Source organism: Klebsiella sp. HN106 (assembly GCF_051209435.1).
In the GTDB taxonomy this organism is placed as follows: domain Bacteria; phylum Pseudomonadota; class Gammaproteobacteria; order Enterobacterales; family Enterobacteriaceae; genus Klebsiella; species Klebsiella oxytoca.
The window spans coordinates 577,829-635,499 of record NZ_JBLURD010000002.1; the positions used below are offsets into that span (position 1 = coordinate 577,829).

Genomic DNA, 57,671 nt, shown 5'->3' on the forward strand with positions numbered 1-57,671 from the left:
ACACCAGCACCCTGGCGCTGGTCCCCTCCACGGCGCTTATCGGCTACGGGCAGGCGCTGATCGTGAATAGCTTTTATCGCATCGGGATGCGCGACATCAGCGCTTCTGACGCCGGGGCCGGGAGCGCAATTCTCAGCACCCTGCAGCAGGCGACGCTGGGCCTGGGCCCGGCAATTCTCGGGTCGCTATTCTTAACTCTCGCCCAGCGCAGCGGCGGCGACTATCCCCGGGCGCTGATCGATTTCCTGGCGGTGGAAGTGGTGATGATGCTGGTGCTGGGCGCCATCGCGCTGTGGCTACGCCGACACCTTAACGTCCGTCCGGCGGTAGCGACGCCATAATTCACATCGGCGTAACCTGCGATTTGCATAATAGACATCCAGCGGTCATCATAACCGCTGGATGTAAAGGAGACGTTATGCAGGAATTAATATCGCACATCGCCGCATTAGGCATCAAAATTACCCCCACCACCTCACTCATTATTATCTTCGGCATTATTTTTCTGACGGCGATTGTCGTTCACCTTATTCTGCACAAAGTGGTGCTGCGCACCTTCGAAAAGCGGGCGCAGGCCAGCAGCCACCTATGGTTGCAAATTATTACCCAGAACAAATTATTTCATCGTCTGGCCTTCACCCTGCAGGGGATTATCGTCAACGTGCAGGCGGTGCTATGGTTGCAAAAAGGCAGCGAGGCGGCGGAAATACTCACTACCTGCGCGCAGCTGTGGGTGATGATCTACGCGATGCTGTCCTTCTTTTCGCTGCTGGACGTGGTGTTCAATTTATCGCAGAAATTCGCCACCGCTTCTCAACTGCCGCTTAAAGGGATATTTCAGGGAATTAAGCTGGTCTGCGCGATTATTGTCGGCATTCTGGTTATCTCCTTACTGATTGGCCAGTCGCCGGCGATTCTGATTAGCGGCCTCGGCGCGATGGCCGCGGTACTGATGCTGGTGTTTAAAGACCCGATTCTCGGCCTGGTGGCAGGTATTCAGCTCTCCGCCAACGATATGCTCAAGCTCGGCGACTGGCTGGAGATGCCGAAATATGGCGCCGACGGCGCGGTGATCGACATCGGCCTGACCACGGTGAAGGTGCGCAACTGGGATAATACCATCACCACTATTCCCACCTGGTCGCTGGTTTCCGACTCGTTTAAAAACTGGAGCGGTATGTCGGCATCCGGCGGTCGCCGGATTAAGCGCAGCCTGAATATCGATACCACCAGCATTCATTTTCTCGATGAACAGGAGCAGCAGCGCTTAATTCAGGCCCGGCTGCTGAAGCCGTATATGGATTCGCGTCATCAGGAAATTAGCCTGTGGAACCAGCAGAACGCCACCGACCAGTCGGTGCTAAACCAGCGCAAAATGACCAATATCGGCACCTTCCGCGCTTATTTGCAGGAGTATTTACGCAACCATTCGCGCATCCGTAAGGACATGACGCTGATGGTGCGCCAGCTGGCTCCGGACACCAGCGGCCTGCCGATTGAGATTTACTGCTTCACCAACACCGTGGTGTGGGCGGAGTATGAGAGCATTCAGGCGGATATTTTCGACCACGTTTTTGCCGTGGTTGATGAGTTCGGCCTGCGGATTCACCAGTCCCCCACCGGCAACGATATTCGTTCGCTGGCGGGCGCGGTATCCGGGTAAAACTCAGGTGCTGGCGCGGGGGATCACGCGCCAGTCCATCATCACCCGCTCGACCGCAGCGTCGGGATTATCGATTCTCTTCATCAGTAGCGTCACGGCGGTACGGCCAATCTCGCGCGAAGGCTGTTCCACGGTGGTCAACTGCGGCGATACCACTTCGGCCAGTTCGGTACCATCAAAACCGATTACCGCAATATCTTCCGGCACCCGCAATCCGGCCTGAGCGATAGCCCGCAGCGCGCCCGCCGCCAGCGAATCTGAGACCGCAAATACCGCATCCGGTTTCTCTTTCTGCGCCAGCAGCGTTTCCATCGCCCGGGTACCGGCGGCGGCGCTCAGGTCGCTGGCGTAAGTGACCTGTTGATACGCCAGTTCGCGAACGTGCAGCACGCTTTTGTAGCCGCGCTCGCGCAGGCGCGAGTAGCGATAGCTGAGATCGTGGTTGATTAAGGCAATGCGTTTTCGCCCACCGTCAACCAGCCGGGAAACGGCGCCCTGCGCCGCGTCGACATCGTTGATGCCGACGCAGGAGATGCTGCCGTTATCGGCATATTCCGCGCACTGTACCCAGGGCGCGTCGCCGATCATGGTGGTCAGTTCCGGCAGGCTGGAGAGCGCGTTCATGGTGATGATGCCGTCGACCATTTTGCCGGAGAGCAGCTGCAGGCCAGAGGTAGAACGGGCCAAATCCGAGCCGGAATTACACAGCAGGATCCGGTAGCCGTTCTTTTCCGCCTCTTCTTCAATACCCTTGACCACCTCGGCGCAAAAGGGGTTAGCGATATTAGAGACCATCACCAGAATCATATTGCTGCGGGCCGTTCGCAGCTGGCGGGCCAGCAGATTAGGCTGGTAGTTACTCTCTTTGATCGCCTGCAGCACACGTTCGCGATTCTTCGCTTTAACGGTATCGCTGTTATTCAATACCCGCGATACCGTCGCCACCGAGACGCCCGCCAGGCGAGCGATTTTCTGAATTGACATAGAGGCTGCACTTCCCGCATAGACGTTATATTTCGCAGGCTATCATAAATGAGCGCCGCCCGCGCCGTCAGCAGGTTTTGCGAGAATTGACGGGATTGATTAGCACGCTAAGGCCGTTATCATGATGGCCCAGGCGTTGTTTCGCGAGAAGCGAAACGAACGCGGGTCGTTGAACACTATCGGTATATAACTGGGGTATCTCTTGAACACCATAAAAAATATTCACATCGCGGCGGCAACGATCGTCGACGGTCAAGGACGCTGTCTTTTAGTACGCAAACGAGGGACTGAGTACTTTATGCAGCCCGGTGGAAAGCCTGAAATCGGGGAAACCCCGGAAGCGGCGCTGATCCGCGAGCTCAAAGAGGAGCTCAACTTTAGCGTTTCACCTGAAGAACTGGTTCCGGTCGGCCGTTTCACCGATACGGCGGCAAACGAGCCGGGCCATACGGTCTCTGCGGATATCTTTCAGATAGCCACCAACAGAGCGAACTTTACGCCGACGGCCGAAATAGAAGAAGTTATCTGGTATACGCCAGGTCAGGATCGGCATATTAAGCTTGCTCCTCTTACCGAGAATCACCTGCTTCCTCTGCTGAAAGGGGCGTAAGCTCGCCGGACACCGCGAAAGAGTTAGCTCATTTGTCTGCAAGTCAAAATCCACGCTGCCATCGTCCCGGTGGCGCTACGGCGGCTTCCAGACAAAGCCAGTTCAGGCTGAAGCGCCCCATTTCACCGAGAAGCATTGCCCGCTTCTTCCGGTGAAGATTTAGCACATCCTTCTGATTTACTTCCCTGCAAACTGCGACGTGTTTTAGCGCTTAAAAACGCCCGGTTTTGTACGCCAGATCATATTTCGCCAGACAACCCTTTCCCCTATAATCCAAAATATCGCAACTTTCCCTTACAAAAATTAGGCCATTACAGAACAAACCCCACAAAATAAAACAAAATAAAAACACAAAATTAACAAATAGCGATGAGATAGCATTTTTTTTGACTTTTTGTGCTGTTTTTTTTTAACCAATCCGCGCCTATTCAGCGAGAAAATTCCTGGTCGTAATGGATAATTCTTAAAGAGCGATCGACATAAAATATCGCACCTTAAGATTTTTCTTATTTATTAGAGTGGGTTAGTATAAATCCAGACATTTTCTGGACTTAAGAATTTACACATTTTTCATCTGTATAACTCTCCAGAAATTAAAGTTGTCACATTTATTAACTAGCCATAATATAGCCACATCATTGAACGATAGGGTAAGACAATATAGGGAAATAAATCGACATATGCTTCCTCAGAAATATGAGAAGGTATACTGCATAAGCTGTCAGTATCAGTGCGAAATCTATCCACGACCTACGATAAAATCGATTAATTGCATTGAAACTCACTATTGCGTATGGCCTGATAAAAATATCTATTTAAAAAATGGTGTGCATTGTTTTTTAATTAACAAGCATTACAACTTCTCTAATTCTGGCTTTATTTTTGTTGATTTTTCTCGCTACAACATCAGATTATTCACCAATGATAAATGGATTGAATATCTGATCAAGACAGGGCTGCGGGTAGTTTTGATTGCCGACAGATTAGCGCAGCCGCTGGCGCTGTACTGGAAACACCGCTGTCAGCAGATAATTTCGATTATCAATACCAGCGATACCCGAGATGAGATTGAAAAGAAAATACAGCTTTCGTTTCTCGGTCAACGAGATGCTCGAGGCTACCGTCAAAAACTCAGCGATCAAGAGGTATTGGTACTCGACCTTTTACTCGCAGAGAAGTCGGTTAAAGAGATAGCAAAAGAATTGCAGATGGCAGAAAAGAGAATCTACGCAATCAAGCTCAGCTTGCAGAATAAGATGGGAGGCAGAGGGAAGTTAAACATTATTCTATCTGGATAAAAAATTATCAGTATTTACAGCAATAACTCCATAAATGGAACTAACTTAATTATTCTCAGGAAATTTAAAATGAAAAAAATCGTATTAGCGGGTGTTGTGGCTGCGGCTCTTATCTCTACCAATGCAATGGCTAACGTGACCACTTCCGCCACTGCCAGCTGGGATGCTAGCGCAACTAAAGACACCACCAGCGCGCTGGTTGTCACTCCGCTGAAATCCCTGAACTTCCAGTACGCTGAAGGGATTAAAGCGTTTAACGCCCAGAAAGGCGCTTTTGACATCACCATCCAGGGCCAGTCTGGCGCGACTGACTTCACGCTGACCTCTCAAATCGTCAGCAACACCCTGAGCCGTACCACTGACGCCTCTACTCTGGCCGTTGGTGTGAGCTGGAACGGCAACGCGCTGAACAAAACCACGCCGGTAACGATGATTGATGCGGGCAACAATATCTCCGCGGGTCTGGATGCGCTGGCAGTCGCCACCGCCTTCGCAGGCGCCGATCGCGTCAGCACCCAGGGTAACTTCGATTTCACTATCGACTCCGCGACTTCTGACGGCAGCACCGCCGCTGAGTTCAAAGATTTAACCGACGGTTACTGGAGCGGCGACGTTCGCGTTCAGTTCAACGCGGAATGGACTATCTAATCAGGTGTAGCCAACACCTGTCCGGTATGACAAGGAGGCTTTGGCCTCCTTATAAGGATGCGCCATGAAACTGAATCCATTATTACTCTCTCTCTTCTTATTCACCGTGACGCCCTCCTCCCATGCAATAAACGTCGGAGACGTCACCTCAATAATGGGGCCGGATGCCTCGACGCTGGCAAAAGAAATCATTAATACTACCGATACGGCGCGTTACGTTAGCGTCAACGTGGAGCGTATCTCATCGCCGATGGCCGGCGGCAAGGTTATCCCGATGGCGAGCAGATCGGAATTATTGTCAACGCCAGCCAGTCTGATATTACCCGGAAATGCGAAAGAGAACTTTCGTTTTTTTTACAAAGGGCCACAGGATAATCAGGAGCGTTATTACCGCATATCCTGGACCGATGAGCCGGTGACCGAGTTTGAAGCCAGTAAAAAGAAAAAACAGGGTGAGGCAACGACCTCTGCCATTATTGGTACCATTCTGGTGGTCGCGCCGCGCGAAGAAAGATTCGACTATCGTCGAGATAATGACACGGTAACCAATACCGGTAACGCTTCATTCCGCGTTATCTCCTACGGACCCTGTCGTGATAAAGCGAAGGATGAGGGGCAAGGCTGTCGTGAACGCTATTATGTCATGCCTGGTATCAGCGTAAAAATAAAGCATACCGATCTCACCAACAAAAAAACGCGAAGTGGAATATGGCACGGTGAGCAATATATAAATGTAAACTGAGTAATATTATGGATAATCTTGGTTATGTCAAAGGGACGTTGTTCGCTGGGTTATTAATTACGGTAAACCAGGGTTGGGCAGCTAATGCTACAGCGCCAGTCAAAGTCAGTAACTATGTTATTCCTTCGGTATTTGCTAACGCGTTATATCAGGGCATGTCGGTCCCTGTTTTTATTCGTTATGAAGGCGATAATAGTACCCAACGCAGCCAGCAAAAAATCGCTGATGCCATCCTTACCATCAAGGATAATGAGTTTCGCCTGAACCAGATCGCCCTCAGCGATCTCCCTGAGCGAACTGAATTATCGCCGCAGATAAAATCGCTGATTAACGAGATGCAGGACAAAAGCATCGGCGACGGTCAGCGCGTTTATATCAACAAAGACGCCTCACTTTCACTCGATACGCGTTCCTTTTATCTTGAGCTGACGGTTAACCGGGCAGCCATGCAGGCCGCTATTTTGCCGCGTACCAACATGCTTGGGGAATCCACTGCTCAGAATCTCTCGAGCGTGCTGAATTACTCGATGGGGAGCTATTACAATAAATATGAGAATACCGATAACGCCAGCAGCTATCTGACGCTGGACAATACCTGGTCGCTGCGCGAGCACCATCTGAACTTTAACGGTTCCCTCTACGGTATAGGTACCAGCAACCAGCAGAGCAAATTGTATCGCTCGATGTACGAACGTGACTATCAGGGACGCCGCTTCGCCATGGGGATGGTGGATACCTGGAATCTGCAATCGATCGCCAGCATGAGCGCCCTGAACTCCAGCCGCATTTACGGCATCAGCTATGGCAATAAAAGCAGTTCACAAACGCAGGACAACACGCTTGCCCTGGTGCCCGTCACGGTGTTCCTCCCGGCCGCCGGTGAAGTGCACGTGTACCGTGACGGTAAACTGCTCAGCATTCAAAACTTCTCGATGGGCAGCTACGAGCTCGATACGTCGCGCCTGCCGTTTGGTATCTACAACGTTGATATACAGGTGGTCGTTAACGGGCGCGTGGTCAGCAGCCGGACGGCGAACATCAATAAAACGTTCGCTCGAAAATCCAGCGTTACCGGCGATCTCTCATGGCAAACCTTCGCGGGCAGCCTCGAATACAACAAGATGGACTATCGCCACAACTACAACATCAATTATGGCACACGGAATACGTGGATAGCCGGAGTCGCCGCGGCAACCAACCAACCCTGGCTTTCCGGCGTGAATCTGAAAACCACGCTCTATGGTTTTGACAATAACGGCGTCAATGAAACGGAAGCGAACGTTATTTTCAACAACGCGTTCAGCTTTAACCAGCAGGGGCTGCTCGCTACCGACGGCAGCTGGCAGAGTACCTCCACCTTCAACATGAGTTTACCGGACGGGTACGGCAACCTGTGGGGGTCGCGCCAGTACAGTTCCATCGGTAACGCGCTACCGATGCAGCAGAACGACTACTTTACCGTCGGCGCCAACGCTAACCTGCGCAAAATTGCGCCGTTCCTCGGTACGCTGAGCGTCAGCCGCACCAATAACAAATATACCGGGAGCACCTATACCAACGTCGATTACGATCAATCCTTGTTAGCTAATCGCTACGCAACCGTCACGCTACGCGCCGGTATTCAGAACTATCAGTACAACAACCATGAAAATCTGCGCGATAAGTACGTCAATATTGATGTCTCTATCCCCTTCTCCACCTGGCTCAGCACCGGAGTGTCCAGCCAGAACGGAAACATGCTGGCGAACGCCACGCTGCGCAAAAGCTTTGACAACCGCGCCATTACCCAGGTGGGGGCGTCGGTTTCGAAACAGATTAAACAGAATAAAAATGACGATAGTCGCTATCGTTCCGACGATTACGCCGCCAATGGTTACGTCAGCTATGACACCAAATATAACGCCGGCACCGTCTCCGTCAGCCGCTCATCGCAGCACAGTTCAAACCACAGCCTGAGTTCGCAGGGCAGCGTGGCCTGGACGCAAAAAAATATCTATGCAGGAAAAGGTACCCAAACCGCAGGCCTGGTGGTGAATACCAATTTCAGCGGCAAGGGCCGGATGATGGCGCAGATCAACGGCCAGAACTACCCGCTGACCGGCAAAAGCAATTTCATCAGTCTTCCGCCCTACGCGGAATATAAAGTGGAGCTGATGAACGACAAAAATTCGGAAGACAGCGTCGACATCGTTAACGGTCGTCGTAACAAAGTGGTGCTCTACCCCGGCAACGTCAGCGTGATTAACCCGGAAGTCAAACAGCTGGTCACCGTCTTTGGCCGGGTGAAAGATCGCCGCGGCGGATACTACGCCAACGCCGATATTCATAACCACATTGGTAAAACGCGCACCGACGAACTCGGTGAGTTCGCCATGGACGTCGATAAGCGCTTCCCGGTGATCACCCTGGTGGATAAATTCGGCGGCATCTGCGAAGTGGATCTGGATCTGACAGAGGCGAAAGGCGCCGTATGGGTCGGTGAGATCCCTTGTGAGATCCAACAACAAACGGCATCAGTGACTGGAGATGTTAAGAATGTCTATTAAACCCCAGGCCATCATGCTGCTGGCCGGCTGGCTACTGGCCGCGCCGGCTATGGCGCTCACCGCAAGCAGCAGCGGGAGCGGCAGCAACACCTATATGTTTATCGACAATGATGTCGATGACGAATATTTCATCACCACCAGCTCCCTCGACCCGCGCTTCACCGGAGCCAACGTCTGGACAAAATATCCGACTAACCAACGTAGTCTGGGATATATAACCTACGTAGGATGGGCTTACGCCAACCGCTACTTCGACCTGTGGATCGAGAATTCACCCATTAACCAGCCGTTTCTCGGGATCCGCTGCATGTCTACGGGCGCAAACTGCCCGGCGTCTGGCTATATTACTCCCGATGTCATCGATAAAGACGGCTTCTATCACGCGATGTCCGGCAACACCGTAGCAAACGGTTACTACGGTGCGGGAGCGCTAAGCCAGTCGGCCTATGAGTATTTTCGCGATCGGCCGGTGGGGACCATCGATTCTTTGCAGCTTAATCTTTGCTACATGAATACCAATACCGATTATGACTTTGCCTCCGGCGTTCGCTGTAAAGATCTCCCCAGCGGGGGAACATGGCGCTACTACACGTTCAACCTCGAAAAGGTCTCGCATCTGAAGTTAAACAGTACCGGTGCTCTGGCAGAAGTGTGGATTGCCAGCGATGGCACGCCAAGCGTCAACCTCGGCTCGGATTTGTGTCAAATGGGTGTGGTCGGGAGCGCTTCGGGGATCATCTGTAAAATGGTGTCTTACAATTTTCAGGAGACTAAAACTCTCACCACCTTACTTGATTTCCGGATGGTGATTGACACGGCGATGCTGGGATTTTCTCCTTCTACGTCTGACGTAAAGTACAGCGGTGATGGGGCAAGCTGGACCAATTTTGGTACGGTCAGCACCTATAACAAGGTTTTCAAACCGTCAGGCGAGTACGTGTACGTATTCCTGTCCAACGCCTTTTTCCAAAAAGTCCTCAAGGCAGGAACGGATTTAACCAACAAGGATGCTCTGTTTACCTTCTATTTTGATAACTCCGTCACCCCACAATCGGGTTATTATCAGTTCACGCCATCAACATTAATTAACATCATCCCGCGGGAATACGGCATCAGCATTGTTGCCAGCGACGGGCGTTCGCATCCACAAGCATCCGGCAAGATTGGTAGCGAAGAGCCCATCACCTTTGAATATAAAGTCACCACCTCCGCGTCGCGTCAGGCCGACAGTATTACCGCCCAGGTGATTGGCGACTCCGTCAACATGTATGGTTTGCCGTTCTGCCTGTTTACCTCAGCGGACGAGACGCTAAAAGTGCCGGTCCCGGCCTACCTCGAATGGACATCCGCTACCGGTAAAGCGGTAAAAGTCCGCAACAGCTGCGGCGAAGATCCTGTCGATATGACCAACGCCGTTTGGGTACAGACGGCCTGGAACGCCAACGTCAACGATGGTTTCTTTTTTACCACCACGCTGAAACTGCTGTTTCCGATGGATGACCCACATTCACAATTCACCACCAATGGTCATGACTGGATGGGGACCGTCAGCGCCACCGGCGATGTAAAAGTGACCGCCACGTGGATTGGCGTCGAGCGGGGGGGATGATGAAAAACATCCTTGTCATCGGATTATGCGGGCTGTGTATTCAGCCCGCTTCCGCGGTGTACTTTGATTCCATCATTTATGATATGGATGCCAGGAAAGATTTTATCTCCCGGCCAATAGTCAATGATACAAAAAACAACAATTTGTATACCATATCGGCTTATAAAATCTCCCGTCCGGGCAACGGAGATGAAAGACCCGTTCCAGGCCAGGATAAAGACCTGGTCTGGTCGCCGCTGCAGTTCACCGTGCAGGCCAATGGCCAGGAATATTTTAAACTCTATTACCGTGGGCCTAAAGATGACGTTGAGCGCTATTATCGGGTGATCTTTAAGGAGACGCCCGTCACAGTTTTCCCCTGGCGTCAGGATCAGAAAAAACTGGATATAGTCCCTTCGGTATCGATGAGTACGATTCTCATCGTGCGCCCGCGTAAGACGCGATTCCAGTATGAAATTAATGAAGCCACAGGCACCATTAAAAATACTGGCAATACCTATTTTAGAGTCATTCTGCAGAAAAGCTGCAATGGTGACGATGAAAGTTCAACGCAATTTTATATGTTGCCAGGGGAGAGCTGGACAGGCCCCGAGGCGAAGAATAGCAACAGGAAATACATTGTCGCATTAGGCCGCTATCATCAGTTAGGAAAGGGCTGTTTTATGAGTTCGCTGGGCTAACCGCTGCTAATCCAGAGCGGGGATATTATGCCTGAAGCGCAGCTCGCGCAGGCGGTTGAGTCCGCCGAACTTCTTGCATAAAGAGTATTGAAAGCGGTAGACGCTGCGGGTATCGCACGCCATGATGCGGGCGATATCCTGACTGGAGTACCCATCTGCCAGCAGGCGCAGCGTCTTCATTTCATGCTCCGTCAGCGACGGTGTGCGCCGGCAGCGAAGATTTCGCCCCAGCATGATGCGTTTTATTTTCTTGATTAAACTGCTTAAGCTATCGTTGACTTCCACCACCGACCATAATAATCCAGAGCGCAGCATCCAAAAATTAGCCATGGGTAGCATGCTCTTATCCGCGAGTAAAATAACTTTCAGCCCGGTCTCCTGCAGTTTTTCAACCCACTCCTCATGCAGAAAATACAAAATATTGTCGAGGGAGAAATCCACCACCACCATTCCTTCAGGCAGAAAACAGGTAATTTCACGAAAAACCAAATCATTAACCGCTCGCTTAAAAAAATAGTTTTTATCTGGCCATACAGAAAACTTCCTCTCTCCGCAAAGGGATCGCTCCATTTTATCTTCCGCTTCAATAGGGCAGTTTAAACCACACGCCATACATTTAATCTGATGGTTATCTTCCGGCATTCACATTACCTCTTGAGTAGCTAAAAAATATTTTCAAAAAGATACAGGTGGGATATCAAACATACTATAAACAAAAAATCCTGCCGCTATTATATTTACTATAAATATAGAAAACAAAAGACTAATTTATACTTCCAGACCTTAAGGAAAATAACGTTAACAGGTCTTATTAAATATTTTAATAGAATCTCCATATAATTTAACTATATCGTATTCTGTATATCAAAACATAGATGACCTGATTTCCTTAGACGAAGCGAGCATAATATTTTTTTGTGACTTAATTTATCATCACGCAATACATAAAATTCGCAGGCTATCATCATTCTTTGGTTCTTGTGGGCAATGACCCCTTCACCGCCGCCGGGAATGTCTCCGCCAGCCAGTCGATAAATACGCGCAGCCGGGATGTGACATGGCGATTCTGCGCGTAAACCACATGAAAGGGATAAGGAGCCGGACGCCATTTATTCAATATTTCCACCAGTAATCCGTTCGCCAGCGCATTTCTCAGCGAATATGAGAAGGTCTGAACAATCCCCAGCCCAGCCTCCGCTGCCGCAATATGCGCGTTGCTCTCATTTACGCCAAGGTGATGTTCCGTTTTGATCTCTTGCGCGATGCCGTTAGCCAGAAAGCGGAACGGGAAGGCTCTTCCGCTGGCGGGAGATAAATAGCCGACCAGCCGATGTCCGTTCTTCAACTCATCGGGATACGCGGGAACACCATAAAGCCTGAAATAGCCCGGCGTGGCGCAGGTCACGATCGTCGCTTCGCCGATTTTGCGCGCGATCAGCGTCGAGTCGTCCAGCGGACCGCCTCTGATCGCGCAGTCAATATTGCCGCTGATAAGGTCCGAGGGGCTGTCGGCAACCGCCAGGTCGATACGAATATCCGGATAGGTTGCCATAAAATCAGCCAACAGCGGGATCAGCACGTCGCGAGCGGTGGAGCCGCCTACCGCGACGCGCAGATGCCCTTTTGGTTTATTGCGGGCAGCGCGAAATGAGGCATCCACCTCATCCAGTTCTTTCAGAATCCGCACCGCTTTTTCATAGTATTCACGCCCTTCCGGCGTGACGGTAATGCGTCGGGTCGTGCGCTGCAGCAAGCACACGCCAAGATGCGATTCAAGCTGTTGAATCGCTTTACTCAGGGTGGCATTGGGCATATTCAGGGAGTCCGCGGCCCGGGTAAAACTGTTGGCTTCGACAACGCGCGTAAAAACTTTAAGGGCTGAAAACCGATCCATTATTCATTTTTCCTGATAATAGCCGCTGATTATTCACCAGTGTGAAGAGTGTTTTTCACATTACTCCGTTTTTTGCATCCGTGGCTGACGGTAGAGTGACTCCCGTACTCAGTCGCCAGGTGGTCACGGTAAGTGGATGACTCAATTGGCATATTCATACTTTAGTTAAGGAAGTGCACCATGAGTAAAAAACTTTCGGCAAAAATCGCGTTAGTCACCGGCGGCACCTCGGGTATCGGCCTGGCATCAGCCCGGGAGCTGGCCTCGCAGGGAGCGACGGTCTATATCACCGGTCGCCGTCAGGAAGAGCTTGATGCGGCGGTCGCGTTAATCGGTCCCGCCGCCAGCGGGATCCGCGCCGATGCCTCGATATTAAGCGACCTCGATAGGGTGTTTTCGACCATTGCCAGAGAATCAGGGCGACTGGATGTGCTTTTTGCCAATGCGGGCGGCGGCGATATGATGCCGCTGGGTGCCATAACGGAAGAGCACTTCGATCGCATTTTCGCTACCAACGTGCGCGGCGTGCTGTTCACCGTCCAGAAGTCCTTGCCGCTGTTGACCCAGGGGGCTTCCATCATCCTTACCGGCTCGACCGCGGCGGTGAAAGGCACCGCGAACTTCAGCGTGTACAGCGCCAGTAAGGCCGCCGTGCGTAACCTGGCCCGCTCATGGGCGCTGGACCTGAAGGCGCGCGGTATCCGCGTGAATGTGGTCAGCCCGGGGCCCGTCCGTACGCCCGGCCTGGGAGGACTTGTCGCGGAAGAGCAGCGCCAGGGACTCTTTGATATGCTGGCCGCCGACGTCCCACTGGGCCGCATTGGCGAGCCCGAGGAGGTCGCTAAAACCGTCGCTTTTCTGGCGTCAGACGACGCGAGCTTTATTAACGCCGCTGAAATCTACGTTGATGGCGGGCTGGCGCAGATCTAAAAAATGCTGCCTGAAGACCCTTGGATTGATGGGTCTTCAGGTGCTACCGTGCATCTATAATTAGCCGTTTTGTTCTGTAGCCGAATGATCGGCGTACCTGTTCTAATAATTATGGATGATGATATCAATGAAACTCAAAATAGCGCTTATCGCGCTCGGCTGTTCGCTCACCGCCCTTTCCGGTTGTACCTCCTCAAAATCTTCCCCGGAACGCCACGCTTACTATTTTGTCTCACACCGCAGCGATTTCGTCGGCGGTAACTTCGCCACTAACCGTCAGGAAAACTACCGCTTAAATCTGCCGACCTTTACCGAAATCTATGCCCGTGGACAGCAGGACAAAAAATCGGGAATGAGCGAAAGCGATGCCCGTCGCACCGCCGACGCTATCAGGCAGCAGGTGGCTGAGGGCACAAAAACCCAGCACGCGTTCACCGGTAACGCCAGCGATAAATGGGACAACGAAATGGAAAATAAGGATGCCGTATTGTTCGGTAACGAACTGGCCGGGACGTATCTTGATGGCTATTTTGGCGTGAAATAACACAGCGGGTGCGCGAAATGCGCACCGCGCCTTCGGCTTACCTTTCCACCTTCACCCAGCGCTGCTGCTGATGGCTTTTCACTATCGCCGCAATGATGTACATCACGTCTGCCCCCTCGTAGAACGAAGCGAAACGCCGCGACGATGCCGGCGGCATTCGACCGGCGCGCACCGCCTGATAAAAGCTCAGCATCATATTTTTAAACGCATCGGGCCAGCCTTCATTATGCCCGCCGGGGAAATGGGCGCTGGCGGCGGCCTCGCCGAGCATCAGGCTCGGATCGTCGCTGAGCAGTTGGTTTGGCCGCTGGCGATGACCAATCCACAGCCGCTGCGGCACCTCCTGATCCCAGGCCAGCGAACAGCGGCTGCCGCCGATCTCCACCGTCAGGCCGTTTTTTCTCCCGGCGCTGACCTGCGAAACGATAAAGCTCCCCTTGCTGCCATCGTCGAAGCGAAACAGGACCGACCCCAAATCTTCGGTATCGACGGGCCGCGCTTCATACGCGGTACCATCGCGATGCTGGCTGAACGTCGCGTCGCCGGCCACGGGCGCCTGGCGCGTCGGCCAGACGATAGACAGATCCGCCATCACCTCCACAATGCGTCGGCCGGTCATAAACTGCACCGTATCGCACCAGTGGGAACCAATGTCGGCCATCGCCCGCGAGGCCCCGCCCTGCACCGAATCCACGCGCCAGTTATAGTCACTCTCCAGCAGCATCCAGTCCTGCAAATAGCTGCCGTGCGCCGCAAACAGCCTCCCGACGTCGCCGTTGCGCATCATCGCCGCCGCCTGCTGCACCATGGCAAACTGGCGATACACAAAGCTGACCCCATGAACCACCCCGGCGCTTTCCGCCAGCGCCACCAGCTCGCGGGCCTCCTCGGTGGTCATGCAGAGCGGTTTTTCTGAAAAAACGTGCAGACCGGCGGAGAGGATCTGTCGGTTAATCCGCGCATGCAGGTGGTTCGGCGTACAGTTATGCACCACTTGCAATCCGGGATGCGCCAGCAGCGCCTCGACGCTACCGTAGGCGTGCGCCACGTTGAGCTGGCGCGCCTTCTGCTGCGCCACTTCCAGCGAACCGTCGCACAGCGCCACCACCTCGATGTCGCCTACCCGACGCAGCGCTTCCAGATGCACCGGCCCGATAAACCCGGAGCCAATAATGCCGACCTGAATCATTATTCCCCCTCCTTGCCTGCGGCAAAGTCATCAAACGCCCGCCCGGAGACCGGGATGATATGGCGGCGGATAAACTCGCTGCCTTCGCGCGCGCCAACCTCCGCGTCCTTCAGGCAGCACTCCCACTCCAGCACCGCCCAGCCGTCAAAATCATACTCGGTGAGTTTGCTGAAAATCGTTTTGAAATCGATCTGTCCGTCACCCAGCGAACGAAAACGCCCCGCCCGCTGCTGCCAGTTCTGATAGCCGCCGTAGACACCGCTGCGCCCGCTGCGGCGGAATTCGGCATCTTTGACGTGAAACGCTTTGATCCGCGAATGATAGATATCGATGTAACCCAGGTAGTCCATCTGCTGAAGATGTAGATGGCTGGGGTCATAGAGCATATTGCAGCGCGGATGGTTATCGACCCGCTGCAGGAAACGCTCAAATGTCACGCCATCATGCAGGTCTTCGCCGGGATGGATTTCGTAGCAGACATCCACGCCCTGCTCGTCAAAAACGTCCAGCAGCGGTCGCCAGCGCCGGGCCAGTTCATCGAAGGCCTCATCAAGAAGCGGCTGATTATGCGGCGGCCACGGATAAAAATAAGGCCACGCCAGCGCGCCGGAAAAGGTGGCGTGCGCCTTCAGGCCCAGACGCGCCGAGGCCACCGCTGCCTGGCGCACTTTCTCGACCGCCCACTGCTGGCGCGCCTGCGGGTTACCGCGCAGCGCCGCGGGCGCAAACGCGTCAAAGGCCTTATCATAAGCCGGATGGACGGCCACCAGCTGTCCCTCAAGATGAGTGGACAGCTCGCTGATCGCCAGGCCCTGTTCCGCCAGTATGCCGCTCACCTCATCGCAGTAGCTCTGACTTGCGGCGGCGCGTTCAACGTCGAAAATCGCCGGATGGTTGCAGGGGATCTGCAATGCCTGATAGCCCAAACCTGCGGCCCACTGCGCCACGCCCTCCAGGGTATTAAACGGCGCCTGCGGGCCGATAAACTGCGCCAGAAAAATGCCCGGTCCTTTAATGGTTTTCATACCACCTCCTGAAAAATTAACGCTGCTCTTTCTCGTTGTACTGGAAAGAGAAAAGGAAAATCAGCGCGATAACCGCAGCGGCCACCGCCGGGATCCACCAGAAGGTCACCCACGCCTGCGGCACGCTCTGGCCGGCGACCAGATGGTTATACAGCGCGCCGGAGATCTGCGATCCCAGCAGCATACCGATGCCATAGGTGAACATAACAATCATGCTCTGCGCCTGGCCTTTGACCTTCTCACCGGCCACGCGATCGGTATAAATAAAGCCGACTACAAAGAAAAAGTCGTAGCAGACGCCGTGCAGCAGGATGCCCAGATAGAGCAGGAACCGCCCCTCTTCGCTGACGCCAAGGGCAAAGAAGGCGTAGCGTACGAACCACGCCGCCATGCCGATCAGCAGCATGTATTTAACCCCCAGGCGGCGGAACAGCAGCGGGATCACCAGCATAAAGAAGATTTCTGACATCTGACCGAAAGACATCGCGGTGCTGACGTCCGCCACCCCGGCATCCGCCAGATAAGAGGCGGTGTAGGCGTAGTAGGTCCCGAGCGGAATCGAAATCAGCGTCGCGCAGAGGGAGAAAATGAGGAAGTGGCGCGTTTTTAGCAGCGCGAAAGCGTCGGCGCACAGCAGGTCGCGAAACTGTACCGGCGTCCCCTTCGCCGGAGCCGGCGTATGCGGCAGCGTCAGGCTATAAACGGCCAGCGCCACCGAGCAGAGCGCCGCCAGGGTAAAAATGCCGGTGGTATCGGAGATACCGGTGACGCCGATAAAGATACCGGCGATGATCCAGCCGATAGTGCCGAAGACGCGCACCACCGGGAAGGTTTTATCGACGTTCGCCAGGCTGTGGAAAGCGATATTGTTGGTCAGCGCCAGCGTCGGCATATAGCACAGGGTATAGCCGAACAGCAGGCCGATCAGCAGCGCGCCGTTTTGCGCCACCAGCGCCTGCGGGACAAACCACAGAATAACCGCTCCGGCCAGATGCATCACCGCCATCACCTTCTGCGAAGCGAAAAAGCGATCGACCAGCATCCCCAGCACAAACGGTGAGAGAATAGAGGCAATCGGCCCGGCGGAGAAGGCATCGCCAATCAGCAGCGACATCTCATAGCGGGTCATCACCAACCCCAGCGTCACCGACCAGCTTCCCCAGATAAAAAACTGCATAAACATCATTAACGACAGCCGCGGCACCAGAAAACGGTGGGCTACGCGGGGTGTTTCACGACCTTCGGTTGTTGTGACCATTTCGACCGCCCTCAAAAAGTAATCGATTACAAATACGCTCAAATAAAAAGTAATCGATTACAAAAAGAAGATCGCGGGCAAAATACGCTAAGCGCGAAGAAGATCACAATAAAAAGAGATAATGCCCCGCCGGACGACGGGGCGATCGCCCTACGCCGAACGGCGCAGGGTTTTAAAGGCCACAAACAGGAACAGGATCCAGACCGGCAGCAGAATCGCCGACAGGCGCATACCGTCAATCGTGCACATCAGCACCAGGATCAGCCCAAGAAAGGCGATACAGATATAGTTGCTGGCGGGCGACAACAGGGCTTTAAACTTCGATTCGCGCCCTTTGCGCCGCTGGGCGGCGCGGAACTTCAGGTGCGCCAGACAGATCATAATCCAGTTCAGCAGCAGCGTCGCTACCACCAGCGCCATCAGCAGACCGAGAGCTTTTTGCGGCAGCAGGTAGTTAAGCAGCACCACCAGCGAAGTAATGACTCCCGATAGCAGCAGAGAGTTAACCGGCACGCCGCGCTTGCTGACGCGGGCGAGAAACTTCGGCGCATTGCCCTGTACCGACAGGCCAAACAGCATCCGGCTATTGGAATAAACGCCGCTGTTATAGACCGACAGCGACGCTACCAGAATGACGAAGTTTAGCGCTGAAGCCACCACGTTACTGTCCAGATTATGAAAGATCATCACGAACGGGCTGCTGTCGGATTTAATTTCCACCCACGGATAGAGCGCCAGCAGAACCACCAGCGAGCCGATATAAAACAGTAGGATACGGTATACCACCTGGTTAACCGCTTTCGGGATGCTCTTTTCCGGATTGTGGGCTTCCGCCGCGGTAATGCCGATGAGCTCCAGCCCGCCGAAGGAAAACATAATGACCGCCAGCGACATGATCAGGCCGTGCCAGCCGGTGGCGAAGAAACCGCCGTGTTTCCACAGATTATCAATGCCCGCTTTGCTGCCGCCGTGGCCGCCGAACAGCATCCACAGGCCGAAGCCGATCATGCCGATAATCGCCAGCACCTTGATCAGCGCAAACCAGAACTCCGCTTCACCGTACAGACGCACGTTCACCAGGTTGACGGCGTTGATAATGATGAAAAAAGCAGCGGCCCAGATCCACGTCGGCACGTCCGGCAGCCAGTACTGCATATAGATCCCGGCGGCGGTCAGTTCCGCCATCCCGACCAGCACGAACATTACCCAGTAGTTCCAGCCGGAAAGAAAGCCGGCGAACGGCCCCCAGTACTTATAAGCAAAGTGGGCAAAGGAACCAGAAACCGGTTCTTCGACGACCATTTCGCCAAGCTGGCGCATGATCAGAAATGCGATGATGCCAGCGACGGCATAGCCGAGCAGTACGGCCGGTCCCGCCATTTGAATGGCTGGCCCGATGCCGAGAAACAGGCCGGTACCGATGGCGCCGCCAAGGGCGATAAGCTGAATATGTCGGTTCTGTAAACCGCGGTGAAGCGTCGGGCCGCTTTCCTCTACGGCATCCGACGGCGTTGACGCGTCTTTCACGTCGATCCCCTGTGTGTTTATATGAAGGGGCACCTTGTAACACTTATCCCCGTCATACTTCAAGCCGCAGATGCCCTGGCTTCATACGTTCATTGATTTATCACAAGGGGCGAGCAGCCCTGCCCGCCCCAGCGTTTTGCTTAGAACTCGTAGCCGACCGAAACCTTGAACGTCCGCGGTTCGCCGCGGAACAGATAGGTTCCGCTGTCATCCGCGCCGGACCAGTAGTTCTCATCCGTCACGTTATCGACGCCCGCGCGAATCGTCATCTGGTTCTGGTTCTCGTTAAGCGCCAGACGATAGCGCAAGCCGAGATCCAGAGTCGTGAAGCTATCAATCTTCTTGCTGTTCTCCTGATCGGCATACTGCGAACCGGAATGGTTGAGGCGCGCGGTGGCGGTCAGGCCGTCGATGGGCTTGATGTCATACTCTGCCCCAAGCACCGCGTAGAACCCCGGTACGCCGATCGCTGTTTTACCGTCGTTGATACCATCCTTGGTTTTCGACAGTTCGGCTTCCAGCCAGGTCGCGCTGGCGTTAAGGCGCAGACCGTACAGCGGTTCGCCGAAGAGATTAAATTCAACACCGCGATTACGCTGCTCGCCGTTAAGGCCATAGCGTTTCTGGCTATCGAGGAATGCTGACGGCATTTTAATTTCAAACAGCGCCAGCGAGCCGCCAATGCGGCCAAAATCCGCCTTCATCCCGACTTCGTTCTGTTTGGAGTGAATAATTCCGACGCTTTCCCCATAGTTAGCGGCGGAGGTCGGCGCGTTGCTGCCCGGCTGCAGGGCTTCGGTATGGTTGGCGTATAGAGAGATAACCTGCCACGGCTTGTAGACCACTCCATAGGTTGGCATCCAGCGGCTGTCGTCATACGCATCGCTTTGCAGGCCGGTGATTTTATCGTAGTTGCGCACCACCACTTTTTGATGACGCGCGCCAGCGGTGAACAGTAGCGTATCATCCAGCACGCCGAGGGTGTCGCTCAGCAGCCAGCCCTGGGAACGGGTACGGCCGCTGGTCAGCGGATCGTAATAATCGCCGCCGAAGGAAGCGTTCGCTGGAGGCGCAACCTGCTGAGTATCGTAGATATTCACCAGCGGGTTATCCGCCGCCTTCGACATCCGCCATGCGGTTTTATCGTTTTGGGTTTTCGCCGAATAGCCGACGTTGACCTTGTGCGATACAAAACCGGTGGCGAACTCGCCGCGTACCCCGGCCATACCGCTGGCGGTATCAATATAGCGGTTGGTATCCAGGCGCCCCGCCGTGGCGTTGCCCGCCCGGTCAATGAGCTTCGACGCGCTATATAAGCCGATTTCATGGGCGTGCTGCGCGCCTAAAGAGGCATAGGCGGTCCATTTATCGACAATGTCGTATTCCATCCTAAGCATACCAAACTCATTTTCGATATCGCTGTAAGCCCATTTTTGCGTGTAGTTGTGGGTGTTATCCGGCAGGCGCGGAATAAAATCGACGCCCGAAATGTTGATCCCCATCGGGCCGCCGTGGAAGGTTTTTTTCTGATAGCCAAAGTCAAACGAGCTGCGCATGCGTTCGCCGCGATAATCGAGACCAATAGAAGCCAGCGTGGTTCTGCGTTTATCACTCTCCACCGCCGCCTCGCCTTCGCGGTGCACCAGGTTCACCCGCGCGCCGAACTGGTTATCGTCGCCAAAGCGGCGACCCAAATCCAGCGAGCCGCCGACCTGAGAATCTGAGGTATAGTCCACGCCCACGCGAGCGGTCGGGATATCTTCCGCGCGCTTGGGTTCAAGGTTGATCATGCCGCCGACGCCGGAACTGGCTGCGCCGTTCAGCAGAGCATTGGCGCCTTTAAAAATTTCGACCCGCTCAAGCATGGCGGTATCCACTACCTGACGCGGCACCACGCCCGCCAGCCCGCTCAGGGTCATATCGTCGCCGTCAAATTTAAGGCCGCGAATGCGGTAGGTCTCAGCGTAGTTACCGTAGCCCTGCACCGGCTGAACCCCGGCATCGTTACTCACTACATCGGTGATGGTTTTCGCCTGCTGATCCTGAATCAGCTTCGAGGTATAGCCGATAATGCTGAACGGAACGTCCATCGCGTTTTGTTCGCCGAGCATTCCGAGGCGGCCACCGTTGGCGACCTGGCCGTCGAGATAGGCGGGCACCACCAGGTCGCCGCCGGCTCTAAAGCGGCTGTCGGGCGTCGCCTGAACGACCATGGTTTCTTCGTTTTTCTGACGTTCGCCGGCGTCGTTTTCTACCGCAGCGGCTGAATGGGTGATCGCGCCAACGGTTAACGCCAGCAGCGTTTTTCGCAGTGGGAAGGCCGGAGAGCAGGAGCTACGCATAATTTGGTCCCATAGATAGGAAAATAAAGCCAGGGGCCCGTTGCCGGGCCAGATTTTTTATTTTGCGGTCAGGTCAATGCGGACAACGCTGTCCGGCCCTTTCGTCGAATGATCTTTATTGAACGGCTGTTTGACGGTGACAAACAATGTTTGCCCGTCGGCGGAGATCAGCAGGCTGTTGGGGTTAGCCGGAATATCCCATGATTTTTTCAACGCGTAGCTGCTGCCATCCAGGCTGATTACTTTGCCGGATTCACGCTGGGAAATATAAATCTCGTTGCGTTTTGGATTGAACTGCACCGCCAGCGAATCGCCCACTTCCAGCTGCTTAATCAGCTTACCGGTATGGATATCAAGCACCAGCGTGGTTTTCGCTTGCGAGTTGTCGGTGACGAACAGGCGGCCGGTGGCGCTATCTTCGGCCATATTCAGCAGCAGGGCTGGCTTAGCGCCCAGCGGCTTCCAGCGCTGCTCGATACGGTTGTTGCGTGGGTTAATCACCAACACCTCGCCGCTGCCGTTTGCCGCATAGAGACGTCCGGTTTGCGCAGAATAGTGCAGGCCGGTCATCCATTTGCCGGTATTTTTAATCCGCGTTTTCAGCTTCAGCGTGTCGGCATCGACGACCCAGATTTGTGCCGGATCGGCCACCGCGCCCACGTAGAGCGTGTTATTGAGCAACAGGATCTGCCGCGCGCCGTACGGGAATCCCTCTTTGTTACGCTCGCTGAACAGCAGGCGTTTTTTGACTTTGCCGCTGGCGGTATCAATGGCGCTAATGCCGCCGTCCAGCGAGTTGGTCACGTACAGCGTACTGCCATCCGGACTAAGCTGTACGGCAAAGTTTTTCAGGTCTGTGTGGGTCATGCCGAGGGTTTTCAGGGTCGTCGGGTCCAGCTTATAGACCGCCCCGCCCTGCACATCTTTAAAGCCTTCAGCGCTGGCCACGTATAGCGCATCGCCTTTCGGGCTGAGCGCCATTTCATACAGCCCCTCCGCCAGCTCGCGCTTCAGCGGCTGTGCGGGGGTAACCGCGCTTTTTTCAGCCACGTGTTGAGAAGCCGGAACGGTATGGGTGGCGGCACAGCCGCTTAAGACAGCAGAAATAGCCAGCGCCAGCGCCGGGAGAGTGCATTTCATAAGATCAATCCTGAACAAAATCAACGATCCGATAGTGACTCCGCCGCCGAAATTAACGTTTCCGGTCTTGCGCCTGTGAGCCCCATCCTGTGCCTTCGCCGTTTCCCTGTGAGCCCGCGACGAACGCAGGTTATCTCCTGACAAAACCGCAAACAAGAAGAAGAATGAGAACTATACGCATTATCTTATCGTAATCAAGCCTGGCTTTTGGCGAATGGAAAAACGTTTCATTTTTCGCTGAAAGGGATTCGCCGCAGAGGGATGAGCTGAAGGTGAGGAACAATGCGCGACAAAACGCTGAGAGGCAGAGGGCCGGACCCGACAGGATCCGGCCTCAATGACTACGCGCTGGCGGTGTCCAGGCGCGCCAGCTGTTCCGCACTCAGGCTCAGCGCGGCGGCGCGGGCAAAGCTCTCTACTTGTGCAATGCTGGTGGCGCTGGCGATGGGCGCCGTCACGCCTTCGCGGGTCATCAGCCAGGCCAGAGCGACTTCGGCAGGTTTAGCGCCATTTTGCTCCGCGACCTCATCCAGGGTATCAATAATACGCAGCCCGCGAGGATTCAGGTATTTACCGATGCGGCTGCCGCGCTGGCTTTGCGCCAGATCGGACTGCTGGCGGTATTTACCGGTCAGGAAGCCGGACGCCAGGCTGTAGTAGGTCACCACGCCGATCTCGCGGCTGACGCACAAGTCGCAGAGCGCGCCTTCAAAAGCCGAGCGATGATAAAGATTATATTCCGGCTGCAGTACCTGCCAGGACGGCAGGCCGCTTTTACGCGACACCTCCAGCGCGCTCGACAGCTGCTGCGCGTCAAGGTTTGAGGCGCCCATCGCGCGGATTTTACCCGCCTGCTGCAGGGCGTGGAAGGCTTCGAGCGTTTCGGCAACCGGCGTTTCCGGGTCCGGCCAGTGGGCAAAATAGAGGTCAATATAATCAGTGTTCAGGCGACGGAGCGAATCGTCTACCGCCTGCTGGATCCAGGCTTTTTTCAACCCTTTATGGCCAGGAAGGCCTAAATCGGAACCCACTTTGGTGAAGATCTTCACCTTCTCGCGCATGCCTGGCCGCGCCTGTAGCCAGTGGCCGATAATGGTTTCAGACTCGCCGCCCCGGTTGCCATCCGCCCAGCGGGAGTAGACATCCGCCGTGTCGATAGCATCGAAGCCGTGGTCTATAAACGCATCAAGAATGGCAAAACTGTTTTTTTCATCGGTGGTCCAGCCAAAAACGTTACCGCCAAACACCAGCGGGGCGATGGAAAATCCGGTTTTGCCCAGGGGACGTGTGATCATGCCGTTCACTCCTTATCGCTTATATTCAGTATCCTTCGGAACGCCGTGAGGGCCAGAAAAGGACAATTACGGGATAGTAAGAAAAGGAAGCTTGAAGCGGGCTTTCCGCGCCCGCTGAATGCATAACAACATTATGTCCCGGAATAGACGTCAAAGCTAAAATATTTCCCGGCGAGCTTTTTATAAGTGCCGTCGGCAAGAATAGTGGCAATCGCGCCGTTAATCTCCTGGCGCAGAGCATCGTCCTCTTTGCGCAGGCCAATCGCCGCGCCGGCGCCGAACAGCTTGTCGTCCTTCAGGTGTCCGCCAACGAAGGCAAAATCTTTCCCCTGCGGCTGCTGCAGGAAGCTGTAGTCGGCCATCATGCCGGAAAGCACCGCGCCGTCAATACGCCCGGACTCCAGATCCTGAACCACGCGATCCGCCCCCTGATAGGCGACGATATTGATTCCTGCCGGACGCCAGTGCTGATTAACGTAAGTCTCCTGCGCCGATCCCTGCTCGACGCCGATGGTTTTGCCTTTCAACTGCTCGACGGTGTTTCCGGCCAGGGTGTTTTTACGCGCGACAAGGAATACCGGGCCGTTGTACAGCTTGTCGCTAAAGCCAATCTGCTCTTTGCGTTTCTCGGTCATATACATGCCGGAGAGGATCGCATCGAACTTACGCGCTTTCAGCGCCGGGATAATACCGTCGAAATTGCTTTCCACCCACACGCACTTCGCCTGCAGCTGTGCGCAAATCGCGTTGCCGAGGTCAATATCAAAACCCTGCAGCTTACCCTGCGGATCTTTCCATTCAAACGGCGCGAAGGTCGGGTCGACGCCAAAGCGAATTTCCTTATTTTCTGCGGCCAGGGCTGAGGTTGAGGCCATCAGCGCGACCCACAGCAGAAGAGATTTTTTCATTATTTATGGACTCCAGAGATCAACGGCAGTGTGTTTCAACTAACCGGGCAAACAGCGTCGCGCCGGTGGAAATAATATCGTCATTAAAGTCATAGCCAGGGTTATGCACCATACAGCTACCCTTCCCGCCTTTCTCGCCATTGCCCAGCAGGAAGTAGCAGCCGGGGCGCTGCTGGAGCATAAAGGCAAAATCTTCGCTGGCGTTCATCGGCGAGATGGATTCCAGCACGCCCTCCTCGCCAAAGACTTCCAGCGCCAGCGCTTTGGCGAATTCGGTCTCTTCAACGCTGTTGGTCAGTACCGGATAAGAGTCAAAGACCTCTACCTCGCTGCTGGCGCCGTAGCTTTTGGCGGTAAAATCAGCAAGCTCCTTGATACGTTTAATCAGCAGGTCGCGGATTTCCGGCTTCATCGCCCGCACGCTCAGCTCCATCACCACGTTCTCCGGAATGACGTTCGAAGCAATGCCCGCCTGGAAAGTGCCGACGCTCACTACCGCGGTTTCGCCCGGCGGTACGTTACGCGCAACGATGCTTTGCAGATTCATCACCAGCGCCGCGCCGGTGACAATCGGATCGACGGTGCGCTCGGGGTGCGCGCCGTGGCCGCCATAGCCGGTAATGGTAATTTTTACCGTATCCGCCGAGGCCATAAAATTACCGGCGTAAAAGCCAACTTTGCCTACCGGCAGGCCCGGCATATTGTGCAGGCCGAAGATGCGCTCGCAGGGAAAGCGCTCAAACAGGCCGTCTTTAATCATTAAATCCGCGCCGCCGATAGCTTCTTCGGCAGGCTGGAATATCAGGTGAACCGTGCCGTTGAACTGACAGGCCGGAGAGGCGATATACTTCGCCGCCGCCAGCAGAATGGTGGTATGACCGTCATGGCCGCAGGCGTGCATTTTCCCGGCAACGGTGCTAGCCCACGGGAGATCGGTCGCTTCGAAAATCGGCAGCGCGTCCATGTCGGCGCGCAGGCCGATAGTGCGCGGAGAATCGCCTTTGCTCAAGGTTCCGACCACCCCGGTTTTCGCCAGCCCGCGGGTTACCGTATAGCCCCACTCGGTCAGTTTTCCGGCCACCAGCTCGCTGGTATTAAACTCTTCCAGACTTAATTCCGGATTGGCGTGTAAATAATGACGGATCGCAATCATTTCTTCTTCAGTGGCTTTAATTTCGGGAATTACACAGTCGGTCATGCCGGTCTCCGGGCGAAAAATGAGATATTCAGTTTGAATAACTTAACTTGTCAGAGGCTTAATGCAAGTAGGATTTGTGATAGAGGAAGGAGGCATCATCTTATTTACTCATAATGATGAATTTTGTGAATTCACGGTACTGGCTCAAGGCATAACTTTAGATATAGTTATTCTTTTTCAATAATCTAAAATTAACAGCGACGTCAGGAGATCAAACTATAAAAATAGCAACATTTCGCCATGAAACGTCTGACAAACCGCTTAACTAGAATATTTTACTCCAACCACCCCACCAGCAGTCAGACGGAACCTGGCCGCGCGGGTCGCTCCAGGAGGCTGAATATGCCGATCCCGTTTTCGGTAACCGAAAATCTTCTGTCTCAACCTCAAACAGTGATGAGTTGCTCATTCTTCTGCATGAGATAAAGAGCTGAATTGACAAACCATCATAAAAATGCCGTACATGCATAATGTGAAATAGCGTCACAGTATTCCATTCAGCAAATTATTTTTAAACCATTGACGTTAAGACATCAGCCGCGCCGTCATCCCGCTTTATAAATAATTAAAGTCATATGCTTCCGTTTGAAAGCCAGGCTGGCAAGCGTAAAAGACTTTTATTTGATTGACTAAGTCAATATCAGCCTTCAATCCGCTTCGCAGAGCTATTTCCCTATGAAATACCCTCCTTCAGGGATCGTATTGACAAGCGAATATGTCATTGACAAATAGTATTCACACAAAAAATATCACAACACCCAACAAATCAAATTTAATATAAACAGTCAATCAGGAGGTAATGCCAGGATTTTGATAGATGAAATGTATAACCGCACAATAGAACATTTATTTTATAGATATATAAACCCTGAATTAAAGACAATTTAAAAAATACTAAAATCAGAGCTTTCAACTATGAATATGCACGTCCTTAGAGTTTAATACCACAACATCGCTAATGTTTGCGCATTGGCAAAAACATTTATTTAGGAATGTTCCTGGATAGATAAGAGCCCCAGGCCTTTTTGACTTGCACCAGGAGGTTTCCCATCTTTATAATCTTTTCACTTTGAAAATATAAATTCACTGACGTGCGGCGTACTAAATAATTACGTTAGCAACTAACTGTGGGAATGATAAATATGACAATACGGTTAGCATAAAGAGCCCGATAAACGGCATCGGTAACGAAAAGAAAAAGTTGACAGATCATCACCACGATAGAGCATCCTATAAAAGAGGCGGTTTTTCTTTTCACAAAATACCACCCAAATTAATTATGTAAATTCAGGAAACTTGAATATTACTTGGGCGCACTTTCTGTTAATGCTCCTGATAAAGACCGCAATATAGAGATAAAGAAATTTATTAAATAGTGCGTTAAAAGGCCTACATAGCCAGGCGAATAGCCAGTTGATGTAATAACGCCTCGTATCACGAGGCCTGTTTTGAAAATTAGATAAGGATATACAAATGACTAATCAGTTCAAGAAGATAGCAATTATCGCTGCTTTCGGTATGTTGCCTTGTGCAGCTTTTGCTACCCCAACCGTTACCTTTCAAGGGGAAGTCACCGACCAGACCTGTTCTGTCAGCATTAACGGGCAAACCAGCTCTGTCGTCATGCTGCCTACCGTAGCCACAACTGACTTCGGCCCTACCCTTGCCAATGGACAAACGGCTGGACTGACCCCATTCACCGTCTCTATCAGCGATTGTACTGCGCCGGCGACCGATATTAACATTGCCACGAAATTCCTTGGCTATGATGTGGATACCGGCTCCGGCGTGCTGGGCAACCGCGCAACCAGCGATGCCGCCGTCGGATTTGGTATTCAGTTAACGGCTTCAAGCGATGGTTCAAATCCGGTAGTGCTCTCTGGCCCAACGGCTGTTAACGGACTGGTACTGAAAGCAACCAAAACTGAAGCAAGCTATGAGTTCGGTGCACGTTATTATGTCGTTAAAGCGACAGGCGCTAACCCGGGTAAAATTACCTCTGTAGCCGAATATACGCTGAGCTACTTCTAATTGCGCGGCTCTGGCTGGCGAGACATTCTCGTCCAGCCAGAGTTTTCACCCGGTTTCTTTGTATCGTGTGCGATAGATTTCGCTGCGATGCCAAACATATCTCTTCTGGCAGCAAATTAAACTCAGACTTAGGGTACTAATTTAATACAGGAAAGCGAAGGATGCGCATTTATTTCTCATTAGTAGCAATGCTTCTTTTATGCCTGAGTCATCATGTCTGTGCTAGCGTAGTGATGACCGGGACGCGTATTATTTATCCTGCTCAGGCTAGCAATAAATCTATCCAGCTAAAGAATCCGGACCAGCAACCTTATATTGTTCAGGTTCAGGTCGACGATGGCAGTGAAAAGAAACCAGCTGATGAAGATGATAGCAACTTCCTGCTGACGCCCAATATATTTCGCATGGAGCCGGGCAGCGCGCAAACGGTTCTTCTAAAGTATATTGGCAATAGTCTACCGCAAAATAAAGAATCAATTTTTTATATGAATTTCACCCAACTTCCGGCGACAAAAGCGGAAAAAAGTGGGAGTAATCAGCTCGTTTTAGCCATCACCAATCGGGTTAAAATTTTTTATCGCCCTCAGGGAATAGAAGGAACCCCGGGAGAGACGGCGAAGAAAATGACCTTTTCGCTTAGTGGCAAAAAAATAAAAGTCACTAATTCCGCTGGATACTTTGCCGTTGTTCGTCGCGCCAGTTTAGTGATTAACGGTCGCGAAATTAAGCTAGCTGATAGGCAAATGGTCGCGCCGCAATCATCCGCAGAGTGGTTACCCTCAGCCCCGGTGTCCGGCCTCAAGGGCGCCCGTCTGCGGTTAGTTTTGGTCAATGATTACGGCATAGATGTCATCAACGAGCGCACCTTATAGAACGCAATAATAAAAATGATACCGTACCGATTCGGAGGCGGAGTAGCGTGAAATACACTCTTGTTTTATGTTCTGTAATAGCATCAATCTCCGGATCGTACGCAGCGGATAGCACTCCGGAAAATGCATTGTCCGACTCATCTGCGGCCGATGATTATATTTTCGAGCCTGAATTATTTCGCGGTGGAAGATTCAGCCAGTCGGCTCTCGCACAGCTGGTGAAGAAAAATAGCATCGCTCCGGGGAAATACAGAGTCGATGTCTCTGTAAATAGCCACTTTGTCGATAATATTGAAGTTGAATTCATCAAACTCAATGACGATTCGGTTTCTCCTTGCTTACCTGAGACCTTTTTCAAAAGTGCGGGTATTAAACTTACGCCGCCAACCGCCGCCAATTCATCATCAGCCCCCCGCTGCTATTTTTTAAAGCAGGTAGTAAAAGGCGGTAGCGTGGATATGAACGTTGCGCAGCTACGTCTTAATCTCAGCGTCCCCCAGACAGAAATGGACAGAGCGCCTCGCGGGTACGTTGACCCGGAAGAGCTGGATTCGGGGACTTCAGTCGGTTTCGTAAACTATATCAGCAACTATTATCATGTTTCCTATTCCGGAAAGAATAGCGGCAATCAGGACTCGGCCTGGGCTTCGCTAAGTGGCGGGATTAATCTTGGAAAATGGCAGTATCGGCAGTTATCCAATTTAAACTGGAGCCGCGATGGCGGTAGTACCTGGAAAAATATCCGTAGCTTCCTGCAGAGACCTCTACCCGAATATGGCAGCCAACTCACGGCGGGCGAGCTGGTCACGGCAGGTCGTTTCTTTTCCGGTCTGAACTACCGCGGCTTCAGCCTTGCTACAGATGACCGGATGCTGCCTGATTCTCAACGCGGCTACGCTCCTGTTATTCGTGGCGTTGCCGTCACTAACGCCAAAGTATCCGTCCGTCAAAATGGTCAGGAAATCTACCAGACAACGGTCGCGCCGGGAGCGTTTGAAATTACAGACCTCTATCCGACGAGCTATAGCGGCGATCTCGACGTTGAGGTGAGCGAAGCGGACGGATCGGTCAGCCGCTTCAGCGTCCCCTTCTCCGCCGTACCGGAATCGATGAGGGCAGGCATATCCCGCTACAACTTCGAGCTGGGGAAAACCCGCGATACTGGCGACGAATCGCTATTCGGCGACATAACCTGGCAGCGAGGCCTCAGTAACGCCATCACTATGAACAGCGGTTTGCGCATCGCAGACTCCTACCAGGCAATCATGTTCGGCGGCGTTTACGGTAGCTGGCTGGGGGCCCTGGGCATGGACCTCACCTGGTCGCATGCAAAGGTTCCCGATACCGGCTATTCCGAAGGCTGGATGACGCACCTTTCCTGGAGCAAAACGTTTCAGGAGACGGATACGACGGTCTCCCTTGCCGGATACCGCTATTCGACCAGCGGCTATCGCGATCTTAGCGATGTGCTCAGCCTGCGCGATAGCACACATTATGGCGATAGCTGGCAATCGTCCACCTACAGCCAGCGTTCCCGATTCGATATTTCATTGAGCCAAAGCATTGGCCAGCTTGGCAGCCTGTATTTGTCGGGTTCGACGCAGGATTACCGTGATGGCCGCAATCGAGATACGCAGTTACAGTTTGGCTATAGCAACAGTTTCCACGGCATCAGCACCAACCTGTCCGTCGGCCGTCAGCGTATGGGCAGCTACGGCGATAGCGGAAGCATGCAAACCATCACCTCGCTCTCATTCTCAATACCGCTGGGCACCTCCAGCACGCGAGCGCCGACATTAAGCACCTCCTGGACCCATTCGACCGATGGCGGCGATCAGTATCAAAGTTCGCTGAACGGGGTGATTGATGAACAGCAAACGGCCAGCTATGGCCTGAATATCAGTCGCGACCAGCAGTACCGCAACACCGTCTTCAGCGGCAACCTGCAAAAACGGTTCTCGGATACCACCGTTGGAGTGAACGCTTCGAAAGGCGACGGGTACTGGCAGGCATCCGGCAGCGCCCAAGGCGCGCTGGCTATTCACTCCGGCGGCCTCACTTTCGGCTCGTATCTGGGCGACACTTTTGCCCTCGTTGAAGCGAAAGGCGCGGCGGGAGCGAAAGTGCTTAACGCTCAACAAGTGACGATTGATAACCAGGGTTATGCGCTGGTCCCTTCATTGACGCCATATCGCTACAACCGGGTCACGCTGGATCCGCAAAATATGGACGGTAGCGCCGAGCTGGTGGACAGCGAAAAACGCGTTGCCCCTCTGGCAGGCTCCGTCAGCAAAGTGGTTTTTCGCACCCGTAGCGGTACAGCCTTGTTAATTAAAGCCCGATTAGCCAGCGGCGAATCATTGCCGCCGGGTTCGGATGTCCTGGATGAGGGCGGCAACGTCATCGGTATGGCGGGCCAGGGAGGACAAATATACGTGCGTAGCGAAAAAAGCCAGGGGCACTTTGTCGTCCGCTGGGGAGATAAGCCAGAAGAACGCTGCACGCTGCCTTTTGATATTTCTGGCGCGCAGCCAGAGCAGCCGATGGTCAGATTATCCTCAGTCTGTTCACGTTAATGGAGCCGAAGTAGAAATGAAAAATATCATTAAGCTGGGTATCACTCTGATGCTACTCCTGGCTGCCGCGCCAGGCTGGAGCCGATGCACCAAAACCAGCGCGCCTCAAACGGAAGATGGGCGAACGGCAATCATTCCGTTTGGAAAAATTAACCTGACTGATGAATATTTTATGCCGGTGGGCTCGTTACTGGCCAGCATCGTCGTTCCTCCCACTAACTATACCTATGGCGGAGCAACAGCCTCTACGGTGCTCTGGGAGTGTGATGAGGCAGATCTTTCCGGTATTTACTTCCTGGTGGCGACCAACGGTGACGATCGGATTGGCGGTTACTATGATATTGGCGGTCCCGATGGGTTAAGCGATGTCTATGCGACGTGGTTCGCCTACGTTGGCATCCGTCAGACAATGGGCGGCGTCACCTTAACCCGCTACTGGAAGAAATTACCGCTCTCCAGCTGGAATACCACTTCTAACGGTAAGATCCAAATTCGTCTGCAGGATATACCGCCGCTGCAGGCCGAGTTGTATCGGGTCAGCACGCTGCCGGGCAAATCCGCCAGTTCCGCCTATTGTGGCAACAACAATAATAACGGTAGCGGTATTGCCTTTGGTAAAGCCGTTGGAGCGATTTATACCTGTACGCAGCCAAACAGCTATATTCAGCTTGCTGGCGACGCCTCAGTCTCTTTTTCCTTTAGTCATGACAAAGTGGGTGAGGACAGCGCATCAAAATTTGATTTCTGGGGCGCAGATAATGGATTTGGTTACGGCATGCGTACGGGCAGCGCCATTTACAGCGTTCCCACGTGCGTCGCCCGTAGCGCCACGCCCATCGTGATGCTGCCGACAATTTCGGTCCCGGAACTGGAAGCGGGAATGAAAGCCACCTCCTCCTTTTCAGTACAAGTTGAATGCAGTGATACCGTTCAGTCCGGCATTGGCGACACCCAAACAGCGATGGGTTTCCAGGTTTCTGAAGGTGCATACAGCGCAGCGCAGTCTCTCGGGCTGGTTAACGGCAGCGGCGGCGTCAGCGCGCTGGTATCCGACAACTACTTTTCCGCTGATATGGCTAAGGGCGTAGGCATTACGCTTGCCCATAGCAACAAGCCTGGCGAAGAGCTTATTTTTGTTGGCCAGCCCGGTTTTTCCAGCTTAACGCCGGGAGGCAATAATGCGGGCTGGTACCCGGTCATGCAGGGCGCAACCCAGGCCGGAAGCGTTAAAAGCGGTTATACCTATTACACTTATTCACTCATTGCCAGCCTGAAAAAGCTAAACGGGCAAAGCATCACGCCGGGTAAAGTCTACGCTACGGCTTATGTACTGGTGAAAATGCAATGATGAAGAGCGCCCTTATCTGCTTGCTGGGCATGCTTTCTGCCGCGCCGCTTTATGCCGGGATCATGCCTGCCGCCACCAGGATGGTCTATACGGAAGGACAGCGCGAAAAAACGCTGATGCTGGCAAATACCAATGCCTATCCGGTGATTATTCAAAGCTGGATCGACGATGGTGCGGGCCATCCTGATTTTGAACAGGCGCCATTTGTCATCCTCCCCGCCGTTTTCCGTCTGGAACCCGGAGAGCGGCAGGGGCTGCGCATTATATATAACCAGGATCCCTTGCCGACGGATCGTGAGTCGGTGTTCTGGATTAATCTCTATGAGATCCCTCCGCTGGAGGGAAAAAAGTCGCAGGATGCTCGCCTGACGCTGGCAATGAATACCCAGTTAAAACTCTTCTGGCGGCCGAAGGCCCTTGCAACTTCGCTTGAAGAGTCAACAGCAAAGCTGAACTTTAGGCTGCGGCAGGAAAATGGCGGTTGGGGAATAGAATGTGATAATCCTTCTCCTCTCAACGTTTCATTTACCTCTATTACTCTGTTAAACGGTGGTCAGGAAAAAGGGGTCAAAGCGCAGATGGATATGATGACAAAAGCCTATAGCCGTCGCATCTATCCGTTGGAAGCATTCGCTAACCCCCCCACAGGCCAAAAGATCCGCTTTCGTTATTTAAATGATGACGGCGCTTCTGTTGAACACACCGTCTTACTTAAGCCCTAACTGAAAAGTCGCGGGAAAATATCTGTTAGGCAATTAAAGCCGTACCGCTCGCAGCGGTTCACCCGGCAGCGCCGCGCTAACCGGGTGGCTGGATATTAGTTATTCAGCGCGCCGTTAATCAGGATAGAAGTAATAATCCCGGTCGCGGCGGCAATCAGCACATAGTTGCCGTCAATATACGACCAGTGCTGCCCGCGCGGCGGTGCCGGTAATCCGCGATCGTTCCAGTCGTTAATCCGATAATCATTACCGCGGAAACGTTCCGGAGCCGGCTGACCTTTGCGGAAATCGTGCCCGTTCCACGCAAAGTGATCCTGCTCATGACGCGCCTGAGGTCGGCTATCATGCGCCTGGCCCCCGCGCCCTTTATCGCCGCGATCCGGGCCACGGTTATCACCGTTCCCCTGATGATTATTGCCCTGATGGTTGTTGGCCTGCGCCCCCTGCTGGTGGTTGCCGTCCGGGCCGCCGCGGCCGGCGTCTTGCTGCCAGACCTGCTGCTGACCGTGGCTGTTGCCGCCAGGGCCATCCGCCCATGAGGCGGAAGTAAAAGCACACGATAAAATAATTGCCAGTGAAAGAATCTTTTTCATAATACACCTCCTGATATATTTCCTTTGTACCGGGAAAATGTGGAGGAATAGTGAGTAACACTATAACCAGGACAATTCCTGGCTAATATCCTTCATCGTTTAAGTTTTTTGTCGGCTGCATTCATTCACCTTTGTTACAGCGTTACCCGCGCGCATGGGAAAACATGAACTGGCCGCCTTAATGCTGCCCGGAATCCAGGAGGTAGAGCCGTATAACGTATTAATCAATATTATCCCGGTGCTGAATTAAATGCCCTGAATAACAAAAAAGGCCGCTTTCGCGACCTTTTTTAGCAAATAGTCAGTGATTATTCAGTGACTTTTGTTTTCAGCTCTTCGGCACCCTGCTTGGTTTTATCCCAGCCTTCTTTGCTGACCTCTTTGGTCTTATTCCAGCCTTTTTCGGTGCCTTCTTTAGTGGCGTTCCAGCCTTTCTCAGTCCCTTCTTTGGTTTTGTTCCAGGTTTTCTGCGCGCCTTCGCTGACTTCACTGCCTACGCTATCGCTTTTGCCTTCTGCCGCATGTTTGGCTTTCAGCTGCTGCTCTTCACCCTGGTGCTGGGCCTCGTGCAGTTTTTCCTTCGCGGTGTTCGCCCCTTCGTGGGCCGCCGCGACGGTATCATCGGTTGCATGTGTCGTTGCAGCAAAAACAGGAGCTGCTACCAGAATCGCAGATAACGCAATCATTGCTTTTTTCATATTGTCCTCTCTCTAACGAACTTAATGTTATGAGTCGCATTCAGCATGGCACAAGATTCTGCCGTCTGGCTTTAGGGATTGTTCTTAAAACTATTTTAAGACTTTTCTATCCGCTTTTTACCTGCCGGGTCCAGGTTCCGGCTGCTCAGCCAGCATTCCTTTCATGGGCGACGTAGCGTAACCGTCCGGGCTGTCGCTCGATGCCGCTATGCAGACGGCGGCGATCGGCATGACCCTCCGCGCGGCCAAATCACCGCGGTTTTGCAAGGCCGCTCACGTTTTTATACCCTGAATCGCACTTTTCCGCCTGCAACGTTCCCCTCACTCTGTCGCTATGCTTTAATGTGCTAAACCGGTTTAATTAAGTTTAGCTATGGAGAATTTTCAGCATGAATGCAAAAGTTTGGGTTCTGGGCGACGCGGTGGTGGACCTGCTGCCGGAGAGCGAAGGCCGCCTGCTGCAGTGCCCCGGCGGCGCGCCGGCTAACGTAGCGGTAGGCGTCGCCCGCCTTGGCGGAAACAGCGGGTTTATCGGACGCGTCGGCGACGATCCGTTTGGCCGCTTTATGCGTCATACCCTGCAACAGGAGCAGGTCGACGTCAGCCATATGCACCTCGACGGCCAGCACCGCACCTCCACCGTAGTAGTCGACCTTGACGATCAGGGGGAACGCACCTTTACCTTTATGGTGCGCCCCAGCGCGGACCTGTTCCTCACCGAAGAAGACCTGCCGCCGTTTGCCGCCGGGCAGTGGCTGCACGTCTGCTCTATTGCGCTCAGCGCCGAGCCCAGCCGCAGTACCACCTTCGCGGCTATGGAGCGCATCAAATATGCCGGCGGTCGGGTCAGCTTTGACCCCAATATCCGCCCGGATCTCTGGCAGGATCAGGAACTGCTACACGCCTGCCTCGATCGCGCTTTGCGGATGGCCAACGTGGTGAAGCTATCGGAAGAGGAGCTGGTATTCATCAGCGGCAGTGATGATTTAGCGCATGGAATCGCCAGCATAACCGAGCGCTATCAGCCGGAATTGCTGCTGGTGACCCAGGGTAAAGCGGGCGTGCTTGCCGCCTTCCAGCAGCAGTTTACCCATTTCAGCGCCAGGCCCGTTGTCAGCGTGGACACCACCGGCGCGGGAGACGCATTTGTCGCCGGACTGCTCGCCAGCCTTGCCGCCAACGGGATGCCGACGGATATCGCCGCGCTGGAACCGACGCTCACGCTGGCGCAAACCTGCGGCGCCCTGGCGACAACGGCGAAAGGCGCGATGACCGCCCTGCCTTATCAGCGCGATCTTAATCGCCAGTTTTGATCGTTAAAGCCGCCCTGCGCGGCTCACTTTGTTGCATCCATCACATTTATTAAACCGGTTTAGCAAATTCATTTTAAAAATGTTAAAGGTCGGGCTTAACATAGCGCCTAAACCGGTTTAGCAAAAAACACTACTTTTCATTTTACTTTTGGGATGCGACCAGCATGTATAGAAAAAGCACACTTGCGGTTCTTATCGCTTTGCTAACCGGCGCCGCCTCAGCCCACGCGCAAACGGACCTCAGCACCATTGAAGCCCGGCTGATCGCGCTGGAAAAGCGCCTGCAGGAAGCGGAAAACAGGGCGCAAACGGCGGAAAACCGCGCCGAGTCGGCGGAGAAAAAAGTCCAGCAGCTCACCGCGCAGCAGCAAAAAAACCAGGACACGACTCAGGAAGTGGCTCAGCGTACCGCCAAACTTGAGAAAAAGGCCGATGAGAAAAGCGGCTTTGAGTTTCACGGCTACGCCCGCTCCGGCGTAATAATGAATGATTCCGGCGCCAGCACCAAATCCGGAGCCTACATGACGCCAGCGGGGGAAACCGGCGGAGCAATCGGCCGTCTGGGAAACCAGGCCGATACCTATGTTGAAATGAACCTTGAACATAAGCAGACCCTGGATAATGGGGCCACCACCCGCTTCAAAGTGATGGTCGCCGACGGGCAAACCACTTATAACGACTGGACGGCAAGCACCAGCGATCTGAACGTTCGTCAGGCCTTTGTCGAACTGGGTAACCTGCCTACGTTCGCCGGGCCGTTTAAAGGCTCCACCCTGTGGGCCGGGAAACGTTTTGACCGCGACAACTTTGATATTCACTGGATCGACTCTGACGTCGTGTTTCTCGCCGGTACCGGCGGCGGTATCTACGACGTGAAGTGGAACGACAGCCTGCGCAGTAATTTCTCCCTTTACGGGCGTAACTTCGGCGACATCGATGATTCCAGCAACAGCGTGCAGAACTATATCCTCACCATGAACCACTTCGCCGGTCCGCTGCAGATGATGGTCAGCGGTCTGCGGGCGAAAGATAACGACGAGCGTAAAGATACCAACGGCAATCTGGTGAAAGGCGATGCGGCAAATACCGGCGTACACGCGCTGCTCGGCCTGCATAACGACAGTTTCTACGGCCTGCGCGACGGTAGCAGCAAAACCGCCCTGCTCTACGGTCACGGCCTGGGCGCAGAGGTTAAAGGTATCGGCTCTGACGGCGCCCTTCGTTCGGGAGCCGACACATGGCGCATTGCCAGCTACGGTACCACGCCGATCGGCAAAAACTGGTCTATCGCCCCGGCGATCCTGGCGCAAAGCAGCAAAGATCGCTATGTCGATGGCGATAGCTACCAGTGGGCAACGTTCAACATGCGCCTGATCCAGGAGATTAATCAGAACTTCGCCCTCGCCTACGAAGGCAGCTACCAGTATATGGATCTCAAACCCGAAGGTTATAACGATCGTCATGCGGTGAACGGTAGCTTCTACAAGCTCACCTTCGCTCCAACCTTTAAGGTCGGCAGCATCGGTGATTTCTTCAGTCGTCCGGAGATTCGTTTCTACACCTCCTGGATGGACTGGAGCAAAAAACTGAATAATTACGCCAGCGATGATGCGCTGGGCAGCAACGGTTTTAACTCGGGCGGCGAATGGTCGTTCGGTATGCAGATGGAAACCTGGTTCTGACGGTTACATCAGACGACAGGAACCGCCGGGGCGACAAAACGCCTTCGTCGCCCCGGACACAATAACGACGCAGAAACTGCGCCCCCGTGAACACGGGACGACAACACGAAAATGTTTACGCATTCAGAGGGTACTATGGATTTTGAACAGATTTCCCGCTCGCTGCTTCCGCTTCTGGGAGGCAAGGAAAATATCGCCAGCGCCGCGCACTGCGCCACGCGCCTGCGCCTGGTGCTGGTTGATGACGCGCTGGCTGACCAGCAGGCCATCGGCAAAATTGAAGGGGTTAAGGGCTGCTTTCGTAATGCCGGGCAGATGCAGATTATTTTCGGCACCGGGGTGGTGAATAAAGTCTATGCCGCTTTTATTCAGGCGGCAGGTATTAGCGAGTCCAGTAAATCGGAAGCCGCCGACATCGCGGCGAAAAAGCTTAACCCGTTCCAGCGCATCGCCCGCCTGCTGTCAAACATCTTCGTGCCGATTATCCCGGCCATCGTCGCTTCCGGTCTGCTGATGGGCCTGCTGGGAATGGTCAAAACCTACGGCTGGGTTGACCCAGGCAACGCTATCTACATCATGCTGGATATGTGCAGCTCGGCGGCGTTTATCATTCTACCGATTCTGATTGGCTTTACCGCCGCCCGCGAATTCGGCGGTAACCCCTATCTCGGCGCAACGCTCGGCGGCATTCTGACCCACCCGGCGCTGACGAACGCCTGGGGAGTCGCCGCCGGTTTCCATACCATGAACTTCTTCGGCCTCGAAATCGCCATGATCGGCTATCAGGGTACGGTGTTCCCGGTGCTGCTGGCGGTCTGGTTTATGAGCATCGTTGAAAAGCAGCTGCGCCGCGCGATCCCCGATGCCCTGGACCTGATACTGACGCCGTTCCTGACGGTGATTATTTCCGGCTTTATCGCCCTGCTGATTATCGGCCCGGCCGGTCGCGCGCTCGGCGACGGTATTTCGTTTGTCCTCAGCACCCTGATTAGCCACGCCGGCTGGCTCGCCGGTCTGCTGTTTGGCGGTCTCTATTCGGTTATCGTCATTACCGGTATTCACCACAGCTTCCACGCCATCGAAGCCGGACTCCTCGGCAATCCGTCCATCGGCGTCAACTTCCTGCTGCCGATTTGGGCGATGGCCAACGTCGCTCAGGGTGGCGCCTGCCTGGCGGTGTGGTTCAAAACCAAAGACGCAAAAATTAAAGCCATTACGCTGCCCTCAGCGTTTTCCGCCATGCTGGGCATCACCGAGGCGGCGATTTTTGGTATCAACCTGCGCTTTGTGAAGCCGTTTATCGCGGCGCTGATCGGCGGCGCGGCGGGCGGCGCGTGGGTAGTATCCATGCACGTCTACATGACCGCGGTAGGCCTGACGGCGATCACCGGCATGGCCATCGTGCAGGCCAGCTCGCTGCTGAACTATATTATCGGAATGGTTATCGCCTTTGGCGTCGCCTTTACGGTTTCCCTGGTTCTGAAATACAAAACGGACGCTGAATAATGTCACTTCCATCACGGCTGCCTGCGATTTTGCAGGCCGTTATGCAGGGCCAGCCGCGCGCGCTGGCCGATAGTCACTATCCGCGCTGGCACCATGCGCCGGTTACCGGGCTGATGAACGACCCCAACGGCTTTGTCGAATTTGCCGGACGCTATCACCTGTTTTATCAGTGGAACCCGCTCGCCTGCGATCATAAATTTAAGTGCTGGGGGCACTGGAGCTCCGCCGATTTGCTGCACTGGCAGCATGAGCCGATTGCGCTGATGCCGGACGAAGAGTATGACCGTAACGGCTGCTACTCCGGCAGCGCGGTGGATAACAATGGTACGCTCACCCTGTGCTATACCGGCAACGTGAAGTTTGCCGATGGCGGCCGAACCGCCTGGCAGTGCCTGGCAACGGAAAACGCCGACGGCACCTTCCGCAAAATTGGCCCGGTCCTGCCCCTGCCGGAGGGCTACACCGGCCACGTGCGCGACCCGAAAGTCTGGCGGCACGAAGGACGCTGGTACATGGTACTGGGCGCGCAGGATCGGCAAAAGCGCGGCAAGGTGCTGCTGTTCAGCTCCGCAGACCTCCATCAGTGGACGAGTAAGGGCGAAATCGCCGGCTACGGCCTCAATGGCCTCGACGACGCCGGCTATATGTGGGAGTGCCCGGATCTGTTTCCGCTCGGCGACCAGCATATTCTGATCTGCTGCCCGCAGGGGATGGCTCGCGAAGAAGAGCGCTTCCTCAATACCTATCCGGCGGTATGGATGGCCGGTGGTTTCGACTACGACCGCGCCGCTTTCAGCCACCGCGAGCTGCACGAACTGGACGCCGGGTTTGAGTTTTATGCCCCGCAAACCATGCACACCCGCGATGGCCGCCGTCTGCTGGTCGGCTGGATGGGCGTGCCGGACGGCGAAGAGATGCTTCAGCCGACTCTTGCCAACGGCTGGATCCATCAGATGACCTGCCTGCGTGAGCTGGAGTTGATCGACGGTCAGCTCTACCAGCGTCCGCTGCGCGAGCTGACCGCTTTGCGCGGCGAAGCGCAGGGCTGGCCGGGGAATACCCTGCCGCTGGCGCCGATGGAAATCGCCCTGCAAACCGCCCGGGACGATGCGTTAAGCCTCGACTTCGGCGGCGCGTTGACCCTTGAGCGCGATACCCGCGGGATTCGCCTGGCGCGACGCAACCTCGCCGGCGACGAGATGCACTATCGTTACTGGCGCGGCGAGGTCCGTTCGCTGCGGATTTTCATCGACCGGTCGAGCGTGGAGATTTTCATCAACGACGGCGAGGGGGTGATGAGCAGCCGCTGCTTCCCGGCTTATCCGGCGCAGCTGATTTTCTCCGGCAGCGCGCCGGACGCATTCTGCTGCTGGCCGCTGCGAACATGCATGGTAGAATAAGCGTTTTGCTTTCAGGCTCATGGCGTCGTAATGAAAACCAAACGCGTAACCATTAAAGATATCGCCGAACTGGCGGGCGTTTCCAAAGCGACCGCCAGCCTGGTGCTGAACGGGCGTGGCAAGGAGCTGCGCGTGGCGCAGGAAACGCGCGAGCGCGTGCTGGCGATTGCCCGCGAGCAGCACTATCAGCCGAGCATCCACGCCCGCTCGCTGCGCGACAACCGTAGCCACACCATCGGCCTGGTGGTGCCGGAAATCACCAACTACGGCTTTGCGGTCTTTTCCCATGAGCTGGAGATGCTGTGCCGCGAAGCAGGCGTCCAGCTGCTGATCTCCTGTACCGATGAAAACCCCGGTCAGGAGAGCATGGTGGTCAATAACATGATTGCCCGCCAGGTTGACGGTCTGATCGTCGCCTCCTGTATGCACAACGATGCCGACTACCTGAAGCTCAGCGAACAGCTGCCGGTGGTGCTGTTTGACCGCTGTCCTAATGAAAGCGCGCTGCCGCTGGTGATGACCGATTCGATTACCCCAACGACGGAGCTGATTTCCCGCATCGCGCCTCAACATAGCGATGAATTCTGGTTTTTAGGCGGTCAGCCGCGTCTGTCGCCCTCCCGCGATCGTCTGGCCGGGTTTACGCAGGGTCTGGCCCAGGCGGGTATTGAATTGCGCCCGGAGTGGGTGATCAACGGCAACTACCATCCCAGCTCCGGCTATGAGATGTTCGCCGCCCTCTGCGCGCGTCTGGGAAGGCCGCCAAAGGCGCTATTTACCGCCGCCTGCGGGCTGCTGGAAGGGGTGCTGCGCTATATGAGCCAGCACCATTTGCTCGACTCCGACATCCACCTGGCGAGCTTTGACGATCACTATCTCTACGATTCGCTGTCGCTGCGTATTGATACCGTACAGCAGGATAACCGCCAGCTGGCCTGGCACTGCTACGATTTAATCAGCCAGCTGATCGAGGGCAACACGCCTGAACCGCTACAGCGCTACCTGCCGGCGACGCTGCAGTTTCGGCATCGGTGATTCACGCATCCAGCCCCGCGATCCGCACCAGATGAACGGTGAGCCACAGCAGCTCGTTGCCGCCGAGGGTGATATCGAGCTGGGCTTTGACGTAATCGCGGATCAGCAGCGCGCAGCGGTATGCGTCCGGATACGCCTTAATCACCTGCACCAGCAGAAAGCTGTCCCGCGCGCCGTCCAGCTCCCCCTCCTGTAAACGCTGGAGGAAAAACTGCATATGGACCAGAAAGCGCGAGTAGTTTATCGATTCGGTGTCTATCTGCTGCTTAAAGTGGTACTGCACGAGATTAAAAATATCCTTCAGCATTTTCACCGACTGCATGGTCTGCGCTACGTCGTCGCCCTCGCTCTGGCCGTTAACCAGATGAAAGGCGATATTCCCGGCTTCCTCCTCCGGCAGTTCAATCCCGTACTGCTGGCGAATAATCGTTACCGCCTCACTGGCGACGCGGAACTGCTGCGGATAAAAGCGCCTGACTTCCGGCAGCAGGCGGTTCTGAATAGCGATCCCTTTGCGGCTGCGCTCGATGGCGAAAGTCAGATGGTCGGCGAGGGTAAAGAAAATCTGCTCGCGGACTTTGCTGGCGAGCTGCATATTGGCGCGGGAAATAATCATTGCGGCCATCTCAATGACCTCATCCGGAATGGCGGAGAGCGCCTCAAGATAGCCGCTGCGCGCGCCGAGCGCCTGGGTTACGAATAGCTTCTCTATCTTCTCCGGGGCGATTGCATCGCCGGGCCTGCTATTGAAACCAATGCCTTTCCCCATGACGATAACCTCCCTGTTATCGTCGTCCATCGAGAGCACGAGGCTATTATTGAGCACCTTCTGAACAATCATCTCTGCGACTCGTCGTGGTTGCCGTTTTGCGCGATGACATCCTTATACCACCAGAAGCTGCGTTTGCGGATCCTTTGCAGCCGCTTCAGGTCATCCTCGCCGCGATCGACATAAATAAAACCGTAGCGCTTGGCGTATCCCTGATGGGTGCTGACCACGTCAATCGCCGCCCACGGACAGTAGCCCATCAGCTCGACGCCGTCGGCAATCGCCAGCCGCATCTGTGCGATATGCGCGTCGAGGAAAGCGATGCGATAGTCGTCATTCACCGTCCCGTCAGGCTCCAGCTTGTCCGGCGCGCCCATCCCGTTTTCGCTAATCAGAATCGGCAGACCATAGCGCTCGCACACTTTACGCAGCGTCAGACGCAGCCCTACCGGGTCGACCACCCAGCCGTAGGGGGTTTTGCCGACCCATGGATTTTCCGCCGGACGATAAACCCCCTCTTCGCCCAGCATAATTTGCTGATCGCCCGCGCGGGGCGCAACGTCCCCGCCGTCGCCCCGGCTGGCGGCAATGGTGGCGGTCGAGTAGTAATTAATGGCGATAAAGTCCGGCCTCCCCTGCTGCAAAATCAGCGCATCCTCCGGCTGCAGTTCCGGCGCGAGGCCGCGATCCTGCATATAGGCCCACGCCAGGGCGTTGTAGCGCCCATGCACCGCAACATCCAGAAAGCTCCAGCAGCGCAGCGTCTCCCAGTTATGCGCGGCGATGGCGTCCTCCGGCTTACAGCTTTCGGCGTACATCGACGTGGTGTTTATCGCCGGGCCGATGCGCAGCCCGGGGAACTCACGGTGGCACAGGGCGAAGATCTGCGCCTGGGCCAGCATCATATGATGATTCTGCTGGTACAGCGCCTTCTTATCCGGCAGTTCACGATCGGCGGGCACGCCAATCGCGCCGGGATGCAGAATCATGGTGTTCTGTTCGTTGATGGTCAGCCAGAGCGGAACTTTGGCGGCAAATTCGCTGAACAGCAGCCTGGCATAGCGCACGAATGCCTCCCCGGTTTTGCGGTTCAGCCAGCCGCCTTTTAGCTCCAGCGCCCACGGCAGGTCGAAGTGGTAGAGCGTCACGATGGGGGTGATCCCGTGGCGCGTCAGGGCGTCGATCAGGCGGTGATAAAAGGCCAGCCCATCCGGATTCACCGGGCCATCGCCGTCAGGTATCACCCGCGACCAGGCCACCGAAAAACGGTAGGCCTTCAGCCCCATCTGCGCCATCAGCGCGACGTCCTCCTCCACGCGATGATAGTGGTCGCTGGCGATGCGGAAGTCCGCCGTTCCCGGCGGATGGCTAAGCATGTCGACTACCGACGGTCCTTTACCGCCTTCATTCCACGCGCCCTCAACCTGATAGGCTGAGGTGGACGCGCCCCACAGAAAACCGTCCGGGAACCGGGCCTGCTGTTGATAAATCATGGCTGCGCCTCCTTAACGGATTGCACCATCAGCGTCTCGCCGTAATCCACCCGGGCGGCGTCGGTAAAGCGCAGAGCGTGCTGCCCATCGCCGTTGACCACAATGACTGGCGTAATCAGGTCGTATCCGGCCTGTTCGATGGCGGGAATATCAAAGCGGATCAGAACCTGCCCCGCCTCCACCCTATCCCCCACCTTCAGCGATGAGCTAAAGTGCTGGCCGTTAAGATTAACGGTATCAATACCGATATGGATCAGCAGCTCAACCCCGCTGTCGCTCTGCAGGCCAACGGCGTGGCAGGAGGGCAGAAACATCATCACCGTGCCGCTAAACGGCGCGCGCAGTACTCCCTCTTCGGGACGAATCGCCAGCCCCTCGCCCAGCAGACCGCCGGAAAAGACGTCGTCGTTCACTTCACTGAGCGCCACCACCTGACCGCGCAGCGGGCTTAATACTTCCGTCTCCCCCTCGCTTTTAGCGCTCGCCGCAGGCTGCGGCGCCTCGTCCACCGCTTCTTGTTCCTCAGGAACATCTTTGAAGGCGATAAACCAGGTCAGGGTAAAGGTCACCACGATGGAAATCGCGCAGGTCACCAGCGCATGAACGATGTTCATCGGGTTTTCACCGATAAACGCCGGCAGCGCCGCGAGGCCTGGCGAGACAAACGCGTAGCGCACCAGCCCGCTCACCCCGGCATAGACCCCGGCGCAGCCGCCGCCGATCATCGCGGCAATCAGCACGCGGCGGAACTTGAGCAGCACCCCGTACAGCGCCGGTTCGGTGATCCCCAGCAGTGCGGTAAATCCCGACGAGGAGGCCAGCTGGCGCAGGTTGCTATTTTTGGTTTTCAGCGCCACGCACAGCGTCGCCGCTCCCATCGCCACGTTTGAGGCCAGCATCCCCGGGCCGTTAATCATCTCGTAACCGCTTTTACTCAGCTGACCGGTGGCGATCGGCGTCATCGCCCAGGCGGTGCCGGTAATGATCAGGAAGGGCTGCAGGGTGCCCATCAGCATCGGGATTAACCAGCTGGCGTGGCGGTCGATAGCGCCCGCCCCCGCAGCCACCAGGTCGTTAAGCAAAATGCCCGCCGGGCCGACCACCACCAGCGCCAGCGGCGCGGTAATCAGCAGAATCAGCATCGGCTTAACGAAAAACTTGATAATCGATGGCGACACTTTTTCGGCGAAGCGCTCCACCCACGACATCAGCCACACGGTCAGAATAATCGGCAGCACCGAACCGGCGTAATCGGAAAGCAGGACGTTGATGCCGACAAAATCCACCGCTTTACCGGCCGCCAGCATCTGGCCGATGCCCGGATGCAGCAGCACGCCCGCGAGGGTCATCGCCAGAATCGGGTTGCATTCAAACTTCAGCGATGCGCCGTAGGCCAGCAGCACCGGCAGGAAGAAGAAGGCGGCGTCGGCAATAATATTCAGCAGCTGATACGTCGAGCTGGTTTCGCTAATCACCCCGGTGAGCTTGAGAATGGCCAGCAGCGCTTTAATCATCCCCGCGCCGGTAATCGCCGGGATCACCGGGGTAAAGGTGGTCGAAATAACGCTGATAATCCGGGCGACGATGCCGGCCGGCTTCGCGTTTTTATCGCCGCCTGCCGGGCCTTTTTTCTCCGGCAGCGCCTTATTGAGCAGGCGATAAACCTGCTGCACCTCATTACCGATAACTATCTGGAACTGGCCGCCCTTCTCCACTACGCTGATCACGCCGGGGAGGGCGCCAATCTGCGCATCGTTAACCTTTGCGCGGTCGTTGAACTCCATGCGCAGCCGGGTCGCGCAATGGGTGAGCATACGGATGTTCTCCGCACCGCCCACCGCGTGGAGGATTTTGTCTGCTGTTTCGTTATAGTTCATAGTGTTCCCTGGTGTTGGGGCAAAAAAAAAGACCAAAACAGAGACGCTCCCCTTGGCGGGAGAGCATTTCTATTTTGGTCTTGCCTGCTTTCGCAGTAGCACGCCATCATAAAAATGGGTTATTTCGGCGGATTATCTAAGCGGCCTTTGATGAATTCAATGACGACCAGACAAAAGTGTGAGCTGGATTAAGTAAATTCTTAAGTAAATATCAGCCGAAGGCCTGCTGACGAAGCCAGCTTTGTAATAGTTTGCCATTGGGGGTCATCTCGCTATCCAGGCGCACGCAGAGATAATAATCCCGGCCATCATCTATTGCCGCATCGAAGATTTTCACCAGCTCGCCGCTCTTCAGATAGGGAGCGATCAGCGGCTCGCGCATTAGCGCACAGCCCAACCCGGCCTGTACGCCCGCCAGGGTTAGCAGACCATCCTCAAACATCGGCCCGGTCGATCGCGGCGGGCGCTTCACTCCCTGCTGCACAAACCACTGGTTCCACGTGGTGCGCTCCTCATCATGCAGCAGCGGCATCTGTAACAGCTGTTCCGGGGTATCAATATGCCCATGGAGGCGGAGAAAAGCCTGACTGCATACCGGAACCATTCTGCCGGAGATCAGCTTTTCGCTTTGATAGCCTACCCAGTGACCGTTGCCAAAGCGGATCGACATATCGGAAGCGTCGCTAAGATAGTTGCGGTGGTTGGCGTAAACCACGTTGATTTCGGTATGCGGATTCGCGTGCACGAATGACGGCAGCCGGGGAATAAACCAGCCCATGCCAAACAGCGGGATCAGGCTGATCGTCACCTGCTGGGTTTGCACCTGATCGACCAGGTGCTCAGTGGCCTGACGCAGCACGTTAAACGCCGCGCGGATCGAGCGGTAATACTCCCGCCCCTGCTGGCTGAGGGTCAGCCGTCGCCCCTGACGTTCGGTGAGCGGGATCTGCAAATAGCCTTCCAGCACTTTGAGCTGATGGCTGACCGCCGAGGGCGATATCGCCAGCTCCTGCGCCGCCAGGGTTACGCTGCCGAGGCGTGCGATCGCCTCGAAGGCGCGCACCGCCCGCAGCGGGGGATCGTTGGCCAACGTACTCTCCGACCAGCTAACCGGCCCCTCTGATTGTTCTGTTTTTTTCATATGTTGATTTTCTTAGCGCATTTCGCTATCCGATGCATTATTTAATTATATTTAAAATCATAAAGATAGTTAACCACACATTTATAATAAGAAAGAATATATGCGTATTTTACAATTTAATTCATTTGTTGGATGGTAGCTATTATTTGAGCATCTTGTCGGAACAATCAGTTGGACACACTCATACAACAAATCATCAACGGGGTCATGCTCGGCAGCATCTACGCCCTGATCGCGCTCGGCTACACCATGGTGTACGGCATCCTGCGCATTATTAACTTTGCCCACGGCGATATTCTGATGGTCGGCGCGTTGACCACGCTTTCCGGGATGCACGCGCTGAACGCCCATTTCCCCACTTTGCCGCCGCTGGCGCAGCTGGGGCTGGCGCTGCTGCTGGCCATGGCGGTCTGCGCCCTGCTGGCGATGGCGGTCGAACGCTTTGCCTACCGCCGCCTGCGTAACGCCCCGCGCCTGGCGCCGCTGATCTCCGGGATCGGCGTCTCGGTACTGCTGCAAACCGTGGCAATGATCGTCTGGTCGCGTAATCCGCTGATGTTCCCGCAGATCCTGTCAATGGATGCCATCGCCGTGACCCACGGCAGCGCAGCGCATCCACCGGCTCTCGTTACCGTCACCGGTATCGTCACCGTCGCGCTGGCCTTCGCGGTAATGCTTGGCTTGTGGCTGCTGGTGGAGTACACCCGTTTAGGTCGCGGTATGCGCGCGGTAGCGGAAAATCCGCGTATCGCCACGCTAATGGGCGTTAACCCTAACGCAATTATCGCCCTCACTTTCGCCATCGGCGGCATATTCGCCGCGCTCGCTGGCGTCATGATGGCCAGCAACTACGGCAATGCCAGCTTCTCCATGGGCTTTCTGCCCGGCATTAAAGCCTTTACCGCCGCGGTACTCGGCGGCATCGGTAATATTCGCGGCGCGATGATCGGCGGCCTGCTGCTGGGCCTTATCGAATCTCTTGGCGCAGGCTATCTCGGGGACCTGACCCACGGCGTCTTCGGCAGCAACTACCAGGATATCTTCGCCTTTATGGTGCTGATCCTGGTGCTGGTCTTCCGCCCGGCCGGTTTGCTCGGCGAACGCGTCGCGCACCGGGCTTAGGAGAAAAATCATGACAACGGCACAACTCGATACGCCTGTCGTCTCCCGCCGCTTCTGGACCGGGATGACCCTGTTGGTCTGCGCGCTGCTGGTCGCGCCGATGGTCGCCAGCCAGCTCGGCGGCAACTACTGGGTGCGGGTCATCGACTTCGCCCTGCTCTACGTTATGCTGGCGCTGGGGCTGAATATTGTGGTCGGCTACACCGGCCTGCTGGATATGGGCTTTATCGCCTTTTACGCCGTCGGCGCGTATCTGGCGGCGCTGCTGGCCTCGCCGCATCTGCTGGACGTCTTCCCGATTTTAAATAGCTGGTTTCCGGACGGCCTGCACACCTCCTGGCTGGTGATTATTCCGCTCGCCGCGCTGGTGGCGGCAGGCTGCGGTATCGTGCTGGGCGCGCCGACGCTCAAGCTGCGCGGCGACTATCTGGCCATCGTCACCCTCGGGTTCGGTGAAATTATTCGCATCCTGATGCGCAACCTCGACCGTCCGGTCAACATCACCAACGGCGCAAAAGGCATTTCCGGGGTCGATTCGCTGAATCTGTTCGGCCTCAAGTTTAGCGGCGTCTATCACTGGTTTGGTTTTAAAGTCCCGGCGCTGTGGCTGTGGTACTACCTGCTGATGCTGGCGATCGTGGCGATTATTTTCGTCTGCCTGCGGCTACAGCATTCACGCATTGGTCGGGCCTGGCACGCGATCCGCGAGGACGAAGACGTCGCCCGCGCGATGGGCATCAACCTGCGTAATTACAAACTGCTGGCTTTCGCTATCGGCGCCTCATTCGGCGGCGTGGCGGGCGCGCTGTTCGGCGCATTTCAGGGCTTTGTTTCGCCGGAATCCTTTACCCTGCAGGAGTCGATTGCGGTCCTGGCGATGGTGGTGCTGGGCGGGATGGGGCACATCCCCGGCGTGATCCTCGGCGCGGTGCTGCTGACCGCGCTGCCGGAACTGCTGCGCAGCCAGGCGGCGCCGGTACAGCAGGCGCTGTTTGGCGAAGTGCTGATTGACCCGGAAGTATTGCGCCAGCTGTTCTACGGTCTGGCGCTGGTGCTGGTCATGCTGCTGCGCCCGCAGGGCATCTGGCCCGCGCGACATCAAGGAGCAAAAGCATGAGCCTGTTAAGCGTACGCCATATGACCAAGCGTTTCGGCGGTCTGACGGCGGTCGACAACGTATCGCTGAGCATCAACGAGGGCGAAATCTACGGCCTGATTGGCCCCAACGGCGCGGGAAAAACCACCTGTTTTAATCTGATTACCGGGCTTTACCCGGCGGACAGCGGCGAGTTCGCTATCGGCGGCGAAGCCTATTTTCCGAAGAATATTGAGAAAGTGACCGCCGCAGGGATCGCCCGCACTTTTCAGAACGTGCGGCTGTTTAACGACATGTCGGTGCTGGAGAACGTAATGGTGGGCCGCCACGTGCGCACCCGTAATGGTCTGTGGGCCGCGCTCTCCCGCCATAAACGCGCCCGCGCCGAGGAAGCGCAAACCCGCGAGCTGGCCTGGCACCTGCTGGATTATACCGGTATCGCGCAGTTCGCCCACTACCGCGCCTGCGACCTCGCCTACGGCCACCAGCGGCGGCTGGAGATCGCCCGCGCGCTGGCGACCGATCCGCGCCTGTTAGCGCTGGATGAACCAGCGGCCGGGATGAACGCCGCTGAGAAGATGGCCCTTGGCGAACTGCTGCTGCGTATTCGCGACGACGGCAAAACGCTGCTGATGATTGAGCATGACGTCAAGCTGGTGATGGGGATCTGCGATCGCCTGATGGTGCTGGATTACGGCAAAACGTTAACCAGCGGCACGCCGGATAGCGTACGCCGCGATCCGGCGGTGATCGCCGCCTGGCTGGGAGGCAGCGCCCATGTCTGATTTATTAACCGTTAACCAGCTTAGCGTCCACTACGGCGGCATCCAGGCGGTGCGCGACGTCTCATTCAGCGTGAAAGCGGGCGAGCAGACCACGCTTATCGGCGCCAACGGCGCGGGCAAAAGCTCCACCGTCCGCGCCATTACCGGGCTGGAACCCTTTAGCGGCGAAATTCTGTTTAACGGCAAACCGATACGCAAACGTCGGGCCGAATCCCTGCTGCGCGAAGGACTCGTGATGGTGCCGGAAGGACGCGGCATCTTTGCGCGCATGACGGTGCTGGAAAACCTGCAAATGGGCGCCTGGCTCCGACGCGACGCGACGGCGGTAAAACAGGAGATGCGCGCCATCTTCGCTAATTTCCCGCGCCTCGCCGAACGCCAGCATCAGCTGGCGGGGCTGCTCTCCGGCGGCGAACAGCAGCTGCTGGCGCTCAATCGCGCCCTGCTCAGCCAGCCGCGCCTGCTGATCCTCGACGAGCCGTCAATGGGCCTGGCGCCGCTGATGGTCGAGAACATTTTTCGCGTTATCGCCACCCTGCGCCAGCGCGGCGTCGCGCTGTTGCTGATCGAGCAGAACGCACGCCTGGCGCTGGAGGCGACCGACAGCGCCTGGGTGATGGACAGCGGCAGCATCGTCGAGCGAGGTCAGTCGCAAACGCTGCTGGCCGACGATCGTATTGCACAGATTTATTTGGGCGAAATGCCCGTTTAACACACCAACCAGCATCAGGGAAAAACAATGAAAACCGTAAAAATCAGTGCGCTCAGCGCCGCTATTCTGCTCAGTGGTTTTGCCTCATCCGCCGCGTGGTCTGCGGCCAGCGAAACCGTCATTATCGGCCTTGCTGGCCCGCTGACCGGCCCTTCCGCGCGTATCGGCAAGGACCTGGAAAACGGCGCGCAGCTGGCGATTGACGATATCAACAAGCAGCAGCCGACTATCGGCGGCAAAGCGGTGACCTTCAAGCTGCAATCGGAAGACGATCAGTCCGATCCGCGCACCGCCGTTGCCGTCGCCCAGCGCCTGGTAGATAGCGGCGTCGCGGGCGTCGTCGGTCACTGGAATACCGGCACCAGCATCCCTGCCGCGCGGGTTTACCATGATGCGGGCATCGCCCAGGTTGCGCCGGTCGCCACCGGGCACGCCTATACCAAACAGGGCTTCGATACCAGCTTCCGCGTGATGGGCCACGATGATGACGGTGGCCAGTTTGCCGGGCAGTACGCGGTGCAAACCCTGAAGGCCAAACGCATTGCGGTTATCGATGACCGTACCGCCTTCGGCCAGGGGCTGGCGGATGAGTTTATTAAGTCGCTGGAAGCGCAGGGAATCAACATCGTCGACCGCCAGTACGTCGATGACAAAACCGTCGACTTCAGCGCCGTGCTGACCGCTATCCGCAGCAAAAACGCCGACCTGATTTTCTTTGGCGGCGTCGATAGTCAGGCCGCCCCGCTGGCGCGCCGCATCAAACAGCTGGGCATGAACGCCACCCTGATGGGCGCAGGCGGCTTCGTTAGCCAGACCTTCCTCCAGCTGGCGCAAAAAGAGGGCGACGGCGTGGTGGCGCTGGAGCCGGGGCTGCCGGTTGAACAGATGCCGGGCGGTAAAGCCTTTGAGCAGGCGTATCAGTCGCGCTATCACACCCATATCGAGCTGCACGCGCCGTTCGCCTATGACGCGACCCGCGTGCTGGTCGCGGCAATGGAAAAAGCCGACTCCGTCGATCCCGCCGACTATCTGCCCGCCCTGCGCGCCATTAACTACGCCGGCGTGACCGGACAAATCGCCTTTGATAAAGAGGGCAACCTGAGATCGCCAACCTTTACCGTTTATAAAGTCGTCGACGGCAAATGGCAGCCGCAAACCGTACTCGGCGGCGCAACAACGAAGTAACGCAGTGAGGCAATGTGATGAGTGATAATAACGAGCTGGGCATTCTCGCCCGCCGCAAAATTGAAGCAGAAATAATCAAGCCGATTTACGACATCCTGGTGCGGGAGATAGGTAAGGCTCGCGCCCAGGCGGTCATCGGCGAAGCGATTGAAAACGCTGCGATTGAGGCGGGGAAAGCCTTTGCCCGCCAGGAGCCGAACGGCGCGGATATTCGCAGCTTTGTCGCCCTGCAGTATCTGTGGGAAAAAGATAACGCCCTGGAGGTCAAGGTACTGGACGCCGACGACCAGCAGTATAACTACAACGTCAACCGCTGCCGCTACGCCGAGATGTACCACGAAATGGGCCTCGGCGAGATTGGCCATCTGCTCTCCTGCGCCCGCGACGATAAGTTTATCGTCGGCTATGCCCCGGATGTGGAGCTGACCCGTACCACCACCATTATGCAGGGCGGAAAGTGCTGCGACTTCCGCTATCGCGTGAAAAAGGATAAGCCATGATAACCGTCAACGGCGCACGTCTGTGGTCGACGCTCAACGAGATGGCGCAACTCGGCGCCACGCCGGCGGGCGGCGTGACCCGACTGGCGCTTAGCGAAGAGGACCGCCAGGCGCGCAATCTGCTGCGCCAGTGGGCGCGTGAAGCTGGTTTCCCCAGCGAAGTCGACAGTATGGGGAATATGTTTATTCGCCGCCGCGGTAAACATTCGCATCTGCCCCCGGTGTTGACCGGTTCGCACGTCGATTCCCAACCGCTCGGCGGCCGCTATGACGGCATTTACGGCGTCCTCGCCGGGCTGGAGGCGCTGCGCACGCTGAACGACCGCGGCATTGCGACCGAACGCGATATCGTGCTGGTGAACTGGACCAACGAAGAAGGGGCGCGCTTTGCCCCGGCGATGCTGGCGTCCGGCGTCTGGGCCGGGCAGTTTAGCGAGTCCTTCGCGCTCGCCCGCGAAGATCGCGACGGCATCAGCGTCGGCGAGGCGCTGGAGGCTATCGGCTATCGCGGGGAGCGTCCTGCCGCCGCCTGCCCGCTCCACGCCTGCTACGAAGTGCATATCGAACAGGGGCCGATTCTGGAAGAAGAAGGCGTTGATATCGGCCTCGTTCACGCGGCAATGGGCCAGCGCTGGTTCAACGTCACCCTGGAGGGCTTTTCCGCCCACGCCGGAACCACGCCGATGGGCAGCCGCCGCGACGCGCTGACCGCCTTCGCCGAGCTGGCGCTGGCGGTGGAGCAAATCGGCATCGCCCATAATCCAGACGGGCGCGCGACTATCGGGATGGCGCAGGTCATTCCGGGATCGCGCAACGTAGTACCGGGAGGCGTGGCGTGCAGCGTCGAATTTCGTCATCCGCAATCCCCGGCGCTGGAAGCCATGGAACGGGCGCTGCATCGCGCCGCTGAAGCGCTGGCGGCGCGGGGCGTGGCGGCAAACGTCGAGCGCATTTTTGATTATGCGCCCATTGCTTTTGATCGCGAGTGTCTGGCGCGCAGCCAGCGAGCGGCGGACGAACTGGGCTATAGCGCGCGAACCATTGTCTCCGGCGCCGGTCACGATACCTGCTATATCAGCAAGGTCGCGCCCGCCAGCATGATTTTCATTCCCTGCGAGAAGGGAATTAGCCATAACGAGGCGGAAAATATTCTGCCCGCGTGGGCCGAGAAAGGGGCTAACGTGCTGCTCAACAGTTTACGCCTTGCCGCCGATGAGCTGCCCGCTCGCAGCGCGAAGTAAAACGCGATACAGCCCACGCCAGCCAGGGCCGTGGGCTATTGCCGATCAATGCTTTTTGCGGTTGCGGCGCATATCGATAGTCACCGCCGCGACGATAATGATGCCTTTAATAATATCCTGCACGTAGGCGTCAACGCCGACAAAGGTAAACCCGCTCTTAATCAGGCCGAGGATCATGGCGCCGATTAAAGTGCCGGTTATGCGCCCTACCCCGCCCATCAGGCTGCTGCCGCCGATAACCGCCGCGGCGATCGCATCCAGCTCGTAGGACATTCCCATGCTCGACTGGCCGCTGCTGACGCGCGCCGCCAGCACTACGCCTGCAAGGCCGGAGAGCGCCCCGGCGATGGTATAGACGATCACCAGGTATTTATTCACGTTGATACCGGAGACCTTCGCCGAGGTCATATTGCCGCCGATAGCATAAACGTATTTACCGTAGCGGGTATGCTTCAGGGCGATGTGGAAGACCGCAGCAACGACGAAGAAAATAATCACCGGCATCGCGCCCTGACCGATGGCGGTGAAGCTGTCGGATAAGAAGCTAATCGGGTTGCCCTGAGTGTAATACTGCGCCAGACCGCGCGCCGACACCATCATCCCCAGGGTGGCAATAAACGGCGGGATGCCGGTGCGGGTCACCAGAAAACCGTTGGTTAAGCCGCACAGAAGACCGACGCCGATGCCGGCGCCAATCGGGATTATCGCCGGCATATTGACCAGCGACGGGAACATCGGCGACAGGCTGTCGGAGGTTTGCGCGAGGCTCGCCGCCACCACGGCGGCGAGCGCGATCACCGAACCGGAGGAGAGGTCAATCCCGGTGGTAATAATGACCTGAGTAACCCCGACTGCGATAATACCGATAATCGCTACCTGTAAAACAATTAATATCAGGCGATTGGTGTTTAATAAAAAGGACTGGTCGCGGACGTACCAGCCGGCAATTTCAAAAGTCAGGGCAATCACCAGCATGACGATAAATATGCCGGTATCTTTCGGCAGCCGGTGGCGTAATTGCCCAAAGAAAGAGGGTTTCTCATCGATCGGGGTCGCCGTTATTTTCATATTGCTCATTCTCTGTGCCTCAATGGGATGCCAACGACAAAATGGTTTCCTGATCGGCGTCCTCTTTATCGAGGATGCCGGTAATCCGTCCTTCATGCATCACCATCACCCGGTCGCTCATCCCGAGAATTTCAGGTAATTCAGAAGAAACCATAATTACCGCCACGCCGCGGTTGGCCAGTTCGCTAATCAGATGATATATTTCCGCTTTCGCCCCGACGTCAATTCCGCGGGTCGGCTCATCGAGAATGAGTATTTTCGGCTGAGCCAGCAGCCAGCGGGCAATAAGCACCTTCTGCTGATTGCCGCCGCTAAGGTTATTAATAATCTGATCCATGGTGGGGGTTTTAATATTCAGGCGGCGGATCTGCTCCATACAGTCCTCGGCCATTTTTAGGTGCTGAACAAAACCGGTTTTACCGATATATTCCGGCATTTTGACGATACTCATATTCTCCAGCACCGACAGTACGAGGAACAGGCCGGACTTTTTGCGGTCTTCCGTCAGCAGCGCCATCCCTTTTTCAATCGCCGTTGAAGGCGAATCAATAGTGACCGGCACACCGTCAATCAGCACTTCGCCGCTATCGGCTTTCTCCATGCCGAACAGGCTTTCCATCACTTCGCTGCGCCCGGCCCCCACCAGCCCCGCCACGCCGAGGATCTCCCCGCGGCGCACGCTAAAGTTGATATCGCGAAAGACCCCCTTGCGCGACAGGTTGCGCACGGTCAGCACCTCTTCGCCAATGGTATTATTGAATTTGGGAAAGAGCTGGGTAAGCTCCCGCCCGACCATCCGGGTAATCAGCGACTGGCGGGTAAACTCGGTGGTAGGTTGACTTCCTACCCAGGTGCCGTCGCGAAATACGCTGATCTCATCGGTAATGGTGAAAATTTCATCCATCTTATGGCTAATATAAATAATGGCTTTTCCCTGCTGGCGTAAATCGCGAATAATGGTAAACAGATGCGCCACTTCGCTCTCGGTTAATGCCGAGGTCGGTTCGTCCATAATCACAATATCCGCATTCCACGAAACCGCTTTGGCAATCTCCACCATCTGCTGGGCGGCGATGCTTAATTCCCCTACCAGGCGATCGGCGGATAAACGAATATTCAGTTTATTCAGTAGTTCCTGAGTCTGCCGGGCAAGCTGGCGATGATCGACGAAACCGTATTTCATCGGCTCGCGGCCGAGCCAGATATTTTCCGCCACCGTCATATGCGGTACCAGATTAAGCTCCTGATGGATCATCGAGATCCCGGAGCGCAGCGCGTCCATCGTATCCTGAAACTGGACCGGCTCCCCTTTGACGCGGATCGCGCCCTTATCGGGACGGTAGATCCCGATCAGGCATTTCATCAGCGTGGATTTCCCGGCGCCGTTTTCGCCCATCAGCGCGTGCACCGTCCCCGGACGCACGCGTAATGAGACGTTGTCGAGCGCCTTCACGCCGGGGAAGAATTTGCTGATCCCTTCGGCTTCAAGTGCAAAAGCGTTCATACTTCACCTCCGTACCCTGAATGACTATTTCTGGTTGCGATTGATGAATTCAGCCATGTTGTCTTTGGTGATCAGCTGGTAAGGGACGTCGATGACCTTTTCCACTTTTTCGCCATTGGCCAGCTTAATAGCGGCATCTACCGCGCCTTCGCCCTGCCCTTTGGCATCCTGGAAAATCGTGGCGATCATCTTGCCGTTTTTAAGCATTTGCAGGGCATCTGGCGTCCCGTCCACCCCGGCAATCAGGATATGGTTGGGGTTTTTCCCCAGCGCCTGCAGCGCGCCGATGGCCATTTCATCGTTATTGGAGGCGATCGCCTGAATGTCTTCGCCGCTGGTCATCCAGTTGCTGACTACGTCAACGGCGTCGTTACGCATAAATTTGGCGGTCTGCTTCTGCACGATTTTGATATCGGGGTATTTCGCCACCACCTCTTCGACCCCTTTGGTCCGGTCGCGGGTCGATTCATTCGCCAGGTCGCCGAGCAGAATGGCGACGTTGCCCTTGCCGTTCATCGCTTTGGCTAGCGCTTCCATCTGTAAGCGCCCCGCCAGCACGGAGTCGGAGCCGACGTAGGCCATTTTATCGGTCAGCTGCGCCTGCGGACGACGGTTAACGAAGATCAGCGGAATGCCCGCTTTGGTCGCCTGGTCCATAATCGGTTTGACCGCGTTGGTATCGACCGGGTTAACGATAATGGCGTCGACGCCCTGGCCAATAAAATTCTGCACCTGCTGTAGCTGCTGCGAGACGTCGCCCTTCGCATCTTCCATCTGTGACTTCACGCCCTCTTTTTGCATCTCTTTTTGCATGGCGGTGCGCAGAATGGTCAGGAAGTTGTCATCAAAAAGCGCCATAGAAACACCGACCGAAATATCTTTCGCCATCACGACCGCTGGCAGCATGCAGGCTATCAAAGAGGCAACAACCGTTTTCTTGATATTCATAGTTGATCCTTTATTCACAGGTACATCGGTTAGGTAAGGTAAAATGAAAAATTAGTTTCATTAATTGTGCATTAAGCGCCTGCTTTTTCAGCGTTTCGGAAAAACAGGCTTCGCGCTACGTCATTTTTTAATGCCGACCGCCATCACAAAATTCAGTTGTTTTAAAATGATTTTCTGAAACATCAGTCCATTTATAACGAGGTGAAAATTACAGACCGTTTATTTCATTAACAACGCATATGAAACGTTTATAAGTAAATAACCGAAATGAAAATTTTAAAACTGCGTGTTAACAGAACTTTGACACACATCTAACATTGACGCATAAATGCGCAAAAAATGAGAGGCAGGCGACGGTTTGCCGCCCGGCGCGGCGATAGCGGCAGCGGTTTAAAACGGGACAGGAGATACGGTGTAAAAAGGG

Annotated in this window: 49 protein-coding genes (1 of these 49 cut by a window edge); 28 read left to right on the forward strand and 21 right to left on the reverse strand. The window is 55.4% G+C overall.

Going from position 1 to position 57,671, the window contains the following annotated elements:
• Positions 1 to 341 carry the end of an MFS transporter gene (locus ACSIPU_RS09340; protein ID WP_004099971.1) on the forward strand. Its footprint begins 1,087 nt before the window's first position, so only the last 341 of its 1,428 coding nucleotides appear in the window; its start codon lies beyond the left edge, outside the window; the stop codon is at positions 339 to 341.
• Positions 342 to 418: 77 nt separating this feature from the next.
• Positions 419 to 1,663, forward strand: a complete 1,245-nt coding sequence (locus ACSIPU_RS09345) for a mechanosensitive ion channel family protein (RefSeq protein ID WP_024273885.1) — start codon at positions 419 to 421, stop codon at positions 1,661 to 1,663.
• A gap of 3 nt (positions 1,664 to 1,666) precedes the next feature.
• On the opposite strand, the gene ACSIPU_RS09350 is transcribed toward ACSIPU_RS09345, so the two are convergent.
• Positions 1,667 to 2,647, reverse strand: coding sequence for a LacI family DNA-binding transcriptional regulator (locus ACSIPU_RS09350; protein ID WP_004099966.1), 981 nt, complete (start codon positions 2,645 to 2,647; stop codon positions 1,667 to 1,669).
• A 211-nt stretch (positions 2,648 to 2,858) separates the two neighbouring features.
• Here ACSIPU_RS09350 and ACSIPU_RS09355 point away from each other — a divergent pair, with 211 nt between their 5' ends.
• The 7 genes from ACSIPU_RS09355 to ACSIPU_RS09385 all read left to right on the forward strand — a co-directional run bounded on the left by ACSIPU_RS09355 (position 2,859) and on the right by ACSIPU_RS09385 (position 10,780).
• Positions 2,859 to 3,257: an NUDIX hydrolase gene (locus tag ACSIPU_RS09355; RefSeq protein WP_029496859.1), complete on the forward strand. Its 399-nt coding sequence runs from the start codon at positions 2,859 to 2,861 to the stop codon at positions 3,255 to 3,257.
• A gap of 680 nt (positions 3,258 to 3,937) precedes the next feature.
• A complete protein-coding gene (locus tag ACSIPU_RS09360) occupies positions 3,938 to 4,555 on the forward strand; it encodes a LuxR C-terminal-related transcriptional regulator (protein ID WP_023320513.1) in 618 nt (205 codons plus the stop codon).
• A 69-nt stretch (positions 4,556 to 4,624) separates the two neighbouring features.
• Complete coding sequence (ecpA, locus tag ACSIPU_RS09365) at positions 4,625 to 5,203, forward strand: common pilus major fimbrillin subunit EcpA (protein ID WP_017146412.1); 579 nt, start codon at positions 4,625 to 4,627, stop codon at positions 5,201 to 5,203.
• 64 nt (positions 5,204 to 5,267) lie between these two features.
• The gene (locus tag ACSIPU_RS09370) at positions 5,268 to 5,945 is read left to right on the forward strand and encodes an EcpB family pilus assembly chaperone (protein ID WP_023320512.1); all 678 of its coding nucleotides are present in this window, start codon (positions 5,268 to 5,270) and stop codon (positions 5,943 to 5,945) included.
• A gap of 8 nt (positions 5,946 to 5,953) precedes the next feature.
• Positions 5,954 to 8,491 (forward strand): TcfC E-set like domain-containing protein, encoded by a 2,538-nt coding sequence (locus tag ACSIPU_RS09375; protein ID WP_196557749.1) that lies wholly within the window; start codon positions 5,954 to 5,956, stop codon positions 8,489 to 8,491.
• Positions 8,481 to 10,100, forward strand: a complete 1,620-nt coding sequence (locus ACSIPU_RS09380) for a hypothetical protein (RefSeq protein WP_017146415.1) — start codon at positions 8,481 to 8,483, stop codon at positions 10,098 to 10,100. Before ACSIPU_RS09375 ends, ACSIPU_RS09380 begins: the two co-directional genes overlap by 11 nt.
• Positions 10,097 to 10,780 (forward strand): fimbria/pilus periplasmic chaperone, encoded by a 684-nt coding sequence (locus tag ACSIPU_RS09385; protein ID WP_435321902.1) that lies wholly within the window; start codon positions 10,097 to 10,099, stop codon positions 10,778 to 10,780. Before ACSIPU_RS09380 ends, ACSIPU_RS09385 begins: the two co-directional genes overlap by 4 nt.
• Before the next feature lie 6 nt (positions 10,781 to 10,786).
• Here the strand turns inward: ACSIPU_RS09385 and ACSIPU_RS09390 are convergent, their stop codons facing one another.
• Both ACSIPU_RS09390 and ACSIPU_RS09395 read right to left on the reverse strand, forming a co-directional pair.
• On the reverse strand, positions 10,787 to 11,422 hold the full coding sequence (locus ACSIPU_RS09390; RefSeq protein ID WP_196557745.1) for a helix-turn-helix transcriptional regulator: 636 nt from the start codon (positions 11,420 to 11,422) through the stop codon (positions 10,787 to 10,789).
• 322 nt (positions 11,423 to 11,744) lie between these two features.
• Positions 11,745 to 12,674 carry a LysR family transcriptional regulator gene (locus tag ACSIPU_RS09395; RefSeq protein WP_032727914.1) on the reverse strand — a complete coding sequence of 310 codons (930 nt, stop codon included), beginning with the start codon at positions 12,672 to 12,674 and terminating at the stop codon, positions 11,745 to 11,747.
• Between the two features lie 180 nt (positions 12,675 to 12,854).
• On the opposite strand from ACSIPU_RS09395, the gene ACSIPU_RS09400 reads away from it, so the two are divergent.
• Complete coding sequence (locus ACSIPU_RS09400; RefSeq protein WP_126488720.1) at positions 12,855 to 13,604, forward strand: SDR family NAD(P)-dependent oxidoreductase; 750 nt, start codon at positions 12,855 to 12,857, stop codon at positions 13,602 to 13,604.
• Positions 13,605 to 13,731: 127 nt separating this feature from the next.
• The gene (locus ACSIPU_RS09405; RefSeq protein WP_134882933.1) at positions 13,732 to 14,148 is read left to right on the forward strand and encodes an Exc2 family lipoprotein; all 417 of its coding nucleotides are present in this window, start codon (positions 13,732 to 13,734) and stop codon (positions 14,146 to 14,148) included.
• Between the two features lie 37 nt (positions 14,149 to 14,185).
• On the opposite strand, the gene ACSIPU_RS09410 is transcribed toward ACSIPU_RS09405, so the two are convergent.
• From ACSIPU_RS09410 to ACSIPU_RS09450, 9 genes are all read right to left on the reverse strand, one after another.
• Positions 14,186 to 15,337 (reverse strand): Gfo/Idh/MocA family protein, encoded by a 1,152-nt coding sequence (locus tag ACSIPU_RS09410; RefSeq protein WP_196557743.1) that lies wholly within the window; start codon positions 15,335 to 15,337, stop codon positions 14,186 to 14,188.
• A complete protein-coding gene (locus ACSIPU_RS09415) occupies positions 15,337 to 16,362 on the reverse strand; it encodes a sugar phosphate isomerase/epimerase family protein (protein ID WP_196557741.1) in 1,026 nt (341 codons plus the stop codon). Before ACSIPU_RS09415 ends, ACSIPU_RS09410 begins: the two co-directional genes overlap by 1 nt.
• 16 nt (positions 16,363 to 16,378) lie before the next feature.
• Positions 16,379 to 17,620, reverse strand: a complete 1,242-nt coding sequence (locus ACSIPU_RS09420; RefSeq protein WP_023320506.1) for an MFS transporter — start codon at positions 17,618 to 17,620, stop codon at positions 16,379 to 16,381.
• Between the two features lie 150 nt (positions 17,621 to 17,770).
• Entirely contained in the window at positions 17,771 to 19,147 is a 1,377-nt protein-coding gene (pheP, locus tag ACSIPU_RS09425; protein ID WP_004099947.1) for a phenylalanine transporter, read from the reverse strand.
• Between the two features lie 140 nt (positions 19,148 to 19,287).
• The gene (locus ACSIPU_RS09430) at positions 19,288 to 21,489 is read right to left on the reverse strand and encodes a TonB-dependent receptor (RefSeq protein WP_196557739.1); all 2,202 of its coding nucleotides are present in this window, start codon (positions 21,487 to 21,489) and stop codon (positions 19,288 to 19,290) included.
• 57 nt (positions 21,490 to 21,546) lie between these two features.
• Positions 21,547 to 22,629, reverse strand: a complete 1,083-nt coding sequence (locus tag ACSIPU_RS09435; RefSeq protein WP_032727913.1) for a YncE family protein — start codon at positions 22,627 to 22,629, stop codon at positions 21,547 to 21,549.
• A gap of 341 nt (positions 22,630 to 22,970) precedes the next feature.
• The gene (locus tag ACSIPU_RS09440; RefSeq protein ID WP_032727912.1) at positions 22,971 to 23,924 is read right to left on the reverse strand and encodes an aldo/keto reductase; all 954 of its coding nucleotides are present in this window, start codon (positions 23,922 to 23,924) and stop codon (positions 22,971 to 22,973) included.
• A gap of 131 nt (positions 23,925 to 24,055) precedes the next feature.
• Entirely contained in the window at positions 24,056 to 24,832 is a 777-nt protein-coding gene (locus ACSIPU_RS09445; RefSeq protein ID WP_023320502.1) for an ABC transporter substrate-binding protein, read from the reverse strand.
• A 19-nt stretch (positions 24,833 to 24,851) separates the two neighbouring features.
• On the reverse strand, positions 24,852 to 26,030 hold the full coding sequence (locus ACSIPU_RS09450; protein ID WP_004099935.1) for a M20 aminoacylase family protein: 1,179 nt from the start codon (positions 26,028 to 26,030) through the stop codon (positions 24,852 to 24,854).
• A 1,473-nt stretch (positions 26,031 to 27,503) separates the two neighbouring features.
• Between ACSIPU_RS09450 and ACSIPU_RS09455 the strand changes: the two genes are divergently transcribed.
• The 5 genes from ACSIPU_RS09455 (at position 27,504) to ACSIPU_RS09475 (ending at position 33,579) form a co-directional block, all read left to right on the forward strand.
• A complete protein-coding gene (locus ACSIPU_RS09455) occupies positions 27,504 to 28,061 on the forward strand; it encodes a fimbrial protein (protein WP_064344979.1) in 558 nt (185 codons plus the stop codon).
• Positions 28,062 to 28,222: 161 nt separating this feature from the next.
• Positions 28,223 to 28,933: a fimbrial biogenesis chaperone gene (locus ACSIPU_RS09460; protein WP_196557737.1), complete on the forward strand. Its 711-nt coding sequence runs from the start codon at positions 28,223 to 28,225 to the stop codon at positions 28,931 to 28,933.
• Positions 28,934 to 28,980: 47 nt separating this feature from the next.
• Positions 28,981 to 31,509 carry a fimbria/pilus outer membrane usher protein gene (locus ACSIPU_RS09465; protein ID WP_196557736.1) on the forward strand — a complete coding sequence of 843 codons (2,529 nt, stop codon included), beginning with the start codon at positions 28,981 to 28,983 and terminating at the stop codon, positions 31,507 to 31,509.
• 16 nt (positions 31,510 to 31,525) lie between these two features.
• Positions 31,526 to 32,857 carry a fimbrial protein gene (locus tag ACSIPU_RS09470; RefSeq protein WP_196557734.1) on the forward strand — a complete coding sequence of 444 codons (1,332 nt, stop codon included), beginning with the start codon at positions 31,526 to 31,528 and terminating at the stop codon, positions 32,855 to 32,857.
• On the forward strand, positions 32,854 to 33,579 hold the full coding sequence (locus ACSIPU_RS09475; RefSeq protein WP_049127320.1) for a fimbrial biogenesis chaperone: 726 nt from the start codon (positions 32,854 to 32,856) through the stop codon (positions 33,577 to 33,579). Before ACSIPU_RS09470 ends, ACSIPU_RS09475 begins: the two co-directional genes overlap by 4 nt.
• 95 nt (positions 33,580 to 33,674) lie before the next feature.
• On the opposite strand, the gene ACSIPU_RS09480 is transcribed toward ACSIPU_RS09475, so the two are convergent.
• The gene (locus ACSIPU_RS09480; protein ID WP_115239857.1) at positions 33,675 to 34,172 is read right to left on the reverse strand and encodes an RcnB family protein; all 498 of its coding nucleotides are present in this window, start codon (positions 34,170 to 34,172) and stop codon (positions 33,675 to 33,677) included.
• Positions 34,173 to 34,480: 308 nt separating this feature from the next.
• The gene (locus ACSIPU_RS09485; RefSeq protein ID WP_004099916.1) at positions 34,481 to 34,870 is read right to left on the reverse strand and encodes a hypothetical protein; all 390 of its coding nucleotides are present in this window, start codon (positions 34,868 to 34,870) and stop codon (positions 34,481 to 34,483) included.
• A 389-nt stretch (positions 34,871 to 35,259) separates the two neighbouring features.
• Here ACSIPU_RS09485 and ACSIPU_RS09490 point away from each other — a divergent pair, with 389 nt between their 5' ends.
• From ACSIPU_RS09490 to ACSIPU_RS09510, 5 genes are all read left to right on the forward strand, one after another.
• Complete coding sequence (locus tag ACSIPU_RS09490; protein WP_049094463.1) at positions 35,260 to 36,183, forward strand: aminoimidazole riboside kinase; 924 nt, start codon at positions 35,260 to 35,262, stop codon at positions 36,181 to 36,183.
• A 164-nt stretch (positions 36,184 to 36,347) separates the two neighbouring features.
• Positions 36,348 to 37,865: a carbohydrate porin gene (locus ACSIPU_RS09495; RefSeq protein WP_004111112.1), complete on the forward strand. Its 1,518-nt coding sequence runs from the start codon at positions 36,348 to 36,350 to the stop codon at positions 37,863 to 37,865.
• A gap of 135 nt (positions 37,866 to 38,000) precedes the next feature.
• The gene (locus ACSIPU_RS09500) at positions 38,001 to 39,371 is read left to right on the forward strand and encodes a sucrose-specific PTS transporter subunit IIBC (RefSeq protein WP_435321907.1); all 1,371 of its coding nucleotides are present in this window, start codon (positions 38,001 to 38,003) and stop codon (positions 39,369 to 39,371) included.
• Positions 39,371 to 40,771 (forward strand): sucrose-6-phosphate hydrolase, encoded by a 1,401-nt coding sequence (locus ACSIPU_RS09505; protein WP_196557732.1) that lies wholly within the window; start codon positions 39,371 to 39,373, stop codon positions 40,769 to 40,771. The genes ACSIPU_RS09500 and ACSIPU_RS09505 overlap by 1 nt, the downstream gene beginning before the upstream one ends.
• Before the next feature lie 30 nt (positions 40,772 to 40,801).
• Positions 40,802 to 41,806, forward strand: coding sequence for a LacI family DNA-binding transcriptional regulator (locus ACSIPU_RS09510; protein ID WP_004099902.1), 1,005 nt, complete (start codon positions 40,802 to 40,804; stop codon positions 41,804 to 41,806).
• Position 41,807: 1 nt separating this feature from the next.
• On the opposite strand, the gene licT is transcribed toward ACSIPU_RS09510, so the two are convergent.
• The 4 genes from licT to ACSIPU_RS09530 form a co-directional block, all read right to left on the reverse strand.
• Positions 41,808 to 42,647 (reverse strand): BglG family transcription antiterminator LicT, encoded by an 840-nt coding sequence (gene licT / locus ACSIPU_RS09515; protein WP_004099899.1) that lies wholly within the window; start codon positions 42,645 to 42,647, stop codon positions 41,808 to 41,810.
• Complete coding sequence (locus ACSIPU_RS09520; RefSeq protein WP_196557730.1) at positions 42,644 to 44,068, reverse strand: glycoside hydrolase family 1 protein; 1,425 nt, start codon at positions 44,066 to 44,068, stop codon at positions 42,644 to 42,646. Before ACSIPU_RS09520 ends, licT begins: the two co-directional genes overlap by 4 nt.
• Positions 44,065 to 45,945, reverse strand: a complete 1,881-nt coding sequence (locus tag ACSIPU_RS09525; RefSeq protein WP_004111108.1) for a beta-glucoside-specific PTS transporter subunit IIABC — start codon at positions 45,943 to 45,945, stop codon at positions 44,065 to 44,067. The genes ACSIPU_RS09520 and ACSIPU_RS09525 overlap by 4 nt, the downstream gene beginning before the upstream one ends.
• A gap of 211 nt (positions 45,946 to 46,156) precedes the next feature.
• Positions 46,157 to 47,086 carry a LysR substrate-binding domain-containing protein gene (locus ACSIPU_RS09530; protein ID WP_435321910.1) on the reverse strand — a complete coding sequence of 310 codons (930 nt, stop codon included), beginning with the start codon at positions 47,084 to 47,086 and terminating at the stop codon, positions 46,157 to 46,159.
• Between the two features lie 171 nt (positions 47,087 to 47,257).
• Between ACSIPU_RS09530 and ACSIPU_RS09535 the strand changes: the two genes are divergently transcribed.
• From ACSIPU_RS09535 to ACSIPU_RS09565, 7 genes are read left to right on the forward strand one after another with little or no spacing between them, the layout of a single operon-like run.
• Positions 47,258 to 48,208, forward strand: a complete 951-nt coding sequence (locus ACSIPU_RS09535; RefSeq protein WP_032705050.1) for a branched-chain amino acid ABC transporter permease — start codon at positions 47,258 to 47,260, stop codon at positions 48,206 to 48,208.
• A gap of 10 nt (positions 48,209 to 48,218) precedes the next feature.
• Positions 48,219 to 49,325 carry a branched-chain amino acid ABC transporter permease gene (locus ACSIPU_RS09540; RefSeq protein ID WP_126488695.1) on the forward strand — a complete coding sequence of 369 codons (1,107 nt, stop codon included), beginning with the start codon at positions 48,219 to 48,221 and terminating at the stop codon, positions 49,323 to 49,325.
• Positions 49,322 to 50,089, forward strand: a complete 768-nt coding sequence (locus tag ACSIPU_RS09545) for an ABC transporter ATP-binding protein (RefSeq protein ID WP_016809094.1) — start codon at positions 49,322 to 49,324, stop codon at positions 50,087 to 50,089. Before ACSIPU_RS09540 ends, ACSIPU_RS09545 begins: the two co-directional genes overlap by 4 nt.
• Positions 50,082 to 50,801: an ABC transporter ATP-binding protein gene (locus tag ACSIPU_RS09550; protein ID WP_049593427.1), complete on the forward strand. Its 720-nt coding sequence runs from the start codon at positions 50,082 to 50,084 to the stop codon at positions 50,799 to 50,801. Before ACSIPU_RS09545 ends, ACSIPU_RS09550 begins: the two co-directional genes overlap by 8 nt.
• Before the next feature lie 27 nt (positions 50,802 to 50,828).
• Positions 50,829 to 51,986 carry a branched-chain amino acid ABC transporter substrate-binding protein gene (locus ACSIPU_RS09555; RefSeq protein WP_196557728.1) on the forward strand — a complete coding sequence of 386 codons (1,158 nt, stop codon included), beginning with the start codon at positions 50,829 to 50,831 and terminating at the stop codon, positions 51,984 to 51,986.
• A 17-nt stretch (positions 51,987 to 52,003) separates the two neighbouring features.
• A complete protein-coding gene (locus tag ACSIPU_RS09560) occupies positions 52,004 to 52,486 on the forward strand; it encodes an L-2-amino-thiazoline-4-carboxylic acid hydrolase (RefSeq protein WP_004099867.1) in 483 nt (160 codons plus the stop codon).
• Positions 52,483 to 53,727, forward strand: coding sequence for a Zn-dependent hydrolase (locus ACSIPU_RS09565; protein ID WP_196557726.1), 1,245 nt, complete (start codon positions 52,483 to 52,485; stop codon positions 53,725 to 53,727). The genes ACSIPU_RS09560 and ACSIPU_RS09565 overlap by 4 nt, the downstream gene beginning before the upstream one ends.
• Before the next feature lie 45 nt (positions 53,728 to 53,772).
• Here ACSIPU_RS09565 and ACSIPU_RS09570 read toward each other — a convergent pair whose 3' ends face one another.
• Genes ACSIPU_RS09570 through ACSIPU_RS09580 form a run of 3 tightly spaced genes read right to left on the reverse strand, consistent with a single transcriptional unit; the run spans position 53,773 to position 57,247 of the window.
• Positions 53,773 to 54,795: an ABC transporter permease gene (locus ACSIPU_RS09570; protein WP_024273870.1), complete on the reverse strand. Its 1,023-nt coding sequence runs from the start codon at positions 54,793 to 54,795 to the stop codon at positions 53,773 to 53,775.
• A 19-nt stretch (positions 54,796 to 54,814) separates the two neighbouring features.
• Complete coding sequence (locus tag ACSIPU_RS09575) at positions 54,815 to 56,299, reverse strand: sugar ABC transporter ATP-binding protein (protein ID WP_196557724.1); 1,485 nt, start codon at positions 56,297 to 56,299, stop codon at positions 54,815 to 54,817.
• A gap of 24 nt (positions 56,300 to 56,323) precedes the next feature.
• Positions 56,324 to 57,247 carry a sugar ABC transporter substrate-binding protein gene (locus tag ACSIPU_RS09580; RefSeq protein ID WP_004099858.1) on the reverse strand — a complete coding sequence of 308 codons (924 nt, stop codon included), beginning with the start codon at positions 57,245 to 57,247 and terminating at the stop codon, positions 56,324 to 56,326.
• Positions 57,248 to 57,671 lie beyond the last annotated feature (424 nt).

Excerpts from the sequence above, each read along its gene's own strand:
- ACSIPU_RS09440 (WP_032727912.1), bottom strand. The coding sequence starts at position 23,924 with ATGATCACACGTCCCCTGGGCAAAACCGGATTTTCCATCGCCCCGCTG.
- ecpA (WP_017146412.1), top strand. The coding sequence starts at position 4,625 with ATGAAAAAAATCGTATTAGCGGGTGTTGTGGCTGCGGCTCTTATCTCT.
- ACSIPU_RS09470 (WP_196557734.1), top strand. The coding sequence starts at position 31,526 with ATGAAAAATATCATTAAGCTGGGTATCACTCTGATGCTACTCCTGGCT.
- ACSIPU_RS09495 (WP_004111112.1), top strand. The coding sequence starts at position 36,348 with ATGTATAGAAAAAGCACACTTGCGGTTCTTATCGCTTTGCTAACCGGC.
- ACSIPU_RS09415 (WP_196557741.1), bottom strand. The coding sequence starts at position 16,362 with ATGAAAACCATTAAAGGACCGGGCATTTTTCTGGCGCAGTTTATCGGC.
- ACSIPU_RS09580 (WP_004099858.1), bottom strand. The coding sequence starts at position 57,247 with ATGAATATCAAGAAAACGGTTGTTGCCTCTTTGATAGCCTGCATGCTG.
- ACSIPU_RS09405 (WP_134882933.1), top strand. The coding sequence starts at position 13,732 with ATGAAACTCAAAATAGCGCTTATCGCGCTCGGCTGTTCGCTCACCGCC.
- ACSIPU_RS09395 (WP_032727914.1), bottom strand. The coding sequence starts at position 12,674 with ATGGATCGGTTTTCAGCCCTTAAAGTTTTTACGCGCGTTGTCGAAGCC.
- ACSIPU_RS09420 (WP_023320506.1), bottom strand. The coding sequence starts at position 17,620 with ATGGTCACAACAACCGAAGGTCGTGAAACACCCCGCGTAGCCCACCGT.
- ACSIPU_RS09345 (WP_024273885.1), top strand. The coding sequence starts at position 419 with ATGCAGGAATTAATATCGCACATCGCCGCATTAGGCATCAAAATTACC.
- ACSIPU_RS09530 (WP_435321910.1), bottom strand. The coding sequence starts at position 47,086 with ATGAAAAAAACAGAACAATCAGAGGGGCCGGTTAGCTGGTCGGAGAGT.
- ACSIPU_RS09475 (WP_049127320.1), top strand. The coding sequence starts at position 32,854 with ATGATGAAGAGCGCCCTTATCTGCTTGCTGGGCATGCTTTCTGCCGCG.
- ACSIPU_RS09455 (WP_064344979.1), top strand. The coding sequence starts at position 27,504 with ATGACTAATCAGTTCAAGAAGATAGCAATTATCGCTGCTTTCGGTATG.
- ACSIPU_RS09500 (WP_435321907.1), top strand. The coding sequence starts at position 38,001 with ATGGATTTTGAACAGATTTCCCGCTCGCTGCTTCCGCTTCTGGGAGGC.
- ACSIPU_RS09375 (WP_196557749.1), top strand. The coding sequence starts at position 5,954 with ATGGATAATCTTGGTTATGTCAAAGGGACGTTGTTCGCTGGGTTATTA.
- ACSIPU_RS09435 (WP_032727913.1), bottom strand. The coding sequence starts at position 22,629 with ATGAAATGCACTCTCCCGGCGCTGGCGCTGGCTATTTCTGCTGTCTTA.
- ACSIPU_RS09385 (WP_435321902.1), top strand. The coding sequence starts at position 10,097 with ATGATGAAAAACATCCTTGTCATCGGATTATGCGGGCTGTGTATTCAG.
- licT (WP_004099899.1), bottom strand. The coding sequence starts at position 42,647 with ATGATTGTTCAGAAGGTGCTCAATAATAGCCTCGTGCTCTCGATGGAC.
- ACSIPU_RS09565 (WP_196557726.1), top strand. The coding sequence starts at position 52,483 with ATGATAACCGTCAACGGCGCACGTCTGTGGTCGACGCTCAACGAGATG.
- ACSIPU_RS09545 (WP_016809094.1), top strand. The coding sequence starts at position 49,322 with ATGAGCCTGTTAAGCGTACGCCATATGACCAAGCGTTTCGGCGGTCTG.
- ACSIPU_RS09525 (WP_004111108.1), bottom strand. The coding sequence starts at position 45,945 with ATGAACTATAACGAAACAGCAGACAAAATCCTCCACGCGGTGGGCGGT.
- ACSIPU_RS09480 (WP_115239857.1), bottom strand. The coding sequence starts at position 34,172 with ATGAAAAAGATTCTTTCACTGGCAATTATTTTATCGTGTGCTTTTACT.
- ACSIPU_RS09400 (WP_126488720.1), top strand. The coding sequence starts at position 12,855 with ATGAGTAAAAAACTTTCGGCAAAAATCGCGTTAGTCACCGGCGGCACC.
- ACSIPU_RS09485 (WP_004099916.1), bottom strand. The coding sequence starts at position 34,870 with ATGAAAAAAGCAATGATTGCGTTATCTGCGATTCTGGTAGCAGCTCCT.
- ACSIPU_RS09575 (WP_196557724.1), bottom strand. The coding sequence starts at position 56,299 with ATGAACGCTTTTGCACTTGAAGCCGAAGGGATCAGCAAATTCTTCCCC.
- ACSIPU_RS09560 (WP_004099867.1), top strand. The coding sequence starts at position 52,004 with ATGAGTGATAATAACGAGCTGGGCATTCTCGCCCGCCGCAAAATTGAA.
- ACSIPU_RS09505 (WP_196557732.1), top strand. The coding sequence starts at position 39,371 with ATGTCACTTCCATCACGGCTGCCTGCGATTTTGCAGGCCGTTATGCAG.
- ACSIPU_RS09445 (WP_023320502.1), bottom strand. The coding sequence starts at position 24,832 with ATGAAAAAATCTCTTCTGCTGTGGGTCGCGCTGATGGCCTCAACCTCA.
- ACSIPU_RS09510 (WP_004099902.1), top strand. The coding sequence starts at position 40,802 with ATGAAAACCAAACGCGTAACCATTAAAGATATCGCCGAACTGGCGGGC.
- ACSIPU_RS09450 (WP_004099935.1), bottom strand. The coding sequence starts at position 26,030 with ATGACCGACTGTGTAATTCCCGAAATTAAAGCCACTGAAGAAGAAATG.
- ACSIPU_RS09410 (WP_196557743.1), bottom strand. The coding sequence starts at position 15,337 with ATGATTCAGGTCGGCATTATTGGCTCCGGGTTTATCGGGCCGGTGCAT.
- ACSIPU_RS09390 (WP_196557745.1), bottom strand. The coding sequence starts at position 11,422 with ATGCCGGAAGATAACCATCAGATTAAATGTATGGCGTGTGGTTTAAAC.
- ACSIPU_RS09430 (WP_196557739.1), bottom strand. The coding sequence starts at position 21,489 with ATGCGTAGCTCCTGCTCTCCGGCCTTCCCACTGCGAAAAACGCTGCTG.
- ACSIPU_RS09540 (WP_126488695.1), top strand. The coding sequence starts at position 48,219 with ATGACAACGGCACAACTCGATACGCCTGTCGTCTCCCGCCGCTTCTGG.
- ACSIPU_RS09370 (WP_023320512.1), top strand. The coding sequence starts at position 5,268 with ATGAAACTGAATCCATTATTACTCTCTCTCTTCTTATTCACCGTGACG.
- ACSIPU_RS09460 (WP_196557737.1), top strand. The coding sequence starts at position 28,223 with ATGCGCATTTATTTCTCATTAGTAGCAATGCTTCTTTTATGCCTGAGT.
- ACSIPU_RS09350 (WP_004099966.1), bottom strand. The coding sequence starts at position 2,647 with ATGTCAATTCAGAAAATCGCTCGCCTGGCGGGCGTCTCGGTGGCGACG.
- ACSIPU_RS09490 (WP_049094463.1), top strand. The coding sequence starts at position 35,260 with ATGAATGCAAAAGTTTGGGTTCTGGGCGACGCGGTGGTGGACCTGCTG.
- ACSIPU_RS09555 (WP_196557728.1), top strand. The coding sequence starts at position 50,829 with ATGAAAACCGTAAAAATCAGTGCGCTCAGCGCCGCTATTCTGCTCAGT.
- ACSIPU_RS09360 (WP_023320513.1), top strand. The coding sequence starts at position 3,938 with ATGCTTCCTCAGAAATATGAGAAGGTATACTGCATAAGCTGTCAGTAT.
- ACSIPU_RS09550 (WP_049593427.1), top strand. The coding sequence starts at position 50,082 with ATGTCTGATTTATTAACCGTTAACCAGCTTAGCGTCCACTACGGCGGC.
- ACSIPU_RS09520 (WP_196557730.1), bottom strand. The coding sequence starts at position 44,068 with ATGATTTATCAACAGCAGGCCCGGTTCCCGGACGGTTTTCTGTGGGGC.
- ACSIPU_RS09380 (WP_017146415.1), top strand. The coding sequence starts at position 8,481 with ATGTCTATTAAACCCCAGGCCATCATGCTGCTGGCCGGCTGGCTACTG.
- ACSIPU_RS09570 (WP_024273870.1), bottom strand. The coding sequence starts at position 54,795 with ATGAAAATAACGGCGACCCCGATCGATGAGAAACCCTCTTTCTTTGGG.